General features: G+C 71.2%; 40 protein-coding genes and 1 pseudogene. 24 read left to right on the top strand and 17 right to left on the bottom strand.

The features are described 5' to 3' along the window. On the top strand, positions 1–1,461 hold a 1,461-nt coding region (locus tag GA0115233_RS29120; protein ID WP_255310392.1), incomplete at its 5' end, for a GH1 family beta-glucosidase. Positions 1,462–1,527: 66 nt separating this feature from the next. On the opposite strand, the gene GA0115233_RS29115 is transcribed toward GA0115233_RS29120, so the two are convergent. Further along, positions 1,528–1,923, bottom strand: coding sequence for a RidA family protein (locus tag GA0115233_RS29115; protein WP_176711979.1), 396 nt, complete (start codon positions 1,921–1,923; stop codon positions 1,528–1,530). A 97-nt stretch (positions 1,924–2,020) separates the two neighbouring features. On the opposite strand from GA0115233_RS29115, the gene GA0115233_RS29110 reads away from it, so the two are divergent. Then, the gene (locus GA0115233_RS29110) at positions 2,021–3,001 is read left to right on the top strand and encodes a helix-turn-helix transcriptional regulator (RefSeq protein ID WP_093723301.1); all 981 of its coding nucleotides are present in this window, start codon (positions 2,021–2,023) and stop codon (positions 2,999–3,001) included. Between the two features lie 40 nt (positions 3,002–3,041). Beyond that, entirely contained in the window at positions 3,042–3,968 is a 927-nt protein-coding gene (locus tag GA0115233_RS29105) for a phytoene/squalene synthase family protein (protein WP_093723300.1), read from the top strand. 6 nt (positions 3,969–3,974) lie between these two features. On the opposite strand, the gene GA0115233_RS29100 is transcribed toward GA0115233_RS29105, so the two are convergent. Then, positions 3,975–4,619, bottom strand: coding sequence for a dihydrofolate reductase family protein (locus GA0115233_RS29100; RefSeq protein WP_093723299.1), 645 nt, complete (start codon positions 4,617–4,619; stop codon positions 3,975–3,977). 277 nt (positions 4,620–4,896) lie between these two features. Between GA0115233_RS29100 and GA0115233_RS29095 the strand changes: the two genes are divergently transcribed. Beyond that, complete coding sequence (locus GA0115233_RS29095) at positions 4,897–5,907, top strand: aldo/keto reductase (protein ID WP_093723298.1); 1,011 nt, start codon at positions 4,897–4,899, stop codon at positions 5,905–5,907. A 43-nt stretch (positions 5,908–5,950) separates the two neighbouring features. Beyond that, positions 5,951–6,370 carry an SRPBCC family protein gene (locus GA0115233_RS29090; RefSeq protein WP_093723297.1) on the top strand — a complete coding sequence of 140 codons (420 nt, stop codon included), beginning with the start codon at positions 5,951–5,953 and terminating at the stop codon, positions 6,368–6,370. Here the strand turns inward: GA0115233_RS29090 and abc-f are convergent. Beyond that, positions 6,352–8,025: a ribosomal protection-like ABC-F family protein gene (abc-f, locus tag GA0115233_RS29085; protein ID WP_093723296.1), complete on the bottom strand. Its 1,674-nt coding sequence runs from the start codon at positions 8,023–8,025 to the stop codon at positions 6,352–6,354. The two genes, GA0115233_RS29090 and abc-f, sit on opposite strands and share 19 nt — an antisense overlap. Positions 8,026–8,347: 322 nt before the next feature. On the opposite strand from abc-f, the gene GA0115233_RS29080 reads away from it, so the two are divergent. Then, positions 8,348–11,323, top strand: a complete 2,976-nt coding sequence (locus tag GA0115233_RS29080) for a carbohydrate binding domain-containing protein (protein ID WP_093723295.1) — start codon at positions 8,348–8,350, stop codon at positions 11,321–11,323. A gap of 66 nt (positions 11,324–11,389) precedes the next feature. Here the strand turns inward: GA0115233_RS29080 and GA0115233_RS29075 are convergent, their stop codons facing one another. Continuing rightward, entirely contained in the window at positions 11,390–11,653 is a 264-nt protein-coding gene (locus GA0115233_RS29075) for a GlsB/YeaQ/YmgE family stress response membrane protein (RefSeq protein ID WP_093723294.1), read from the bottom strand. A 269-nt stretch (positions 11,654–11,922) separates the two neighbouring features. Between GA0115233_RS29075 and GA0115233_RS29070 the strand changes: the two genes are divergently transcribed. The 6 genes from GA0115233_RS29070 (at position 11,923) to GA0115233_RS29045 (ending at position 22,178) form a co-directional block, all read left to right on the top strand. Further along, a complete protein-coding gene (locus GA0115233_RS29070; protein WP_093723293.1) occupies positions 11,923–12,810 on the top strand; it encodes a hypothetical protein in 888 nt (295 codons plus the stop codon). Beyond that, entirely contained in the window at positions 12,803–14,998 is a 2,196-nt protein-coding gene (locus GA0115233_RS29065; protein ID WP_093723292.1) for a bifunctional serine/threonine-protein kinase/ABC transporter substrate-binding protein, read from the top strand. The genes GA0115233_RS29070 and GA0115233_RS29065 overlap by 8 nt, the downstream gene beginning before the upstream one ends. Before the next feature lie 38 nt (positions 14,999–15,036). After that, the gene (locus GA0115233_RS29060) at positions 15,037–17,154 is read left to right on the top strand and encodes a bifunctional serine/threonine-protein kinase/ABC transporter substrate-binding protein (protein ID WP_093723291.1); all 2,118 of its coding nucleotides are present in this window, start codon (positions 15,037–15,039) and stop codon (positions 17,152–17,154) included. 231 nt (positions 17,155–17,385) lie between these two features. Continuing rightward, on the top strand, positions 17,386–20,661 hold the full coding sequence (locus GA0115233_RS29055) for a LamG-like jellyroll fold domain-containing protein (protein ID WP_093723290.1): 3,276 nt from the start codon (positions 17,386–17,388) through the stop codon (positions 20,659–20,661). A gap of 255 nt (positions 20,662–20,916) precedes the next feature. Next, positions 20,917–21,525 carry a rhomboid family intramembrane serine protease gene (locus GA0115233_RS29050; RefSeq protein ID WP_093723289.1) on the top strand — a complete coding sequence of 203 codons (609 nt, stop codon included), beginning with the start codon at positions 20,917–20,919 and terminating at the stop codon, positions 21,523–21,525. A 122-nt stretch (positions 21,526–21,647) separates the two neighbouring features. Next, on the top strand, positions 21,648–22,178 hold the full coding sequence (locus GA0115233_RS29045; protein WP_255310391.1) for a winged helix-turn-helix transcriptional regulator: 531 nt from the start codon (positions 21,648–21,650) through the stop codon (positions 22,176–22,178). 32 nt (positions 22,179–22,210) lie between these two features. Here GA0115233_RS29045 and GA0115233_RS29040 read toward each other — a convergent pair whose 3' ends face one another. Together GA0115233_RS29040 and GA0115233_RS29035 are read right to left on the bottom strand one after the other, a co-directional pair. Beyond that, on the bottom strand, positions 22,211–23,071 hold the full coding sequence (locus tag GA0115233_RS29040) for a glycoside hydrolase family 16 protein (protein WP_218063564.1): 861 nt from the start codon (positions 23,069–23,071) through the stop codon (positions 22,211–22,213). Positions 23,072–23,203: 132 nt separating this feature from the next. Next, positions 23,204–23,998 (bottom strand): SDR family NAD(P)-dependent oxidoreductase, encoded by a 795-nt coding sequence (locus GA0115233_RS29035; protein WP_218063562.1) that lies wholly within the window; start codon positions 23,996–23,998, stop codon positions 23,204–23,206. A 113-nt stretch (positions 23,999–24,111) separates the two neighbouring features. Here GA0115233_RS29035 and GA0115233_RS29030 point away from each other — a divergent pair, with 113 nt between their 5' ends. After that, a complete protein-coding gene (locus GA0115233_RS29030; RefSeq protein WP_255310390.1) occupies positions 24,112–25,071 on the top strand; it encodes a GlxA family transcriptional regulator in 960 nt (319 codons plus the stop codon). 59 nt (positions 25,072–25,130) lie between these two features. Here GA0115233_RS29030 and GA0115233_RS29025 read toward each other — a convergent pair. The 6 genes and pseudogenes from GA0115233_RS29025 to GA0115233_RS29000 form a co-directional block, all read right to left on the bottom strand. Next, positions 25,131–25,820: pseudogene (locus GA0115233_RS29025) on the bottom strand (alcohol dehydrogenase catalytic domain-containing protein); the annotation flags it as partial. 458 nt (positions 25,821–26,278) lie between these two features. Further along, a complete protein-coding gene (locus tag GA0115233_RS29020) occupies positions 26,279–27,286 on the bottom strand; it encodes an ABC transporter permease (protein WP_255310393.1) in 1,008 nt (335 codons plus the stop codon). A gap of 23 nt (positions 27,287–27,309) precedes the next feature. Continuing rightward, positions 27,310–28,272, bottom strand: coding sequence for an ABC transporter permease (locus GA0115233_RS29015; protein WP_093723285.1), 963 nt, complete (start codon positions 28,270–28,272; stop codon positions 27,310–27,312). Further along, positions 28,265–29,806, bottom strand: coding sequence for a sugar ABC transporter ATP-binding protein (locus tag GA0115233_RS29010; protein WP_093723284.1), 1,542 nt, complete (start codon positions 29,804–29,806; stop codon positions 28,265–28,267). Before GA0115233_RS29010 ends, GA0115233_RS29015 begins: the two co-directional genes overlap by 8 nt. Position 29,807: 1 nt before the next feature. Next, positions 29,808–30,899, bottom strand: a complete 1,092-nt coding sequence (locus GA0115233_RS29005; RefSeq protein ID WP_093723283.1) for an ABC transporter substrate-binding protein — start codon at positions 30,897–30,899, stop codon at positions 29,808–29,810. Positions 30,900–31,213: 314 nt separating this feature from the next. Then, entirely contained in the window at positions 31,214–32,248 is a 1,035-nt protein-coding gene (locus GA0115233_RS29000) for a LacI family DNA-binding transcriptional regulator (protein WP_093723282.1), read from the bottom strand. Between the two features lie 168 nt (positions 32,249–32,416). Here GA0115233_RS29000 and GA0115233_RS28995 point away from each other — a divergent pair, with 168 nt between their 5' ends. Beyond that, entirely contained in the window at positions 32,417–32,644 is a 228-nt protein-coding gene (locus GA0115233_RS28995; protein ID WP_093723281.1) for a hypothetical protein, read from the top strand. A 24-nt stretch (positions 32,645–32,668) separates the two neighbouring features. Here GA0115233_RS28995 and GA0115233_RS28990 read toward each other — a convergent pair whose 3' ends face one another. Beyond that, positions 32,669–33,169, bottom strand: a complete 501-nt coding sequence (locus tag GA0115233_RS28990; RefSeq protein WP_093723280.1) for a PaaI family thioesterase — start codon at positions 33,167–33,169, stop codon at positions 32,669–32,671. 105 nt (positions 33,170–33,274) lie between these two features. Here GA0115233_RS28990 and GA0115233_RS28985 point away from each other — a divergent pair, with 105 nt between their 5' ends. After that, the gene (locus tag GA0115233_RS28985) at positions 33,275–33,748 is read left to right on the top strand and encodes a winged helix-turn-helix transcriptional regulator (RefSeq protein ID WP_093723279.1); all 474 of its coding nucleotides are present in this window, start codon (positions 33,275–33,277) and stop codon (positions 33,746–33,748) included. Positions 33,749–33,808: 60 nt separating this feature from the next. Further along, a complete protein-coding gene (locus GA0115233_RS28980; RefSeq protein WP_093723278.1) occupies positions 33,809–34,684 on the top strand; it encodes a PhzF family phenazine biosynthesis protein in 876 nt (291 codons plus the stop codon). 191 nt (positions 34,685–34,875) lie between these two features. On the opposite strand, the gene GA0115233_RS28975 is transcribed toward GA0115233_RS28980, so the two are convergent. Continuing rightward, complete coding sequence (locus GA0115233_RS28975; RefSeq protein WP_093723277.1) at positions 34,876–35,952, bottom strand: ABC transporter substrate-binding protein; 1,077 nt, start codon at positions 35,950–35,952, stop codon at positions 34,876–34,878. A 165-nt stretch (positions 35,953–36,117) separates the two neighbouring features. Here GA0115233_RS28975 and GA0115233_RS28970 point away from each other — a divergent pair, with 165 nt between their 5' ends. From GA0115233_RS28970 to GA0115233_RS28945, 6 genes are all read left to right on the top strand, one after another. Beyond that, positions 36,118–36,348, top strand: coding sequence for a DUF5133 domain-containing protein (locus GA0115233_RS28970; protein ID WP_093723276.1), 231 nt, complete (start codon positions 36,118–36,120; stop codon positions 36,346–36,348). A 225-nt stretch (positions 36,349–36,573) separates the two neighbouring features. After that, the gene (locus GA0115233_RS28965) at positions 36,574–37,140 is read left to right on the top strand and encodes a hypothetical protein (RefSeq protein WP_354432184.1); all 567 of its coding nucleotides are present in this window, start codon (positions 36,574–36,576) and stop codon (positions 37,138–37,140) included. 67 nt (positions 37,141–37,207) lie between these two features. Beyond that, positions 37,208–37,543 (top strand): antibiotic biosynthesis monooxygenase family protein, encoded by a 336-nt coding sequence (locus GA0115233_RS28960; RefSeq protein ID WP_093723274.1) that lies wholly within the window; start codon positions 37,208–37,210, stop codon positions 37,541–37,543. 79 nt (positions 37,544–37,622) lie between these two features. Beyond that, on the top strand, positions 37,623–38,216 hold the full coding sequence (locus tag GA0115233_RS28955; RefSeq protein ID WP_093723273.1) for a DUF4291 domain-containing protein: 594 nt from the start codon (positions 37,623–37,625) through the stop codon (positions 38,214–38,216). A 56-nt stretch (positions 38,217–38,272) separates the two neighbouring features. After that, the gene (locus tag GA0115233_RS28950; RefSeq protein ID WP_093723272.1) at positions 38,273–39,118 is read left to right on the top strand and encodes a S1 family peptidase; all 846 of its coding nucleotides are present in this window, start codon (positions 38,273–38,275) and stop codon (positions 39,116–39,118) included. Further along, positions 39,118–40,005 (top strand): GNAT family N-acetyltransferase, encoded by an 888-nt coding sequence (locus GA0115233_RS28945; RefSeq protein WP_093723271.1) that lies wholly within the window; start codon positions 39,118–39,120, stop codon positions 40,003–40,005. Before GA0115233_RS28950 ends, GA0115233_RS28945 begins: the two co-directional genes overlap by 1 nt. Here the strand turns inward: GA0115233_RS28945 and GA0115233_RS28940 are convergent. Next, positions 39,983–41,176, bottom strand: a complete 1,194-nt coding sequence (locus tag GA0115233_RS28940; protein WP_093723270.1) for an erythromycin esterase family protein — start codon at positions 41,174–41,176, stop codon at positions 39,983–39,985. The genes GA0115233_RS28945 and GA0115233_RS28940 overlap by 23 nt on opposite strands. A 59-nt stretch (positions 41,177–41,235) precedes the next feature. On the opposite strand from GA0115233_RS28940, the gene GA0115233_RS28935 reads away from it, so the two are divergent. Together GA0115233_RS28935 and GA0115233_RS28930 are read left to right on the top strand one after the other, a co-directional pair. Then, positions 41,236–41,949, top strand: coding sequence for a TioE family transcriptional regulator (locus tag GA0115233_RS28935; protein ID WP_093723269.1), 714 nt, complete (start codon positions 41,236–41,238; stop codon positions 41,947–41,949). Positions 41,950–42,044: 95 nt separating this feature from the next. Next, entirely contained in the window at positions 42,045–42,689 is a 645-nt protein-coding gene (locus tag GA0115233_RS28930) for a DNA alkylation repair protein (RefSeq protein ID WP_218063566.1), read from the top strand. On the opposite strand, the gene GA0115233_RS28925 is transcribed toward GA0115233_RS28930, so the two are convergent. Then, positions 42,655–43,887: an MFS transporter gene (locus GA0115233_RS28925; protein ID WP_093723267.1), complete on the bottom strand. Its 1,233-nt coding sequence runs from the start codon at positions 43,885–43,887 to the stop codon at positions 42,655–42,657. The two genes, GA0115233_RS28930 and GA0115233_RS28925, sit on opposite strands and share 35 nt — an antisense overlap. A 4-nt stretch (positions 43,888–43,891) precedes the next feature. Continuing rightward, a partial coding sequence (locus GA0115233_RS28920) for a cytochrome P450 (RefSeq protein WP_141689583.1) occupies positions 43,892–44,611 on the bottom strand: 720 nt, incomplete at its 5' end.

Raw genomic sequence — 44,611 nt, 5'->3', positions numbered from 1 at the left:
ACCCCGAAAGGACTTACGTGGCCAGCGCAGCACGACAGACCGGATCCGACCCGCGGGCCGCCCGGGTCTTCCCCCAGGAACTTCCTGTGGGGCTCGGCGACCGCGTCGTACCAGATCGAGGGGGCGGCATCCGAGGACGGCCGCACCCCGTCCATCTGGGACACCTACGCCCGTACCCCGGGCCGGGTCCGCAACGGCGACACCGGTGACATCGCCACCGACCACTACCACCGCTGGCGCGAGGACGTCGCCCTGATGGCCGACCTCGGGCTCGGCGCGTACCGTTTCTCGCTCGCCTGGACCCGCATCCAGCCCACCGGCCGCGGGCCCGCCGTGCAGAAGGGGCTCGACTTCTACAAGCGGCTCGTCGACGAACTGCTCGACAAGGGCATCAGGCCGGTCGCCACCCTCTACCACTGGGACCTGCCGCAGGAGCTGGAGGACGCGGGCGGCTGGCCGGAGCGGGCGACGGCGGAGCGGTTCGCCGAGTACGCGGCGATCGCGGCGGACGCTCTGGGCGACCGGGTTCGGACCTGGACCACCCTCAACGAGCCCTGGTGCAGCGCCTTCCTCGGCTACGGCTCCGGTGTGCACGCCCCCGGCCGGACCGACCCGGTCGCCGCGCTGCGCGCCGCCCACCACCTCAACCTGGCGCACGGCCTGGCCGTTGAGGCGGTGCGCGAGCGGGCCGCGGCCGATGCCCAGTGCTCGGTCACCCTCAACATCCACCATGTGCGCCCGCTCTCCGGCAGCGAGGGCGACGCCGATGCCGTGCGCCGGATCGACGCGCTCGCCAACCGGGTGTTCACCGGACCGATGCTCCAAGGCGCCTATCCGGAAGACCTGTTGAAGGACACCGCGGGCCTCACCGACTGGTCCTTCGTGCAGGACGGCGACCTGGAGCGGATCCACCGGCCGCTGGACTTCCTCGGCGTCAACTACTACACGCCGACCGTCGTCTCGGAGGCCGACGGCAGCGGCACCCACACCTCGGACGGGCATGGCAGGAGCGACCACAGCCCCTGGCCGGGCGCCGACCGGGTCGCCTTCCACCAGCCGCCCGGCGACCGTACGGCCATGGGCTGGGCCGTCGACCCCACCGGTCTGTACGACCTGCTGCGCCGTCTGTCCGCCGACTTCCCGGACCTGCCGCTGATCATCACCGAGAACGGGGCGGCGTTCGACGACTACGCGGACCCCGAGGGCAACGTCAACGACCCCGACCGGATCGCCTATCTGCGGGGCCACCTGGCCGCCGTGCACCAGGCCGTCAAGGACGGCTCGGACGTGCGCGGCTACTTCCTGTGGTCGCTGCTGGACAACTTCGAGTGGGCCCACGGGTACGGCAAGCGCTTCGGCGCGGTGTATGTCGACTACCCGACCGGGACCCGTATCCCCAAGGCCAGCGCCCGCTGGTACTCCGAGGTGGCCCGCACCGGAGTGCTGCCCGCCACCGACTGAGCGCGGCCCTTCGTGCCCCCGCCCCCGTGTTCTCCTGACCGGAACCGGGGGCGGGAACGCGCTGCCTCACGCCACGGCGGTTCCCTCCAGCTCGACCATCAGGTCGGGGAGCGCCAGCCGGGTCACGCCGAGCATGGTGGTGGCCGGAGCCACCCCGGCGGCGCCCAGGCGTGCGGCCAGGACTCCGTAGTGCTCGAAGAGACGGTCGACGTCGGTGGTGTGGACGTTCAGCCGGACCAGATCGGCCAGCGACATGCCGGCCTCGTCCAGCACGGCCTCCAGGTTGTCCAGGGCCAGCGCCAACTGGGCCGCCATGTCACCGGGGTGCTGCGGTTTGCCGTCGCCGCTCATCGCGGTCTGCCCGGAGAGGTACAGGGTGCGGTGTTGCCCGGAGACCAGCTCGCCCTGGTTGTAGCCCAGTTCGACCGACCAGGGCCACGGGTTGACCGCCGTGCGTTCCATCGCCATTTCAACTCCATTCGATCTTCTTGGCGTTGCCCTGGTAAGCCTCCCGGTGAATCACGACATCCTTCGTCACGTATTTCGTTAGCGTTCTCGTATGCGGGCCGACCGGTTGATCTCCCTGGTGCTGTTGCTGCGTCAGCGCGGCCGGATGACGGCGTCCGCGCTCGCCCGCGAGCTGGAGGTGTCCACGCGCACCGTGCTGCGGGACATCGAGGCGCTGTCCGCGGCGGGCATCCCGGTCTACGCCGAGCGCGGCCGCCGCGGCGGTTTCGCGTTGCTGCCGGACTTCCAGACCGACCTCAGCGGACTCAACCGCGAGGAGGCGCTCGCCCTGCTGGTCGCCGGATCGGGGCGCGGGGAGCAGGTGTTCGGGCTCGGTTCGGCACTCGCCGCGGCCATGCGCAAGGTCGTCGAGGCACTGCCCGAGAGTCAGCGGGCCCTCGCCGGCGAGGCCGCCCAGCGCCTGCTCGTCGACCCGGAGACCGACCTGCTCAACCACCGCCTGGTCACCGAGGAACTCCCGGACCCCGCCATGCTCGTGGTCCGCCGCGCGGTCCTCTCGGGACACAAGCTGCGCATCCACTACGCCGCCACGGACCAGGCGCCCAAGTGGCGCACGGTGGACCCGATCGGCCTGGTGACGGTCCGCGACCGCGGCTACCTGCTCGCCACCCGCTCCGGCGCGGACCGCACCTACCGGCTGTCACGCATACAGGACGCCGAGGAACTCCCCGAGCCCGCCGAACGCCCCGGCCAGGTCGACCTGGACCGCATCTGGCGGGAACGAAGCGCGCGGTTCCTGACCTCCGGCGACCAAGTCACCGTACGGGCACGGGTCCACCCGGACCGACGGGACGAACTGACCGGCACCGCCCTGGCCGTACGAGCCGAGGAACCGGACCCGGACGGCTGGCTGCGCCTGGAGGTGACCTTCCAGGACGCCCGGCACGCGGAGTGGGCGGTGTGGCAACTCACCACGGACGTGGAGGCGTTGGAGCCGCAGTGGCTGCGCGCGCTGCTGCGGGAACGGGCGGCGGCGATCGTCTCGCGGTACGAACCGGACGCGGGCGCCTGAGACACTGGCCGACGGTACGAGCCCCACCCCGAGGAGAACCGTGACCCGCTGGTCCACCGCCCTGACCCGAGCCGGTGTCCGGGAGCCGGAGATGCGCGCGGACTACGACGCGCAGCGCCGGGTCGTACGGCGGTTCGAGCCGCACGCCTACCTCGCCGCGCGCCTGTTGCTGCCGCCGCGGCTGCACGCGCCGGTCGTGGCGGCCGTCGCCTTCATGCACCTGACGGACGAGTTGATCGACGCCGGGGAGGTCGACGCCCGCCAGGAGGCGCTTCGCGCGTGGGACGGGCAGGTCACGCAGGCGCTCAAGCAGGGCGGCTCGGACAGCTCCGCGCTTCGGGCCCTGGCCGACACCGTACGGCGGCACCCCCAACTGGGCTCCAGGGTCCGGGACTTCCTCGACGGCGCGGCGGTCGAGGCGTCCTGGACCGCCTTCGAGACGGAGGCGGACTTCCAGGCGTACGTCGACCAGTACTCCCTGCCCGCGCTGATGCTGACGGCCGCGCTCGTCGCCCCGGCGTCCGGGACGGAGCGGTACGCGCCTTTCCTGCGGTGCTGCCGGGAGCTGATCGAGGGCTGGCAGCGGCTCGACAATCTGGCGGACCTGCGCGAGGACGCGGAGCGGGGCCAGGTCGGCATCCCGCTCCACGCCTTCACCGAGCACGGGCTGAAGCCGCAGGAGCTGCTCGCCCAGTCGCCCGACGCGGTAGCGGTCGGGCGGCTCGTCGGTGCGCAGGCGGCGCTCGCGGGTGACGCGCTGCGCAGGGCGCAGGCCCTGCCCGAGCTGGTCGACGCCGAGTTCCGGCCCTTCGTACGCACCCTCGTCCGCGTACAGGAGCTGCGGCTGGAGGCCCTGCGGCGCAAGGGTGCCGCGGTCCTCACCGACAGTGTGCGGCCGCCTGTCCCTGCGGCGGTGCGGGTGCTGGGCCGTGAGGCTCTGCTGGTCCGGCGTGCGCGTCGGCGGTAGGCGAGGTCACCTGCGCCAGAACAGGTGATGGGTCACCCCGCTCGGGCTCGGCACGACCTCCAGGTGGAAGCGGTCGAGAAGCTCGTCAGGGGACTCCCACAGGTGCAGGCCGGTCCCCAGCTTCACCGGTGACACCGCCACGTGCATCGTGTCGACGAGGTCGGCGTCCAGGAACTCCCGGATCGTGGTGACCCCGCCACCGAGCCGGACGTCCTTGCCGTCGGCCGCCGCCCGTGCCTGTTCCAGGACTGCGGCGGGGTCGCCGTCGACGAAGTGGAACGTGGTGTCGGAGAGGGTGATCGACGGGCGTTTGTGGTGGGTGAGGACGAAGACCGGGGTGCGGAAGGGCGGCTCGTCGCCCCACCAGCCCTGCCAGTCGTGGTTCTCCCAGGGCCCGCGCTGGGGTCCGAACTTGTTGCGGCCCATGATCTCGGCGCCGATGTTCCGGGGGAAGTCCCGGGTGAAGTAGTCGTCGAGGCCCCGGGTGCCGCCGGGGTCGGTGCGCATGGGCCAGCTCGCCGTGGCCCCGGCCCAGGAGAACAGCCGCCCCGGGTCGACGTGGCCGAACGGCTTCTCCAGGGTCTGGTCCTCCCCGGCCGCGATGCCGTCGCTGGAGACGCAGAAGTTCATCACGCGCAGCAGCTGTTCCATGTGTGCCTCACCAAGTTCCGGTCGGGTCGTCGTGCGGCGTAGTGCCTCACATCCTGTCGTCGAACGGGAGGCGTCCGGATCGACAGCGGTCCGTGGTTCTTTTTCGGCACTCGATTGCGGTAGTCGCCGGGTGTCGGCACCACGCGAGTGCACCCGCCTTGCATTAGTCCGCGTCTGCAAGTATTGTCATTGCACGTAAGGCGCGCCCGCATGAAACAAGGGCGTACCCCCAGTACCCCCCTGGCGGATCACCGCCTCGCACACTCGAAAGCACCCCATGTCCTTGAAGAAGATCCTCCCCGGCCGGCTCGGCTTCGGTACGGCGCCGCTCGGCAACATGTTCCGGGCCATCCCCGACGACGAGGCCCGCGCCACCGTCCAGGCCGCCTGGGACCACGGCATCCGTTTCTACGACACGGCCCCCTTCTACGGCGCCGGACTCGCCGAGGAGCGACTCGGCGAGGTCCTGGCCGACAAGCCCCGTGACGCGTACGTGCTGTCCACCAAGGTCGGCCGCGTGATCCTCGACGAGCACGAGACCTCCACGCCGGACTTCGGCGAGAAGGGCGGACTGTTCGAACACGGCAACCCCAACAAGATCCTCCACGAGTGGACCGCCGACGCCACCGAGCGCTCCATCGAGGGCTCACTCAAGCGCCTGGGCACCGACCGGCTCGACATCGTCTGGGTCCACGACATCGCCCAGGACTTCCACGGCGACGCGTGGCTGGGGAAGTTCGAGGAGGCCCGCACCGGCGCGTTCCGCGTCCTGTCCCGGCTCCGCGACGAGGGCGTCATCAAGGCGTGGGGCCTCGGCGTCAACAAGACCGAGCCCATCGAGCTCACCCTCGGCCTCGACGAGCCGCGGCCCGACGGGTTCCTGCTGGCCGGCCGCTACACGCTCCTCGACCACGGGCACGCCCTCCAGCGGCTGCTGCCCATGGCTCAGGAACAGGGCGTCGACATGGTTGTCGGCGGCCCCTACAGCTCGGGCGTCCTCGCGGGCGGCAGCCACTTCGAGTACCAGCAGGCACCGGCCGCGATCGTCGAGCGCGTCGAAAGGATCAAGGCGCTCGCCTCCCGGCACGGCGTGAGCATCAAGGCCGCCGCCCTCCAGTTCTCCCTCGCCCATCCGGCGTCCGCCGCGGTCATCCCCGGCGCCACCCGCCCGAGCCGGATCGCCGAGGACACGGCCGCCCTGAACGAGTCGGTCCCGGCCGCCTTCTGGACCGACCTGCGCGCCGCGGGCCTGGTCAGCGAGGCCGCGCCGCTCCCCGGCGACGCCTGACGGCACTCCCCCGAGCAAAAGCCCCCCGAGAAGGAACAGCAGCATGGCTTCCACCTCCGTCAGCCACGTCGTGCCCGCCTCGCCCCAGCGGGTCTGGGACCTCATCGGCGGCTTCGACGCCCTCCCCGACTGGCTCCCCTACATCCCCGAGAGCACCGCTCTCGAAGGCGGCCGGATCCGCCGTCTGACCAACCCCGACGGCGACACGATCGTCGAGCGCCTCGTGGCGTTCAGCGAGGCCGAGCGCTTCTACACGTACGCGATCCTCGAAGCGCCGTTCCCCGTGACCGGTTACCTCTCCACCCTCCGCGTCCACGCCGTCCCCGGACGGGACGATGTCGCCGAGGTCCAGTGGTCCGGCCGGTTCACGCCCGACGGGGTGAGCGAGGCCGACGCGGAGGCCCTCTTCGCCGGGATCTACCGCGACGGCCTCGCCGCCCTCCGTCAGTCGCTCGCCGCCTGATCCCCGCAGCGCCCGCCGCACAGCTCCAGCCGCTCCCCTTCGAACTGCGCGCGGAAGGCCCGGTCGTGCGAGACCACGACCACGGCACCCGAGTACGCGGCGAGCGCCGACTGGAGGTCCTCGACCAGGTCGAGCGCGATGTGGTTGGTCGGCTCGTCAAGGACGAGGAGGTCCGCGGGGCGGGTCACCAGGGTGGCGATCTGCAGCCGCCTGCGCTGTCCCGCGGACAGATCGGCCACGGGGACGGACAGGTCCTCCTCGCGGAACAGACCCAGCGACAGAAGCTGTTCGGCGTACTCGTCGGGGAGTCCGGGGCGTCCGGCGGCGAACGCGCCGAGCAGCGGGAGCCGGGTCGTGTGCGGGGGCAGTTCCTGGGCGAGGTAGCCGATCCGGGCGGTGCGGCGCACGGTGCCGGTGTCCGGCTCCAGGTCGCCCGCGAGGACGCGCAGGAGCGTGGTCTTGCCCGCGCCGTTCTCACCGGTCACCAGCAGCCGTCGGCCGGGAGGGATCGTCACACGCCCGTCCAGGCGCAGCCGGTCACCGACCCGCACATCCTCCAACTCCACCAGGGCATCCGGGACTTCGGGCTCCTCCGCCGTCGCGATCGGCGTCGTGAAGCGGAGGGGTGCCGGTGGCTCCGGTACCGGGTTGCGCCGTAGCTGGTCCAGGCGCTCCCGGGCCGCGCGCACCTGGCCGCCGAGCTTCGCCTCGCTGGAGCGGCGGTGCTTGCCGAAGCCCTGCTTCGGGTCGCGGCCGGTGGTGGCGAGCCGCCGCCCCGCGGCTTCGAGCAGGTCCTCCGTCCGGGCCACCTCCTCGACCCAGTCCGCGTAGCGCTGCTCGGCGCCGCGCCGGGCGGCGGCCTTCGCGGCGCGGTAGCCGCTCCAGCCGTCGCCGTACCGGCGGACGGTGCACTCGTCGCGGTCGACCTCAAGGATCGTGGTGGCGATGCGCTCCAGGAAGCCGCGGTCGTGGGTGACCGCGACGACGGTGCCCCGGTGGGCGCGCAGGTGTTCCTCCAGCCAGTGCACGGCCGCCGCGTCGAGGTGGTTGGTCGGTTCGTCCAGGAGCAGCAGTTCGGGCGCGGCGGCCAGCACGCAGGCGAGGGCGAGCCGTGACTGCTCGCCGCCGGACAGCGAGCCGAGCGGGCGGTCACGGCTGATCCGGGCGAGCCCGAGTCCGTGCAGGGCGGCGTCGACGCGGGCATCCGCCGCGTAGCCGCCGCGTTCCTCGAATGCGATCAACAGGTCGCCGTAGGCCGCGAGTTGGTCGTCGGAGGCGTCCGCGAGGGTCTGTTCCGCCGCCCGGAGCCGGCGCTCCATGTCCCGGAGGTCGGCGAGGGCGAGATCGACGGCGTCCTGCACCGTGCGGGCCGGGTCGAGGTCGAGGGTCTGGGCGAGGTGGCCGACGCCGCCGGGGAACTCGACGGTGATCTCGCCGGCGTCGGGTTGTTCGGCGGCGGCGAGCAGCCGCAGCAGGGTGGACTTGCCGCTGCCGTTCTCGCCGATCACGGCGGCCTTCTCGCCCGGTCGGACGGTGAAGGAGACCTGGTCGAGGACGGTGCGGGTGCCGTAGGACTTGGTGACGTCCTTGACGGACAGCTGCGCCACGGCGGCGGGCGTGACGGTGGACAGGACGGTTCGGGCGCGGTCGCGCATGGGGCTTTCCCTGGGCATGCGAAGGGTCGACGGGCGGCGAGGACGGCGCAGGCGCCGTGCCCGGACTCAGACGAAGAAGAAGAGGAAAGCCATGTCTCCACCCTAGCAAAACGAACCGTCTCGTCTCCACTGGAGAACTTCCCCCTCGGCCCATGTGTGGCATGAACCCGCCACGGAGGGCCGTGTCAGATCTCTTTACGCCGACTTCACACGGCAGTAATTTCCAGCCTCGCAAGGACTTGCAGCAACTTTCTGACGATTCTTGCGTCGGTGTGCGCGGCGGCCTCCGCGCCCTGACGCGCTCTGCAATCGAGGGAGTCCCATGAAACGCAGTCCCGCCCGGCGGCTGAGACGACCGCTGACGGCGATGGTGATCACCGGCTCGCTGCTGAGCCTGGTGCACACCGTGCCCCGGACCGGCGAATCGCCCGCGGAACCGGTCGCGGAGACGGCCAACACGGCAACGGTCTTCTACTACACGAAGACCAGGAACTGGTCCCAGTACAACCTCCACTACGCCCCGGACGGCGGCTCCTGGACGACGGTTCCGGGCGTGGCCATGGAGGCGGCCTGCACGGACTGGGTGAAGAGGACGGTCGACCTGGGTACGGCCACCGGCCTCCAGGCCACCTTCAACAACGGCAGCGGCACCTGGGACAACAACGGCGGCGCCAACTACGCGCTGGGCACCGGGAACATCACCGTCAAGGACGGCGTCGTCGCCCACTCCGACCCCTGCGCCGACCCGGAGACACCGTCCGGCAACACGGCCACCGTGTACTACTCCACCGAGGCGTTCGGCTGGTCGACGGCGAACATCCACTACCAGCCCGCGGGCGGCAGTTGGACCACGGTCCCCGGGATCGGCATGCAGGCCGCCTGCACCGGATGGTGGAAACAGACCGTCGCCCTGGGCTCGGCGGCCTCGCTGAAGGCGGCCTTCAACAACGGCAACGGCACCTGGGACAACAACAACGGCGCCGACTACACCATCCCCGTCGGCACCAGCACGGTGAAGAACCGTACGGTCGTCAAGGACGCCGACGACCCGTGCGAGGCCGAGCCGCCCGACACCGAGGCCCCCACCGCCCCCACTGCGGTGAGTGCCAGCGCGGACGGTGTCTCGGTCGTCCTGACCTGGGAGGCGTCCACCGACAACGAGGGCGTCGCCAAGTACCAGGTCACCCGGAGCGGCGGCGGCGCGGGGTCGACCGTCACGGACGTGGGCTCAACCGTCCTCACCGACACCGGTCTTGAGGAGCGGACCGAGTACACCTACACGGTCCGGGCGGTCGACGCGGCCGGGAACGTCTCCCCCGCCTCCGAGGCGGTCCGGGTGACCACCGGCGCCCGGCCCGACGCGCCCGCGCCCGGCACCCCGCTGGGCACCGACCCGCGCAAGGACCCCATCTACTTCGTGCTCACCGCCCGCTTCCACGACGGCGACAGCGCCAACAACCGCGGCGGCAGCCAGCACGTGAAGTCGGGCAACGCCGCCCACGACGACCCCATGTTCCGCGGCGACTTCAAGGGCCTGGTCCAGAAGCTCGACTACATCAAGTCCCTCGGCTTCTCCGCCGTGTGGGTCACCCCGGTGGTCCTCAACCGCTCCGACTACGACTACCACGGGTACCACGGCTACGACTTCTACAAGGTCGACCCCCGGCTGGAGTCGGCGGGCGCCTCCTACCAGGACCTGATCAACGCCGCCCACGCCAAGGGCATGAAGATCTACCAGGACGTCGTCTACAACCACTCCTCCCGCTGGGGCGCCAAGGGGCTGTTCACACCTAAGGTGTACGGCGTCCGGGACGCGGAGTGGAGCTGGTACTACGACGAGCACAACGACGGCTTCGAGTACGACGGCCTCACCGTCGAGCCCAAGAGCGGCAAGTCGTACTACAACGGCGACCTGTGGTCGACCGCGGAGCCCTCCGGCAACACCTGCGTCAACTGGGGCAGGCCGACCGGCGGGAAGAGCGCCGAGGGCTACACCCTGTACAACTGCCAGTGGCCGAGCCCCACTTCGGGCATGTTCCCGAGCGCCTTCTACCACCGGTGCTGGATCGGCAACTGGGAGGGCGAGGACTCCCGTTCGTGCTGGCTGCACGAGGACCTGGCCGACTTCGACACCGAGAGCGCGGCAGTGCAGAACTATCTGATCGGCGCCTACAACAAGTACATCGACATGGGCGTCGACGGCTTCCGCGTGGACACCGCCGTGCACATCCCGCGCACCACCTGGAACCGCCGTTTCCTGCCCGCCATCCAGGAGCGCGTCACCCAGCGCTTCGGCGTTGAGGCGGCCAGGAACTTCTTCGTCTTCGGCGAGGTCGCCGCCTTCGTCAACGACAAGTGGAACCGCGGCTCGGTCAACCACTCCGCGCAGTTCTACACCTGGAAGGAGCGCAAGCAGTACGACGCCGACGACGCCAAGGCGGCGCTGGAGATGTACGAGTACGAGCAGCAGTTGGGCACGTCGAACCAGCCCACCTCCACCAACGCCTTCCTCCAGGGCAACAGCTACCACACCCCGGACCACTCGCAGTTCTCCGGCATGAACGTCATCGACATGCGGATGCACATGAACTTCGGCGACGCCCGCAACGCCTTCTCCAACGGAAAGGACTCCGACGACAGCTACAACGACGCCACGTACAACGTCGTCTACGTCGACAGCCACGACTACGGCCCCAACAAGTCCAGCGAGCGCTACGCGGGCGGCACCGACGCCTGGGCCGAGAACATGTCGCTGATGTGGACCTTCCGCGGCATCCCGACGCTGTACTACGGCTCGGAGATCGAGTTCCAGGCGGGGAAGAAGATCGACTGCGGCCCCAGCTGCCCCCTGGCCACCACGGGCAGGGCGTACTACGGCGACCACCTCGCCGGTGAGGTGAAGGCGGCCGACTTCTCGCAGGTGGAGTCCGCCTCCGGGGCCGTCGCCGCCACCCTGGACAAGCCGCTGGTCAAGCATGTGCAGCGGCTGAACCGGATCCGCCGGGCGATACCGGCGCTCCAGATGGGCCAGTACTCCACCGAGAACATCTCCGGCGGCATGGCCTTCAAGCGCCGCTGGACCAGCGGATCGACGGACAGCTTCGCGCTGGTCACCGTGACCGACGGGGCCGTCTTCTCCGGTGTCCCCAACGGCCGTTACGTGGACGCCGTCACCGGGGACGTCCGGCAGGTCACCGACGGCACCCTCACCGTGGCCGCGCCCGGCAAGGGCAACCTGCGGGTGTACGTGCTCAACGGCCCGGGGCGGATCGGCGCCCCGGGCCCCTATCTGAAGTAACCATGGCCCTCTGAGCGGGCCGTGCGCGTGCCACCCGGGTGCCCGGGACGGCGCGCGCACGGTCCGTCAGTGGCGCAGCTTGACCTTGTGGACCGCGGCGACACCCAGGGCCGCCAGGGCGATCTGGATCAGCCACTCCACCCAGTCGACGCCGTCGGTGTCTGCGACGTCCAGGCCGGAGGCGATGGCGGTGCCCACCAGTGCGGCGACGATGCCGATCGCGATCGTCCACAGGATGCCGATGCGCTGGCGGCCCGGGATGACGAGCCGGCCCAGCACACCGATCACGATGCCGATGACGATCGCGCTGAGGATGCCTGATATCTCCATGTGCGTACACCGCCCCTCACTCGTTGTTGACCAGGCGAGTGCCCGTTCGAATCGATTTCAGTCGGACCGCGGTGAAGGGACGGGATCACTGATGTGAGAAGGATCATGACGGCCGGCCGGAACCGTCCCGCATCCGGCCGGTGGCAATGTGCCAACTCCGTGCCAAGCGGGTCGAGTTGGAGTTCGAACGCCGTACGGTGCGCCACACTTCCTTCACATGCGCGTCGCCATGGGGCGAGCGCGCCTCGAAACGTGTGAGGGGGGCTGCGATGACCGAGTGGAGACCGGTCGTGGCAGCGGTGGCGGGGACGCTGCTGCTGGCCGGATGCACCAGTGGGGCGGACGGGAAGGACGCCGACAGGCAACCGACGGCTCCGACGCAGGACGCGAAGCCGACCGACAGCGCCGGGACGTCGGCGCCGGAGACCGCCGAGGAAGAGAACGAGCCGTACACGATGGCCGAGGAGCGGGCACCACGTACCCGGGCCGACGCGGTCGAGTTCGTACGCGGGCTGGGTACGCGACCGGACCACTTCGGCACCGGATTCCGCAAGGCGAGCCCGTACGAGAGCGACCCGGGCGAGTGGGCCGTGCTCGACGAGGAGTGCGTATGGCAGCGGGAACCGCTGCCCAGGACCGTGCTGGCCAGCCTCACCCGGAGGTTCGTCCTCCCGGCCAAGGGCGGCAAGGGGCCGGTTCAGGTCTCCCTCACGGTGACCGTGCACCGGGACACCAAGGCCGCGCGCCGGGACATGGCCGCCTCCCTGCAGGAGGCGCTGCGCTGTCCGGACCAGCGGCTGAACGCCACCGAGCGGGTGCGCGGACTGTACTCACGGGCCGATCCGTTCTCCGAGGGCCGCAACGGCGTCACCGACGACGATCTCGTCGAGACCGGCACGTATCTCGTGGACGGGGTGAAGGGCGAGTTCGTCTTCGACTGGTTCAAGTACCGGCTCGGCCCGGTCACCGTGGCCGCCACCGACCGGGTCGGCGCGGGCCACAGCAAGGAGGAGGCGCAGCAGATCGCCTCGGACGTGGCGCAGGGAGTCGCGCACACCGCGGCCGAGATCGACGGCATCGGCGGCAACCGGGCGCCGGGCGGCGGGGGCAAGGACAGTACCGGCGACAGCGACGAGAAGGGGGCGGGCGATGAGTGAGCCGCTGATTCCCTCCGACCCCTCCCGTATCGCCGGGTTCCGGCTGCTGCGGCGGCTGGGCGCGGGCGGCATGGGCGTGGTCTACCTCGGCCGGGACGCCGACGGCACGCTCGCCGCGGTCAAGGTCATCCGCGGGGAGAGCGCGGGCGACGACGAGTTCCGGGCGCGGTTCGCGCGTGAGGCCGAGCTGGCGCGGCGGGTGACCAACCGCTGGGTGGTGCCGGTGCTCGGCGCGGACGCCGAGGCCGCCGAGCCGTGGCTGGCCACCGCGTTCGTGCCCGGCCCCTCCCTGGTCGAGGCCGTCGCCGAGCACGGCCCGCTGCCGATCACGACCGCACGCTCCCTGGGCCGTCTGCTCGCCGAGGCCCTCGTCGACCTGCACGCGGCCGGGCTGGTCCACCGGGACGTGAAGCCCGCCAACGTGCTGCTGGCCCTGGACGGACCGAGGCTGATCGACTTCGGCGTGGCGCGGGCCGAGGACGACATCGCGCTGACCGCCTCCGGGATGGTCGTCGGCAGCCCCGGCTTCCTCTCCCCCGAACAGGCCCAGGGCCACACCGCGACCTCCGCCAGCGACGTCTTCTCGCTCGGCAGTGTCCTCGCCTACGCCCTGACCGGCCGGCCGCCCTTCGGCACCGGCGCGCCGGAGGCCCTCCTCTACCGCACCGTCCACGACGAGCCGGCGCTCGACGGGATCGAGGACGAGGACACGCGTGCCCTGGTGGCCCGCTGTCTGTCCAAGGAGCCGGACGAGCGGCCCAGTGCCGAGGAACTCGGATCGCTGCTGGCCGAGGACGGTCCGGACGACGGTCTGCGCCTCCCCGACCCGGTCGCGCGCATGATCGCCGCGCGCTCCGCCGAGGGCCTGGCGCTGCCCGATGTCGAACCGACCGAGGTGGACCGGTCCGCCGCGGTGACCCTGCCCGCCGAGCCCCGGGACGAGGTCCCGAGCCGTCCGAGCCGCCGCCGACTGCTGCTCGCCGGCGGCGGGTTGCTGCTCGCCGCCTCCGGCGCGGGCGCCGCTGTCCTGCTCGCGAGCCGCGACGACGATGACGACAAGCCCACCGCGTCCCGCCCGACGTACGTCCTGGGCGTGCACACCTCCGAGTCCGCCGACCTGGTCAGCCGGGTCAGCGAGCGGGCCGCCCGGCTCGCGGTGGCCCAGCACAACGCCGCCCCGGGCCGCGCCTACGACCTGAAGGTCCGCGTGCTGCGGGACAAGGGTGACGCGGCCGGCGCCCAGCAGGTGGCGTCCCGGTTCACGGCGGACCGGGACGTGGTGGCCGTCCTCGGACCGGTGACCGAGCTGCCGATGCGGTCGGCGGCGAAGGTGTACGGGCAGGCCGGGCTGGCGCACGCGTCGAGCACGACCGGCCAGCAGGACTACTACGTCACCTCGCCCAAGGTGTCCTTCCAGACCGGGGTGGCACACGCCTCGCTCGGCGCGTGGATCGCCTTCCACGCCCAGATGACCGGGCGGCTGGGACGTCTCGGCGTGGTCCTGGACCGCTCCGGCGGTACGACCATCCAGGACCAGACCACCCTGCTGGTCCAGCAGTGGCGGGACGGCTTCGGGGCCGAGGTGGTGCCGCGGGTGGTCGCCGAGGAGACCGGCGACGGCCCCCTCGCGGTACGCGAGCTGCTCGCCGCGGACGTGACCGCGCTCGCCTACCTCGGTCCGCTGGACGCCACCGTCGCCGCGGCCGGACAACTCGCGGAGGCCGGGTTCGACGGCCCGCGCTGGATGCAGCACCTGCTGCACGGCTCGGACTTCCCCAAGCGCGCCGGGGAAGCGGGCGAGGGCTGGTACGTCATCGACGCCGCCGTCGATCCCTCCGCCCTGACCAGCAAGGAGGCACGGGAGTTCACCGCCGCCTGGCGCAAGCGCTACGGGGCCGCTCCGGAGCCGTACGCCGCGGAGGCGTACGACACCGCCCGGCTGCTGCTCGCCGAGTTCGCGCGGACAGTGCCCAAGCGCAAGGGGCGCCGGCCCGCGCGGGCCGCACTCGGTGAACGGCTGGCCGAGGCGAAGTACCAGGGCATCGCCCGGACGTACGCTTTCGGTGACTACCACCAGTTCACCACCGAAAACGACGGCTGGCTGAGCGGCACCTACATACACGAGGTGCGCGACGGGCGGTTCCAGCAGCTCGGGTCGCTGGCCGATCTCAGCTCCGCTCGGGGCTGAGGCGGAAGGACGGTTGGGCAGACAGAGGGGGGCGTGGCGTGGATCGGCTGCTGCCGTCCGACCCGTCCGCGATCGGTGAGTACCGGCTCGCGGCACGGCTCGGCGCGGGTGGGATGGGCGTGGTGTACCTGGCGCGCTCGCCGCGCGGCACATGGTGTGCGCTGAAGTCGATCCGCGCCGAGCACGCCGACGACCCGGGGTTCCGCGCCCGCTTCCGGCGCGAGACCCAGCTCGCCGAGCGACTCGGCGGGCGCTGGACCGTGCCGGTCGTGGCGGCCGACGCCGAGGCCCGCTCCCCCTGGCTGGCCACCGCCTATGTGCCGGGGCCCTCGCTCGCCGAGGCCGTCGCACGGTACGGGCCGTGGCCGGTGGCGCATCTGCGCAGTCTGGGTGCCGCGCTGGCCGAGACGCTGGAGGAGGTGCATGCCTGCGGTCTCGTCCACCGGGACGTGAAGCCGGGCAACATCCTGCTCGCCGCCGACGGTCCGCGTCTGATCGACTTCGGTATCGCGCGGGCGGTCGGGGTGACGGCGCTCACCACCGACGGCTCGGTCATCGGCTCCCCGGGTTACCTCTCGCCCGAGCAGGCGCGCGGCCGTACGGTGGGGCCGCCGAGCGACGTGTTCTCGCTGGGCTGCGTCCTGGCCCACGCGGCCACCGGCCGCCCGGTGTTCGGGCACGGCGGTGTGGCGGGAGTGCTGTACCGGACGGTGCACGAGGAGCCCGATCTGGAGGGCATGCCCGAGGCGCTGGACGGGATCGTACGGCGATGTCTGGCCAAGGAACCCGAGGAGCGGCCGTCGGTCGGTGAACTGCGGGAGTTCTTCGGCGAGTTCGACGGGCGGACCTGGCTGCCGGAGGGGCTTGCGGCGCTGGTGGCGGCGCGTGCCGGGCGGGTGCTGGACCTGCCGGTGCCGCAGGGCACCGTGCTCGACGCGTCCCCGGTGACGGCCGAGGCCGAAACCCCGGAGGCGGCGCCCACCCCAAGGCGCCGGGTGCTGGCCATGAGCGGCGCGGTACTGGGCGTCGGCACGATCGGCGTGGGCAGTTGGTGGCGCTGGGGGCGCTCCGGACCGTCCGGTACGACCGGGTCCGGACCGCTGCCGCGCCGGGTCGTCGGGCTGCTCGGCGACAAGTCGGACCCCGCCTTCGCCGCACAGGAGCGCGGCGCCCGGATCGCGATCGGCGAGCACAACGCCCGTACGGGGCGGGCCTTCGACCTCGTCCTGCGTATCGCCGACGGCGGCGGCACCGCGAAGGGGGCGGTCGCGGCCGTCGGCCGGCTGGTCGCGGACCCGGAGGTGGCCGTCGTGGTCGACGCAGGCGACAACGCGACAGCGCCCGCCGTGGTCCAGCCGTGCACCCAGGCCGGGGTCACCCACCTGGTGGTCCGGGCCGACACCAACGAGCTCGACACCGTCAACGTCACCTCCACCCTGCTGATGCGGCCCACGAGAACGGCCGGGCCCCCGGCGATCGTGCGCTATCTGAACCGGGTGGTGAAACCGGGCCGCACGGCGGTCGTGCACGATCTCACCGACACCGAAGCGACCCTGCCGACGGTCCGCAGTGTCACCGTGTACCAGAAGCTCACCGGCGAGGTCGGTGTCGAGGAGGTCGCCGAGGGGCGGGGGTTCGACGCCGTGGCCCGGCGGATCGCGGACCGGGGCGACGACGCGGTGCTCTTCGTGGGCGCCCGCCCCGACCGGGCCGCGGCCTGCGCCCGTGCCCTGCGCAGGGCGGGGTACCGCGGGCCGTGCGTGACGGACGAACACGCGCTGGGGGCCCGGTTCCTGACGGAGGCGGAGGGCTGGATGGTCGGGACGGGGTACACGGACGCCACCGCCGACCCGCGCGGCAAGACCTTCGCCAAGGCGCACCGCGACCGCTACGGCACCGCCCCCGTACCCTGGGCGGCGGAGGCCTACGACACCGTCCGCTTCGCCGCGCACGGTCTGACCGCCGCGGGCGATGAGGCCCGTGCGACCCTCCGCTCCGAACTCCTGCGCAAGCCCTGGCAGGGCATCACCCGCCGGGTCAGCTACGACGCCGACGGCGGGTTCTTCGAGGCCCTCGACGACCCCGGCTGGTTCCTGTACCGGGTGACCGACGGCTCCCCGCGTTTCGTCTCGGCGGCGGACGACATCGGGCACTGACGGCGCCCTTGTTGCGCCGTACTGACAACCCCCCTTCTGTGCAGGCCGGAAACCCGTCCGTCGCCATGGCCGGGATCCTGCCTTTCGTGATGCCCGTTCAACTGTGTGCTGCGCGAGGTCTGGACAGCCCTGTGAGGCCGTGTTGTCATACCGCTGTCACCGGGTTTCCAACGTTGAAAAGGCGGTGCCGGGCACCCCACCGGTCACGGCCTCTGCACGAGGAAAGGTTCCATGACAGAACACCGCACCCGCCCGAGAGCCAGAATGTGGGCGCTGCTCGCCGCAGCCGCCCTGATCCTCCCCCCGATGGGCCTGATGCCGAGCGCGGTCGCCGCCGAGCAGTCGGCGGACGCCTCCGCAACAGCCGCCTCGCAGGACGCCGTTCAGACCCACGGGCTGAAGGGCGAGTACTTCCGTATGTCCGCCCCCGGCGCCCGTGACTTCGCCGAACTGGGCGGCACCCTGCTCGACCCGCAGATCAATTTCTCCGGACTGACCAGCACCTTCGAGGAGTTGACCGGCCGGACCGAACACACCACGGCCCGCTGGACCGGCAAGCTGACCGCCCCCACGACCGGCGACTACACCTTCCACGCCATCGGTGACAATGGCTTCCGGCTTTTCATCGACGGCGAGCCCGTCATCGACCACTGGGTCGGCGACTGGGACCGCGAGCAGACCAGCAGCCCCGTGCGGCTGACGGCCGGTGAACCGCACGAGTTCCGGCTGGAGATGTTCCAGGACACCGGCGGCGCCAACATGTTCCTGCGCTGGTCGACCCCGACGCTGCCCAAGCAGCTGGTGCCGATGTCGGCGTTCACGCCGCCCGACGACTTCGAGATCTATCCGGTGGAGCCGTCCGTGAAGGAGGACGGCAAGCGGGTGCGGCTGCGCTTCGACGGCCGCGTCGGCGGACTCGGCACGGTCAAGGAGCACCTGAAGATCGAGGCGGACACCACCGCCATGCCCATACGCTCGGTCACCTCCTACCCCGGCGACCGCAACTCCGCCCTCGTCACCCTCTCCGAGCCCGTCCAGAAGAACCAGCAGGTCCGGGTCTCCTACGACGGACAGGGCGGCCTGAGCGCCGGCGGCGAGAGCGTGCCCAAGCTCATCCGCTACGCCGAGAACGACTCCGCCCACCGGCTCACCACCCCGTGGGGCGACAAGGTCGACACCAAGAACCCGCTGCCGGAGTACCCGCGCCCGCAGCAGGTGCGCTCGCAGTGGAAGAACCTCAACGGGCCCTGGCAGTTCAGCGGGGCCGAGGAGGGCGAGGAGCCGGTCTTCGGCAAGAACCTCGACGAGAAGATCATCGTCCCGTTCCCGGTCGAGTCCCAGCTCTCGGGCCTGGAGCGGCACGAGGACCACATGTTCTACCGCAAGCTGGTGGACGTGCCGAGCAGCTGGAAGGTCGGCAAGGGCGACCGGAACAACCGCCTGAAGCTCAACTTCGGCGCCGTGGACTACAAGGCGCGCGTCTACGTCAACGGCACGAAGGTCGCCGACCACACGGGCGGCTACAACGCCTTCAGCGTCGACGTCACCGACGCCCTCAAGGGCACCGGCAAGCAGGAGATCGTGGTCGCGGTCACCGACACCGGCGGCGCCAACCAGCCCATGGGCAAGCAGACCACGAACCCCGGCGGCATCTTCTACACGCAGACCTCCGGCATCTGGCAGACCGTGTGGATGGAACCCGTGGCCGCCGCGTCCATCGACGACATCGTTGCCACGCCCGACATCGACACCTCCTCGCTCGCCATGAAGGTCCGCTCCGACGCCGCCTCGTCCACCGCCCGCGTGGAAGCCGTCGCCCGTGACGCACGCGGCAAGGTCGTCGGCCGGGTCAGCGGTCCGGCCAACAAGGACCTGCGACTGCCGGTGGCGAAGCAGCACTTGTGGACCCCGGACGACCCCTACCTCTACGACCTCGACGTCCGGCTCACCGACGGCCGCAGCACCGACCGCGTCAGCAGCTACTTCGGTATGCGCGAGGTCGGCATCAAGAAGGTCGGCGGCTTCAACAAGCTCGTCCTCAACGGCAAGCCGATCTTCTCCCTGGCCACCCTAGACCAGGGCTTCTGGCCCGACGGTCTGTACACCGCGCCCAGCGACGAGGCCCTCGCCTTCGACCTCAAGGCGCACAAGAAGCTCGGCTTCAACGCGGTCCGCAAGCACATCAAGGTCGAACCGGACCGCTGGTTCTACCACGCGGACAAGCTGGGCCTGCTCATCTGGCAGGACTTCGTCTCCGGCAACATCACCAACGAGACCGGCCAGAAGGCCTTCGTCGACCAGGGCCGCGAGATGATGCGCCAGCACCACAACTCCCCGTCCGTCATCGGCTGGATCGTCTTCAACGAGGGCTGGGGCGAGTGGAACCGCGAGGAGACCGGCCGCATCACCGACGCGGTCAAGGAAGCCGACCCGTCCCGTGTCGTCAACGCCCACAGCGGTGTCAACTGCTGCAACTCCAAGGGTGATTCGGGCCGCGGCGACATCATCGACCACCACGACTACAACAACACCGACCCCGCCTTCCCGGATGAGCGGCGGGCCGCCATGGACGGTGAGCACGGCGGCTTCACCCTGCGCACCCCGGGCCACATGTGGCCGGGCGCGCCGACCGTGATCTACAGCGGCGTCACCACCAAGGCGGAGCTGACCCGCAAGTACGTGGAGAACACCGAGCAGTTCTACCTCGACCAGGCGGGCGCCGAGCTGTCCGGCTCGGTCTACACCCAGATCACCGACCTGGAGAACGAACTCAACGGCCTCTACACCTACGACCGGCGCGAGATCAAGGTGGACCCGGCCCCGGTACGGGACATCAACCGCAGGATCATCGCCGCCGGCGCCGCCGCGGGTTCACAGAAGCCGCTCACCGGTGGCGGGCACTGGAAGCTCGACGAGAACTCCGGCACCACGGCCGACGACGAGGGCCCCAACGACCGGCCCCTCACCCTGCGCGAGGGCGCGTCCTGGACTCCCGGCGTGAGCGGCAGCGCGCTGAAGTTCGACGGCCAGAAGCAGTACGCCGAGACCGCCGGCCCGGTGCTGGACACCGCGGGCAGCTACTCGGTGGCCGCCTGGGTCCGCCTGGACCAGGTCCCGGGCAACTACGCCACCGCGGTCAGCCAGGACTCCCGCGCCACCGCCAACTCCTTCTACCTCCAGTACGGACACGGCAACTTCGCCTTCAGCACCCCCGACGAGCGCCGCGCCACGGCACCCGTCAGCGTGGAGCGCGGCCGTTGGTACCACCTCGTCGGCGTCCGGGACGCCACGACCAACCAGATCCGGCTCTACGTCGACGGTGAACTCGCGGCGACTGCCACGGGCGGCGCGGCGCTGCCGAGCACCGGACCGCTGACCGTGGGCCGGGCGCACTGGGACGGCTCGAAGGTCGACTTCTGGAACGGCGCGGTCGACGAGGTCCACGCGTTCGACAAGGCGCTCACCGCGAAGGAGGTGGGCGACCTCTACGGGGACGAGAAGCCTTGATCGGCGGGGTCTGCGAGGCGGATCCGTGAAGCGGACCTGTGAAGCGGACCTGTGAAGCGGACCTGTGAAGCGGATCTGTGAAGCGGATCTGTGAAGCGGCCCCGGTGGCGGGAGGTGCACGACTCCCGCCACCGGGGCCGTTGCCGTCGGCGTCGGCGTCGGTTCACCGCCCGAGCCCATCCGGCCCCGTGGGGCGGGAACCGGCCAAGGGGTGCCGTGCGTTTCCCCGAGGGACGAGTGATTGCGGGGGTTGCCATGTCCGATGCGCCGGGTCAGTGGTCGCGCGGCGACCGAGTGAGGGTCGCGGCCGGGCTGATGCTGGGCTGGGTCGCGCTGTTGTGGCTGCTCGAAGTGGTGGACGTGGCCACCGGCCACGCGCTCGACGACTTCGGCATCGTCCCACGTGACCCCGCGGAGCTGACGGATGTCGTCCCGGCCGCGTTCATGCACTTCGGCTTCGGCCATGTCGCCGCGAACAGCGTGCCCCTGCTGGTCCTCGGCTTCCTGGCGGCGCTCGGCGGGCTGCGCCGGTTCGCCGCCGTGTGCGCGCTGATCATCGTGGCGGACGGACTGGGGGTGTGGCTGCTCTCCCCGGCGCACAGCAACACGGCGGGCGCCTCGGGCCTGGTCTTCGGTCTCTTCGGCTTCCTGCTGGCCACGGGCTTCGTCGAACGGCGGCCGCTCGGGGTGCTGGTCGCCGTGCTGATAGCCGCGGTCTGGGGCGGCTCGATCCTCACCGGGATAGCCCCCACCCAGACCGGTGTCAGCTGGCAGGGCCATCTGGTCGGCCTGATATCGGGCGTCGCGGCAGCGTTCCTGTTCCGCCGCAGGCGACCCGCCGGGACGGCCACGGCGGGGCTCTGAGCTGCTCTGATCCCCTGGGAAGAACCCCGCATCGAGGGTCACCGTGAACGGCGGTGGCGGCAGGTCGCCGGTGCTCATCGCCTTGCTTGTTGAGTCTGTCAAGAGGACTTAGCCTGGGTGGTATGGACAACCACCCAGGCGGCACGGCGAAGCGACCCCGAGTCAACGTGATGGACTGGTCTCCGGAGAACTGCTCGATCGCCCGGACCCTCGGCCTCCTCGGGGAGAAGTGGACGCTGGTCATCCTGCGTGATGTCTTCGGGGGCATCCGCCGGTTCAACGACCTCATCGAATACTCCGGTGTCCCTCGGCAGGTCCTCACCAACCGTCTGTCGGTCCTGGTCGAGGAGGGGATTCTCCGCCGGGACAGCTACCAGGAGCCCGGTTCCCGCGCCCGGCCCGAGTACCGGCTCACCGAGAAGGGCCTGGACACCTACCGGATCCTCATCGCGCTCCGGGAATGGGGGGACCGCTATGTGGCCGATCCGGAGGGACCGCCGCTGGAGCACCTCCACCGGGACTGCGGCGCTCCGGTCACCCTCACCGTCCGGTGCGCCGAGGGCCATGAGATCCACGACCCGCGAGAAGTCGTCGGACGACCCGGGCCAGGGGCCGTGCGCCGGAGCGCCAAGGCGGCCAGCGGTACGAAGTGAGCGCGGGCTTTCGCTGGCGCGTGCGGGCGTCCTCACATGAGGGTGTTCGCCGGTGCCCCGGAGAAGGCCGGCCGGTAGGCCCTGAAGTAGTCGACCGCGAATTCCTTGGGGTACGTGCGTGCTGGGGCCCCGGCCTCCGCCTTTCCGTCCCCCGGTGCCTCGGGGAACTCGTAGATCCCCAGCATGAACTGCATGGGATAGCACGGTGACTGCTCGACCGTCCTGATCCGTCGGCCGTCCACGAAGAACGAGACACGCTCCGGTGTCCACTCGGCTGCGTACACATGGAAGTCGCAGACGTCGATGGGGAGTTCCACGGCCGAGAAGTCATCGGTGATGCGCGGGTCCCCGAAGGGGTGGACGCCCATCCCGACCTTGGCCCGGCCGGGTTCGGTATCGGAGCCGAAGATCTCGAAGACGCAGATCTCGGCCGAGCGGTCGGGCTCGTCCTCGTATCCGATCATCCACAGGGCCACCATGGCGTTCGGAGCGGCGACCGCCCGGGCGCGCATCTCGAAGAGGCCGTACTGGGGTGTGTAGAGCCGGACATCGGGCTGCGCCTCGCGGACCACGGCACGCTTGGTGAAGCGATGCTGACCGATGGGGCTGCCGACGGGGCCGGCGTAGGCGCCGGTCTGCAGCGACGACACGCGGACCTGTCCGTCGAACTCCGGGCACCAGGGCCGCTGGTCCTCCTCGATCCGCAGGCGCAGCAGGCCCCCGTCGATCGCATACCGCGCGGCCGAGGCCTCGCGGCTGCTCCAGTGCGGCAGGTAGTGGGGCAGCCAGAGCCGTCGGTCCAGTGTCGGCCCCTCGAAGGTGTCCTCGACTTCGAGCACGTAGCCGCTGGTGTCGAGCGTGTCCGGGGGTTCTGGCAGCACGCTGGTCTGCACGGGACTGTCTCCTCTCCTGCGTTTCTTTTCTTGGCACCGGGCCTGCGGGCGCGTGTCGGGCCGCTTGGCCGCTTGGCCGCTTGGCCGCTTGGCCGCTTGGCCGCTTGGCCGCTTGGCGAGCCGCCTGGTCGCCTATCGGGCCGTCCAACCGCCGTCGACGAGCAGGGTGTGCCCCGTCACCAGCCCGGCGGCGGGCGAGGCGAGGTAGAGCACGGCGCCCGCCACGTCGACCGGTGTCCCGATGCGGTGCAGGGCGGCGATGCGTTCCTGGACATCGGCGCGGAAGGCGGGGTCCGACAGGGCGTCGTGGGTGCCGGGTGTGGCGATGAAGGTCGGCGCCACCGCGTTCACCGTGACGCCGCGGTCCCCCCACTCGACCGCCAGGCACTTGGTGAGCTGATTGATGCCTGCCTTGGTCATGCAGTAGACCGACTCGCCGGGCAGGGCCACGGAGCCCGCCTGCGAGCTGAGGTTCACGATCCGGCCGTAGCCCTGCCGGAGCATGACCCGGCCCGCCGCCTGGCTCGCGAAGAACGTGCCCTTGAGATTCACCGTCAGCATCCGGTCGAGATCGGCGGCGGTCACGTCCTCCGCCTTGTCGCCGATCGAGATGCCCGCGTTGTTGACGAGGATGTCGAGGCGGCCGAAGTGCTCGACGGCGGCTTCGACCCCGGCTTGGATCTGCTCCAGGTCGGACACGTCCATCGGCACGGCCAGGGCCCTGCGCCCCATCTCCTCGATGCGCTGGACGACGTCATCGGCCGACCCCGGGCGCAGCACTCCCAGCACCACGTCCGCACCGGCGTGGGCCAGCGTCAGCGCGATGGCCCGTCCGAGTCCTCGGGCGGCACCGGTCACCAGTGCCACCTGGCCGGTGACGTCGAAACTCGGGAACTCCGTCCCCGGGATCTCCTTCATGGTCTCCATCCCTCGCGCTCCGCCGATCACGCTCTCAGCCTGCCTGCCGGGCGGACCGAGGGACAGTGGCAGGGATGCCAGGGTTCGGGAAGTTTCTGCCACGGTCTGCCACACTGGGTCTCATGCAGAGCGTGACCGCCGTTGTCGGAGGCAGGGCCGCGGCCTTCGAGCTGGGCGTGGTGTGCCAGGTGTTCGGTCTCGACCGTTCGGACGACTCGGCCGACCTGCCGCGATTTGACTTCACCGTGTGCTCGCCCGGTCCGGGGGCTGTGGCCACCACCTCCGGCTTTCCGATCCATGTCGAGCACGGGCTGGACCGGATCAGGGAGGCCGACCTGGTCACCGTCCCGGCCTGGCCGGAACTGGACCGTCCGTCCCCGCCGCCCTTGCTGGAGGCGCTGCGTGGTGCAGTCGACCGCGGTGCCGTGGTGCTGTCCGTGTGCACCGGTGCCTTCCTGCTGGCCGAGGCGGGGCTGCTCGACGGGCGCAGGGCCACGACGCACTGGCAGTTCACCGGTCGGCTGGCCGAGAGGTACCCCGAGGTCCAGGTCGACCGTGACGTCCTGTACGTCGAGGACGGCCCGATCATCACCAGCGCGGGAGCCTCTGCCGGTATCGACGCCTGCCTCCATCTGGTGCGGCGCGAGTTCGGCTCCGCGGCGGCCAACGCCCTGGCGCGCCGCATGGTCGTGTCGGCCCACCGCTCCGGCGGACAGGCGCAGTTCGTCGAGATGCCGCTGCCCGCCACCCCTGCCGGCCACGGGCTGTCGGGCCTGCTCGACTGGATGCGGGCCAACCTCCACCAGCCGCTGACCGTGGACACACTGGCCGCCAAGGCGGCGATGTCGCCGAGGACCTTCGCCCGGCGGTTCAAGGAGGCTACCGGGACCACGGCACACCGCTGGCTCCTCGACCAGCGGCTCCAGTTCGCCGAGCAGCTTCTGGAGCGTACGGATCTGGCCGTGGAGGTGGTGGCCGAACGGGCCGGCTTCGGCAGCGCCGACACCCTGCGCCACCACTTCGCCTCCCGGCGCGGCATCAGCCCGGTCACGCACCGCCGCACGTTTCGCTCCACGGGGTGAGCGGCACGGGGATCTGCGGTCGTACGCCACGTGCGGGAGCGTCGTGGCTGGTCGCTCTCGCCCGCCGGGAAATTCCGGAGAGCGTCCGCACAGGACGACAGCGGCAGACGGTCGCCGATGAAGTCCTCCGGGTCCAGCACACCGCGCGAGAACAACTCGACGGCGCGCTCGAAGGAACCCGGGTTCGCGGTGGGAGAGTCGGGAAGCCGGATGTGTTCGGCTCCTCCGGCGGCGTCGGCGCTCCGCACCAACTCCCGCACCATCCTGCCCACCGTGCCTCCGCCGTGCACAGGTCGCCCGTCCTGCGCGGGACGGCGGCGCAGAGCGTCGTAGGCACGCACCGCGCAGGACAGGGGCTCGATCAGGGCGGCGTCGTAGGCGGACACATGCTCGGGAAGCAGTACGCAGTTGGCGGCCGGTACCGCCGCGTACTCCGCGGCGCCGCCCGCCGCCGTGACGCCGATCGCGCCCCCGCGCTCACACTGCCGACGCCTTCCGCCCCGCCGGCAGGAACGGCACTGACCGCAGGTCAGCACCGGGTCGACGGCGACCCGGTCGCCCAGGGAGAGCTCGGTGACCTCACGGCCGACCGCCACCACCTCTCCGGCGAACTCGTGCCCCGGCACAAGGGGATGGTCCGGTTCGAGGTCTCCCCGCAGCAGCAGCCGGTCCGTGGGGCACAGACCACAGGCCGCCACCGCGACCACGACCTCATGGGGTCCGGGAGCGGGGTCCTCGACACTGACCATGTTCACGGTCCCCCGCCCGGTGATGAGTGCTGCCAACAAGCGTCCGGCACCTCCCGAATCTCCAACGACAGACACCGTCCGCTTGTGTCTGCCTTGGATTTATATCCCTGCGTTCATGAGGGAACGGCGCCCGATCCTCGGTGAAAAATGCCCGGTTGTGCCCGGCAGTTGGCGGTGAGGGGGTGCGAACTGGCTTCTTGGGGGCACGACTTGGAAATCGGAGGCAACCAGGCAGAACTTCTGCAGAAACGGGCGGCAAACACAGAGGCGCAACACGATAGGTTCGTGCCGCGGGCGGCCCATTGGACCTATCCCCCGTCATGACAATGGGCCGCCCTTCTCGGCGAAGAGCCTCCGTGGCCCCACTCGAAAGAAGGCGGCCGACGCACATACGCGTACGGCCGCCTGGAGCAGAACAGGCGGCCGGGCTGTCGCGCCCGCCGCCTGTCCGGGGTCTGTCACATCAGTTGCCGTCTGCGGCCCAGCCAGGTCTGGGCGATGACGACCACGGCCAGGAAGGCACCGCTGACCACCTGCTGGTAGGAGGAGTCGAGCGAGCCGATCTGGTTGATGACGTTCTGGATCACCTTCAGCAGCAGGACCCCGACCAGGGATCCGCTGACGTAGCCAAGCCCGCCGGTGAGCAGGGTGCCGCCGATGACGACCGCTGAAATGGCCTCCAGTTCCATGCCGTTGCCGAGGATGGTCACACCGGACGCCAGCCAGGCCGCGTTGAGCGCTCCCGCCAGCCCGGCCAGCAGTCCGGACAGGGTGTAGACGAGGATCTTCGTACGGGCCACGGGGGCGCCCATCAGGGCGGCCGCGTCCTCGTTGCCGCCGACCGCGTACACGTGCTGACCGAACCGGGTCCGGCGCAGGACGACGGCGCCCGCGACGAACAGGCCCAGCGTGATCCACACCGGGTTGCCGAGGCCGAGGGTGGTGCCCTGGCCGAGCTCGGCGAGGAAGGAGCCCTTGGCGACGAGGTAGGTCTCGGCGCCCTCGTCGGTCAGGGCCAGCATCAGTCCGCGCGCGCCGAGCATGGCGGCGAGGGTGACGATGAAGGGCGCGAGCCGGGAGCGGGCGACGAGCAGTCCGTTGACGACGCCGATCAGTCCGCAGACGGCGAGTGGCAGCAGCAGGGCCACCAGCGTGCCGTGGCGCGATCCCCAGGCGGCCAGGACACCGCCGAGGGCGAACAGGGAGCCCACGGACAGGTCGATGCCGCCCGTGATGATCACGAAGGTCATACCGAGGGCGACGATCGCGAGGAACGCCGAACTCGTCGCCATGTTGGTGATGTTGTCGCCCGTGGCGAAGGTGTCGAAGGAGAACGACGCCACGAGGGAGACGATCACCAGGACGGCCAGTGCGCCGTGTTGCTGGAGCAGGGCGCTGATCCGGTCGGCGCGGCCGGGGCCGGCCTGCTCGGTCTTCTCGACGGGCCCGGTGGGCGCAGGGGTCATGGGGGCGTCCGTGTGCGTGGTGGTCATCGCTTCCCCCGTCCCCGGGCCGCGTAGACGGCGGCCACGATCACGACGGCCTGGGCGATCTGGGTCCAGGACGGCGGCAGGTCGTGCTTGATGAGCGTGGCGGTCAGCAGCTGGATGAGGACGGCTCCGGCGACCGTGCCCGCGATGTTCACGCGGCCACCGGTCAGTGGGGTGCCGCCGACCACCACGGCCGTGATGGCGGACAGTTCCATGAGGTTGCCGAGCGAGGTCGGGTCGCTGGCCTGGAGGCGGGCGGTGGCGAGGACGCCCGCGACGGCGGCGAGCAGCGCGCTCACCACGTACACGATGATCAGTACCCGGCGCACGGGCAGTCCGGCGAGCTGGGCGGCCGGGCGGCTGTCGCCGATGGCGAGGAGCTGGCGTCCGAAGGTGGTGCGGCGGACCACGAACGCGACGATCAGGGCCAGTACCGCGGCCACCAGGATCAGGTACGGGAAGCCGAGCACGTCCCCGGAGCCCAGGGAGGCCAGGGTGGGGTTGCGCAGGTCCTCCAGTTGCGGGAGCAGCACCAGTGCCAGGCCCCGGCCGCCGACCATCAACGCCAGGGTGGCGACGATGGGTTGGACGCCGATGAACGCCACCAGCGCCCCGTTGGCGAGTCCGACGCCGGCCGCGAACAGGGCGACCACGAGGAGCGCGGGCAGCAGGCCGTAGCCGAGGTAGAGGGCGACGACGGAGGCGGAGAGCGCCATCACCGCGCCGACGGACAGGTCGACCCCCTCGGTGCCGATGACCAGGGCCATGCCGAGGGCGACGATGATGACGGGGGCGACCTGGACGGCCTGGGTGCGGAAGTTCTCCGCGGACAGGAAGTGCGGGGTGATGGCGATGTTGACCACGAGCAGTACGGCCACGCCGGCGTAGACGCCGTACTTCTGGAGCCACTGCAGGACGCGGTCCTTGTCCAGCGTGGGGGTGCGCAGGGCGAGTTCAGCCATCGGCGGCCACCCCCTGAAGGTTGTCGCTGCCTGCGATGGCGCGCATCAGGTTGTCCTCGGTGACGTCGTCGCCGCTCAGCTCGCCGACGACGGCGCCGTCCTTCAGTACGACCACGCGGTCGGACCCTTCGATCAGTTCCTCCAGGTCGGAGGAGATGAGCAGGACGCCCAGGCCGTCCGCGGCCAGTTCGTCGACGAGCTTCTGCACCTCGGCCTTGGCTCCGACATCGATGCCACGGGTGGGTTCGTCGAGCAGGAGCACCTTGGGGTTCATGGCGAGCCAGCGGGCCAGGAGCACCTTCTGCTGGTTGCCGCCGGAGAGTTCGCCCACCTTCTGCTGCGGCGAGGATGCCTTGATCCGCAGCCGCTTGATGAAGGTGTCCACGATCGAGTCGACCTTGACCTCGGAGACCAGGCCGAAGCGGGAGAGGCGGGGCAGGACGGCGAGGGCGATGTTCTCCCGTACCGACAGGCCGGGGACGATGCCCTCGCTCTTGCGGTCCTCGGGCAGCAGGCTGATGCCCGCCCGGATGGCGGCCGGGGTGGAGCCCGCGCGCAGCGGCACTCCGGCCACGGTGACCGAGCCCGAACCGAGCGGCAGGGCACCGGCGATGGCCTTGGCGGTCTCGGTGCGGCCGGAGCCGAGCAGTCCGCCGAGTCCGACGACCTCGCCGGGGCGGATGCTGACCGACACGCCGTGGAGCTGGTGCTTGGCGGTCAACTCCTTGGCCTCCAGCACCGGTTCGTCGGTCGCCGCGGAGTGGTCGCCGGTGAACTTGGTCAGGCCCTCGGTGCGGACCTCGCCGAGATCCCGGCCCAGCATCGTCGACACCAGTTGGAGGCGGTCGAGTTCGGCGAGCGTGCCGTGGTGGACGCGGCGGCCGTCGCGCAGCACGGTGACCGTGCTGCACACGGCGTACAGCTCGTCCAGCCGGTGGCTGACGTACACGACGGCGATGCCGGCGTCGCGCAGGCGGCGGATGACCGAGAAGAGGGTCTCCACCTCGCGGGGTTCGAGGGAGGAGGTCGGTTCGTCCATGATGACGATCCGGGCGTCGGTGGCCACCGCGCGGGCCAGGGCGACCATCTGCTGGGCGCCGACGCCGAGGGTGCGCAGGGGGCGGCGTACGTCCACCCGCACTCCGTAGGTGGCCAGGGTCTCCTCGGCCTCCCGGTTCATCCGGGCCATGTCCAGCACGCCGAACCGGTTCCGGGGCTCGCGGCCCAGGAAGAGGTTGCGGGCGACGCTGAGCAGGGGGATGAGGTTGACCTCCTGGTAGATGGTGGAGATGCCCGCCTTCTGCGCCTCCAGCGGGGTGGCGAAGGAGACCTCGCGGCCCTCGAAGACGATGGTCCCCTCGTCGGGGCGGTAGACGCCGGTGAGGAGCTTGATGAGGGTGGACTTGCCGGCGCCGTTCTCCCCTATGAGGGCGTGGACCTCACCGGCGTGCAGGGTGAGGTCCACGCCGTCCAGGGCCCGGACGCCGGGGAAGGTCTTGCCGAGTCCACGGACGGCCAGGACTTCTTCGGGCATGTCAGTACGCCTTGCCGAGGTCACTCTTCGCGTTGTCCTTGGTGTAGGCGCCGTCCTCGATAACGATGTCCTGGGCGACTTCCTCACCCTGGGTGAAGGTGTCGAGGGTCTGGAAGGCGAGCGGGCCGAAGCGTGGGTTGGACTCGATGACGCCGCTGATCCAGCCGTCCACGATGCCCTGCACGGCGTTGCGGGTGCCGTCCACGGTGACGATCTTGATGTCGCCGGGCTTCTTGCCCGCGCCCTTGAGGGCGGCGACCGCGCCGAGGCCCATCTCGTCGTTCTCGGCGTAGATGCCCTTGATGTTCGGGTTGGACTGGATGAGCTGCTCGGTGACCTGCTGGCCCTTCTCGCGGGCGAAGTCGCCGGTCTGCTCGAAGACGACCTTCAGCTCCGGTGCCTTCTCGGCGATGCGGTCCTTGAAGCCCTTGGTGCGTTCGGTGGTCACGTTGTTGCCGGCCGCGCCGAGGAGGATCGCCACCTCGCCCTTGCCGCCGGTGGCCTCGATCATCTGGTCGGCGGCGCGCTTGCCCTGCTCGACGAAGTCGGAGGCGATGAAGGAGACGTAGTCCTTGCAGGCGGTGGCGTTGATCTTGCGGTCGATGGTGACGATGGGGACCTTCTTGGCGGCGGCGGCCTGGAGGACCGGGTCCCAGCCGTCGGAGTTCAGCGGGGCGATGACCAGCAGGTCGGCTCCCTTGGCCAGCAGGTCCTGGACGTCGCTGATCTGCTTGGAGAACTGCGACTGGGCGTTGGCCGTGAGCAGTTTGACGCCGCGCTTCTTGGCCTCGTCCTTGATGGACTGCGTCTCGGCGATACGGAAGGGGTTGGCTTCCTTCTCGGACTGCGAGAAGCCGACGGTGGCGCTCTTCAGGTCGATCTTCTCGGCGCCGTAGGCCTCGACGGTGCAGGTCTTGGAGCCCGGTGCGGGCGAGGCGACCTTCTGTTCGGCGCCCGCGGCGGTCGCGGAGGAGTTGCCGCCGGCCGCGTCGTCCTCCGACTTGGCGCAGGAGGTGGCGGTGAGAACCACCGCGGCCGCCAGGGAGACGGCCACTGGACGGGCGAGGGAACGACGGTGCGTGGTGCGCTGCATGGTGACCCCGATCCGGGTGACGCTGGAAGGTAACTGGGGGAGGTGTGAACGGGCAGAGATCGAGCAGAGATCAAGCAATCGAACGAACGTCGAGCAGAGTGGCGCTTCTCCCCTGGCGGCAGAGGTTGTTCGACCCGCCGCACGAAGGTTTTTACATCGTTGGAAGGACGCTGTAAACCCCCCGTGCACGCACCGCGCGGGGGACACCGGGGACAGCGGGCACAACAAGAGGCGCCGCAGGTAACAAGCTTGCGGCGCCGAAGATCAGCAGGCAACGGACAGCGGCGGCCAACACGGCCCGCACGGCGGGGTGTTCACCCCTGGGCGGATCTCTCCCCCGCCGCACGTCCGAGGGTGCTCTCGCGCTGCACCAGGCGGTAGTCCGCCCACACACGGCGCGGTTCGGGCAGTTCGCCCCCGCCGCTCAGCCGGGCCAGTACCGCTTCGACCGCCAGTCGGCCGATGGCGTCCTTGTCCGGTGACACGGAGGTGAGGGTGACCGCGCCGAACCGCCCCTCGACCACGTCGTCGAAGCCGACGACCGCGATGTCCTCGGGCACTTTGAGCCCGCGTTCGTGCAGGACGCGCATGGCGCCGATGGCCATGGGGTCGTTGTAGGCGAAGACCGCGTCCGGTTGACGCCCCGATTCCAGGATGCGCGCCATGGCGTCGGCTCCGTCGGCGTGCCCCCATCCGTCGGTGGCCGCCACCAGCCCCTCGTCCGCGGGGAGTCCGGCGGCCGTCAGCTCCTCCCGCCAGCCTCTGACGCGCAGTTGGGCGGGCTCGCTGCGCCCGCGCCGGGCGCCGATGAAGGCGATCTCCCGTCGGCCCAGGTCGATCAGGTGCCGGACCGCGGCCCGGGCGGCGGCCACGTTGTCGATGGCGATGTGGTCGTAGGGCAGGGCGTAGTCGCGCTCGCCGAGCAGGACGAGCGGTACTTCGGCCTGGTCGCGCAGGTCCTCGGGCTCCAGCTCGATGGGGCTGAGGATGAGCCCGTCGATGACCCTGGCCCGGAAGCCCTGGCTGACCAGCACCTCCTGCTCACGGCGCCCGCCGGTGTGGTCCAGCAGCACGATGTAGTCGTGCGCGGCGGCGGCGTCGATGACGGCGGCGGCGAGTTCGGCGAAGTAGGGGTTGCCCAGTTCGGGCAGGGCGAGGGCGATGATGCCCGTGCGCCCCTTGCGCAGATGGCGCGCGGCGAGGTTGGGACGGTAGCCGAGCGCGTCGATCGAACGTTGGACTCGCTCGCGCATCGCTGGTGTGACGTGCTGGTAGTTGTTCACCACGTTGGAGACGGTCTTGATGGAGACCCCAGCGTGCGCGGCGACATCCTTCAGGCTGACCCGCACGGCAATCCCTTCACGGACGTCGATTTACAACGTTATACAGCCGCCCACCTCGCACTGACAAGGTGAGGGAAGACTGTAAGCCGTGCATACGGGGACGGTCCTGCCGGGTGCCCCGAATGCTCGGCCCGCGGCGGTCCGTGACGCCGAAGGGACGGATAAGGTTCGATCGTGACCAGGAAGCGCCCGCACTCCGTCCCCGGCCCGCACACGGCCGCCGCCGCGGCGGCCTTCCTCAACGCGCAGGAGATCACGACCACCGACTGCCGCGGCTGCGGCGCCGAGGTGTCGGGGGTCAACGGACGTTATGCGTGCGGGGTCTGCGGCTGGACGAACCACTGGTCCGAGGGGCACAACAAGCTGCCGGGCGCCGAGGAGGACCCGGACGCGCGGACGTAGCCCCCTCGCTCCGCGCTCGCACGCTCAGGCCGCCGGAGGAGTCACCGGGAAGAGCAGGCAGCTGCTGGTGGCGTGGGCGAGCAGACGGTCGTCGGCGTCGACCAGCTTCGCCTCGGCGAGGGCTGTGGTGCGGCCGCGGTTGACCACCGTGCCGATCGCGCGGACCGGGCCGGTGTCCGAGGTGATGCGCCTGAGGAACTTCACGTTGAGGTCGAGCGAGGTGTACCCCACCCCGGGCGGGAGCGTGGACTGCACGGCGCAGCCCGCCGCCGAGTCGAGCAGGGTGGCGTAGACGCCCCCGTGCACACTGCCGATGGGGTTGTAGTGCTCCTCCCCCGGCACGATCGAGAACACCGCCCGGCCTTCCGCCACCTCGTCGAGGGTGAAGTCGAGGGTCGCGGCGATAGGCGGCGCGGGCAGCCTGCCCGCCTGGATCTCCCGCAGGAAGTCCATGCCGGAGGCGGCCCCCACCGCCGCGGCGCTGGTCGCGGGGTCGTCCCACTCGTAGGTACGTGACCGTCCCATGTTCCGGTGTCCTCTCCGCTGACCCGCTCAGCTGACTTCGTCATTCGAAGCTAGCTGGGCGAGGACCTGGCTGTCAAAGAAAAAGTCAGCCCGTAGCATGGGGGCATGGAATGGCTTGAGGTCAGCACGGAGAACTGTCCCGTCCAGACCACGCTCGATCTGGTCGGCGAGAAGTGGACACTGCTGATCGTGCGGGACGCCGCCAACGGCGTCCGCCGGTTCGACGACTTCCGGCGCCACATGGGCCTGTCGGACGCGGTCCTGAGCGACCGGCTGCGCAAGCTGACGGCCGCCGGCATTCTCCGCACGGTTCCCTATCAGGAGCCGGGCAGCCGGGCCCGCAACGAGTACCGGCTCACCCGCAAGGGCTGGGACCTGTGGCCCGTCCTGGTCGCCCTGCGCCAGTGGGGCGAGACGTACGCACCGGATCCCGCGGGGCCGGTCCTGGACATGCGGCACACGGAGTGCGGGGCGCCGGTCCGGGTGGTCGTCGAATGCGCCGAGGAGCATGTCACGCTGGCGCCGAGGGATGTGTCGGCGCGGCCCGGTCCCGGGGCGCGTCCCAGGGCCGCGTCCTGAGGCGTGCTCCTGGTGGGACCGGCGGGAATTGACACGGGCCCGCCCCGCGTTGGCTCGCACATGACCAGACAGCCCGCTCAGCCCGAAGTACTGCGCTACACCGCCTTCTCCGGCTCCCCCGAGGGAGGCAACCCCGCCGGCGTCGTCCTGGACGCCGCCGGCCTCGGCGACGACGACATGCTGGCGATCGCGGCGCAGCTCGGATACTCCGAGTCCGCGTTCCTCACCGGCCCGCCGGAGGGCGTCGAGGGGCCGGAGGGACGGACGTTCGGCATCCGCTACTTCAGCCCCAAGGCCGAGGTGCCGTTCTGCGGTCACGCCACCGTCGCGACCGCCGTCGCGCTCGCCGAGCGGATCGGCACCGGGGAGCTGGTCTTCGCGACCCGGGCCGGGACTGTGCCGGTCCTGGTCACGGAGGAGGGCGGGGCGCTCAGGGCGACACTCACCAGTGTCGAACCGAAGGTCGAGCCGGTGGGCGAGGACGACCTGGCCGAGGCACTCGCCGCGCTGGACTGGCCGGCCGCCGATCTCGACCCGGCCCTCCCTCCCCGGATCGCCTTCGCCGGGGCCCGGCACCTCGTGCTCGCGGCGGCGACACGGGCGCGCCTGGCGGATCTGTCGTACGACTTCGCCCGCCTCGAAGCGCTGATGCACCGGCTCGATCTGACCACGGTCCAGTTGGTGTGGCGGGAGTCGGCCACCGTGTTCCACGTCCGGGACCCCTTCCCGGTCGGCGGCGTCGTCGAGGACCCGGCGACCGGGGCCGCTGCCGCCGCCTTCGGCGCGTACGCCCGTGAACTGGGGCTGGTGCCCGAGGAGTCCGTCCTCACCCTGCATCAGGGCGAGGACCTGGGGCGGCCCGGGGTGCTGACGGTGACCTTGCGGGCGGGGGACCGGCGGGTGCGCGTGGGTGGAACGGGGGTACGGATTCCCTGAGCCTCGCCCGGGGCCGGGACGGGCGTACGGATTCCCTGAGCCTCGCCCGGGGCCGGCACGGGCGTAGGGATTCCCTCAGCCTCCCCCGGGGCCGGCACGGGCGTAGGGATTCCCTCAGCCTCCCCCGGGGCCGGCACAGGCGTACGCACTCCCTCAGCCTCCCCCGGGGCCTGACTCTTCCCGGAGGCCGGTCAGCCCGTGTGGCGGACCCTGAAGCGGTCGGGGGCCGCCGGATCCCGGTCCACGACCTGGACCGGCGGCCACGCCCACTGCCAGACGCCGATCCCGGGCACGCGGGAGAAACGGATGCTCCCGCGCGTGCCTTCCACGGCGATGTCCGCCCAGGGCGCGGACGTGTCGCCGGTACGCAGCAGTTCGGCGAGGACGACGATCGTGTCGTAGCCCTCGAAGGCGACGAAGGACGGGGCCTGGGCGAGTCGTCCGCGCAGGGCCTCCTCCACTCGGGTGCCCAGAGGGGTGAGGCGATCGGGCAGGTAGCGCAGGAACGGGATCGCGGTGCCGTCGCGGCCCAGCTCCTGCGCCCACTCCGGGAACTCCGGCTGCCCGGCCGGTGCGCCGATCAGGACGCCGGCGAGGCGCTCGTCGCGGCGGACGGCGCTCACGATCGGCACCGCCGGGTCCGGGGTGCCGACCAGGAGCAGGAGGGCGGTGGTCTGCCGGGCGGCGAGTTCGTCGCACACGGCCCGCGGGGAGAGCGCGGTCGCGTCGAGTTCGACGAGCGTGCCGCCGCGTGCGGCGAGGTGGTCCCGCAGGATGCGGGTGCCGGAGGCCCAGTAGACGCTGTGCTGGGCCACCACGGCGATACGGCTGTGCCCCTCGGCGAGGAGGAAGTCCGCGTAGATCCGCCAGCCGTGGGACTGCGCGGGGCACAGGCGGGCCACCCAGTGGCTCGGCTCCTCGGTGAGCGCGTCCAGCACGGCGGAGGAGCACAGGTACGGCAGTCCGCGGGCGTCGGCACGGGCGGCGGCGCACCGGGCGACCACGCTGTGGTACTCCCCCGCCAGGGCGGCCACGCCCAGGTCGGCCAGTTCGTCCACGGCGGCCTCGGCGCGCCGCGGATCCGCCGCGGTGTCTCTGACCAGCAGTTCGATGTGGCGTCCGCCGATTCCGCCCGACTCATTGACGTGCTGTACGGCCAGTTCGAGCCCGGTGAGCAGGTGTCTGCCCGCCTCGGCCCAGCCCGGCCGGGTCAGGGGGGCGAGGGCGCCTATCCGGACGGTTCCTCCGGACGATGCCGGCGTGTTCATACGTCGTCGCCTCCTGGCAGGCCCGCCTCGGTGATCACGAGGGACATTGCACCCGCGCGCGTGACGGTCGGGCAAGCGATTATGCGGCAGGCGGGCATGATCGACGGCGGTCGGGGCACACGGGTTCGGGACAGCGGTTGACCAGCGACGACCAGGAGGCCCTCCGTGCTGATGGCACACCCCGCCGTGCTGAAGAACCTGCTCGCGCAGTACGAGACACTGCGCGTACTGCACGCCGAGAACGGCAGCGCCGAGACCCGCCAGAGGATGGACGACCTCGCCTACACCCTGTGCGTGACCACCGGCACCAAGGACGTCGACGCGGCCTTGATCGCCGCCCGCCATCAACTGCCCGGCGCCCGCCCGGAGGACGACTCACTGCTCACCACTCCCTGACTCCTTCCCCATTGCCCGTCCGACGCCCCAATTCTCCTTCCCCGACCGGTATTTGACCCCACAGCGGGTATCCACTCCCCAGGTGGCATCGGGGAGTCGTGGGGGGCTGACACTGTGGCGCGCCTGTCTTCGTCGTTCGGTCCCTCGCCGTCGCGTCGCGCTCAGCGGCGCGAGACCGTACGGCTGTTACGGGCCGGTGGCCTGTACGGGCCGAGGTTCCGGGAGGTGCTGCCCGGGCTCGTGCTCGTGGTGGTGTCGGTGTGCGCCGTGGTGGCCCTGCTCGCCTGGGGCTACCGGACCGTGGGAGTCGCGGTGCCGGTCGCGGGTGTCGTGATGGCCGTCGGTGCCCTCGTGCTCTGGGTGCGCCGTCGGCGGCCGGGGGCGCGGCGGCGGATCGGGTACTACACGCCGGACGACCTCCAGGAACTCGACACCCAGGGGCTCGCGCTGGCCGTGGCGCGGATGCTGCGGCGGGACGGCTGGCGGGTACGGCTGATCCCCGCCCCCGACCGGCCGCGCGTCCGGGCCCGCAACACCGACGGCTGCCACGTGGACGTGGCGTTCCGGCCGGTGGCCGAGCCCCTGCCCGACGAGGAGCCGCCGCGCCCCCGTCCGGTCCGCGGAAAGCCGGACCAGGAGGTGCTCCGCGTGGTCGTGCACCGGGGCACCTTCGCCGCCCGTGACGTGCAGTGGGCGCGCCGGGACGGCCGGACCCGGCTGCTCGACGGCACCGCGCTGCGCCGGTGGGGCGCGGGCGAGGAGCTGCGGGTCCTGCTCGCCGAGGACCTGTGACGGCGGCTTGTGTCCCGGTGTGCGGGGCGGTGCCCGGACCCGGGGTGCCGTGGGGCAGGATGAGTCCATGAGCGTAGTCAAGATCAACGTACTGACCGTTCCCGACGAGCAGCGCGAGACGCTGGAGAAGCGCTTCGCGCACCGGGCGCACACCGTGGACAGCTCCGACGGGTTCGAGTGGTTCGAGCTGCTGCGGCCCGTGGAGGGCACCGACCAGTACCTCGTCTACACGCGCTGGCGGGACGAGGAGTCCTTCAAGGCGTGGATGGAGGGCCCGATGAAGGCGGCCCACCAGGGCGGCGACCACGCGGAGGGCGGCGAGCGGCCCAAGCCCGCCGCCAGCGCGTCCACGCTGTGGTCGTTCGAGGTGGTGCAGCAGTCGGGGCCGAAGGCCGCCGAGTAGCAGCCGAGGGCAGGGGCGGCGCCGCCCGGCGGGGAAAACCGGTGGCCGCCCCTTCCCGCCACCCGCCAAGCTGTCCGGCATGAACGAACCGCAACGCGCGATCCGTGCGGCCTACGCGGACTCCACGATCACCGTCTACCAGGCGTACTCACCCGAGATCGGCGTACCCGCGGCACGCGACGGGCGCTTTCCCGCCGTGTGGAAGCGGGACCGCATGACCTGGGTCAAGCCGTCCTTCCTGTGGATGATGTACCGCTGCGGCTGGGGCACGAAGGCCGCGCAGGAGACCGTCCTCGCCGTCGAGATCAGCCGGGACGGCTTCGAGTGGGCCCTGCGCCATGCGTGCCTGTCCCACTACGTCCCCGAACTCCACCCCGACCGCGCCGCCTGGCAGCGACAGTTGAAGCAGGCACCCACCCGAGTGCAGTGGGACCCCGAGCGGAACCTGCGCCTGCAGCCCTTGCCGTACCGGTCCTTGCAGCTCGGCCTCTCCGGCGAGGCCGCGCGGCGCTACGCCGACGAGTGGACGGTGTCCATCCGCGATGTGACCCCGCTGGCCCACGAGATCCACGCACTGGTCCGCGCCGGGGACTTGGACTCCGCCGCGCGGCTGCTCCCCGAGGAGCGCCCCTACCCGGTGGACGAAGAGCTTCTCGCGCATCTGCGCGGCTGAGGAGCGCGCCCGCTCGCGCCCTACCCGGGCCCGTCCCGGCCCGGCACAATGCCGCCATGGGACGCTTACGGCCGATCGCCTGCGTACTGGGCCTGCTCGTCGGGCTCGTCGTCGCCTCTTCGGGAACGGGTTCGGCCGCCGAACCCCTGGCGCCCGCCGTCTCCTCCGTCGAGCACCTCGATATCGGCGGTACGGCCTGGGTCGTGGACCGGGGTACCGGGACGGTGCGGGTGCGCGTCGACTCCACGGTCTCGGCCACCGACCTCGCCCGGCTCCGCCGAGTCGCCGAACGCTCCGGGGGCGACGTGGTCCTGGAGCGCGAGCGTGGACGGCTGCGCACGCTCGTGTCGGGCGGTGACAGTGTGTACGGCTCCGCTGTCCGCTGCTCGGCCGGGGTGAACGTACGCGGTGGCGGCGCCTACTACTTCGTGACCGCCGGTCACTGCACCGCGTCCACGTCCACCTGGTACACCGACTCCGCCCGGACCACCGCGATCGGGCCCACGACGGGCAGCAGTTTCCCGGGGAACGACTTCGGTGTCGTCCGGTTTGCCAACGCGGCCGTGCCGCACCCCGGCACCATCGGAACCGTCGATGTCACCGGCACCGCCACCGCCTATGTGGGGCAGAGCGTGTGCCGGCGAGGCGCGACCACCGGGGTGCGCTGCGGTGTGGTGACCGGACTGAACGCCACGGTCAACTACGGTGACGGCAGCATCGTTTACGGCCTCATCCGCACCAACATCTGCGCCGAGCCCGGCGACAGCGGCGGGCCCCTCTACGCGGGCGACAAGGTCATCGGCATCCTCTCCGGCGGCTCCGGCAACTGCGCGAGCGGCGGGGTGACCTACTACCAGCCCATTCAGGAAGTACTCACCGCTCACGGGCTGTCCGTCTACTGATGGCGGCGGGCGGCTGGCAACTCACCGAGAACATCGACCACTTCCTCGCCCGGGGTGGCGACTTCCTGCGCTCGCGGCCCGCTCTGCACACCATGCCGCTAACGGTGGTCGAGAAGCTGCGGTCCGAAGGGACGGCCCAATTCGGCGGAGGAGCAGCCCTTTTCGGCTGGCTGGAGGAGGGTGGCGAGGTGCGCGGTGTCTTCTACCGGCTCCCCTCTCGCGGGGTCTGCCCGACTCCGCTGTCCGCGGACCGGGCCGACCGGCTCGCCGCCCGGCTCTCCGACGCCGGGCAGACCCTGCCCTTCGTCAGTGGCGAGCGCGCCACCGCCACCGCCTTCGCCGAGGCCTGGCAACGGCACACGGGTGCGGCGGCGAAGCTCACCACGCACATCCGGCTGTACCGGCTCGGCGCCCTCACCCCGCCCGAGCGGCCGCCTTCGGGGCGGGTCTCACGGCGTCGGGACCACGGGCAAGTCGTGAACTGGTGCCGCCGGTTCTGCGTCGAGGTCGGGGAGCAGCCCTCGATCGGGCTCATCGACGCCGGGAGATGGGCGGAATCGCGCTTCGCCGACCGGCATTTCACTTTCTGGGAGTCGCCCGACGGCACCCCCGTCTCCATGGCCGCCGTGACCGGCATGGTCGCCGGAATGGTGCGGGTGGACCCGGTCTACACCCCGGCCCACCTCCGGGGACGCGGCTACGCGGGTGCCGTGGCCGTGGAGGTGAGCCGGGCCGCGCTGGACGCGGGCGCCACGGATGTCGTGCTGTTCGCGGACCCCGGCAACCCCACCAGCAACGCGCTGTACCGGCGCATCGGGTACGAGCACATCGCCGACTGGGCCGTCTACGAATTCACCGAGGACGTCAGCTCTGCCGGACGTCCTTGACGTAGGCGAGGGCGTCCGGGTCGTCCAGGTGGGTCGGGTCCAGGGGGGCGTAGCCGAACCACGGGGACTGGCGTGGGGTGAAGGTGGCGCTCAGGGTCCTGGGTGACAGGAGTGTGCGGTCGTCCGGGAGTTCGTACAGTCGGCCTTCGAGGGTGGTCGGGGGCGGGGTGTCCACGCCCCGGTGGGGGATGGTGCCGACGGCCGTGGCCGCGTAGGCGTACGTGTCGCCCAGGTGGGCGTGGACGAGGGCGCCGGCGCTCCACCACTCCAGCACCTTCCCGGCCATGTGCATGCTGCTCTTCCTTCGCTGGAGGTGGGCGTTGTGGGCGTGGGCGAACACCGGGCCCCGGGCGGTCAGGGCCAGGAGGTTGTCGGCCATCATCCCGTCGCGTATCGCGGTGAGTTGGGCGAAGCGGGCGGGTGAGGTGTCGGCCATCCAGTGGTGGTAGCGGAGCAGGCCCGAGGCGCTTCGGGCGTACAGGCGCGCCCGTTCCCACGCCTCCCTGGAGGTGGCCGCGATCAGATGCGGGGTCTGCGCGTCCAGCAGGGAGGTCAAGTCGTCCGCCAGCACCCGGAGTTCGCGCGCTTGCGGGGTGCGGCCCACCGACCGTGCCGGGTCCGTCATCACTGCCGGGTCGCTCCAGTGGTCGTCCGTGCCGAGCAGGGAGTCGAGGGTCTCGGCCGTGCAGGGGAGCCGGTCGGCGTCGGCATGGGAGGCGAGGTAGTCGTACAGGGCGGTCAGGGCCTGGCGGGGGCTCGGTGCCGCTTCCATCTCCACCGGGGCGTCGAATCCGGCGAAGCGGACGTGGGCGGAGGCCGGCCGGTCCTGGTTGTGGGCGCGCATCCAGCGGATCAGGTCGCGGTTGGCCGCCGAGGCCCCCCAGCCGTGGCTGAACCCGGTCCGCATGACCTCGTCCAGGGTGCCCTCGCCGGAGGTGACGTAGGCGTCGACGGTCAGGGCCTTGATGCTGTCGCTCTCGATCGCGATCGTGCGGTAGCCCTCGCGCTCGGCGAGTTCGCGAAACAGGTCGTTGCGGAGGGTGAGGAGGGTGTCCTCGCCGTGGGTGGGCTCGCCGAGGGCGAGGAGGCGGGGGCGGGTGGGGAGCAGTTCCAGGAGGGTGGCGGCTTCGAAGGGACGGGCGGCTTCCTCGATGGTGGTGTCTGTCGCCATGCCTTCAACGGTATCGTTGAACCTTCGGTTGAGACTTTTGCGCGATTCAGGCCAGGAGTATGGGGAGTAACCTTCAAAGCGGGGTGCGGCTGAGGCCCGTCGATCTGGCCCGTCGCCACGGGCTCTCCACTCAAGCCGTCCGCAATTACGAGGAGGCGGGCATCCTCCCGGCCGCCGAGCGCACGCCCAGTGGCTACCGCACCTACACCCCGCTGCACGCCGGTGCCCTGCGTGCCTTCCTCGCCCTGGTGCCGGGCCACGGCCATCGGACGGCGGCGTCGATCATGCGGGCCGTGAACGAGGGCTCGGACGACGAGGCGTACCGGCTCGTCGACGCCAGTCACACCGAGCTGCTCGGCGACCGGCGGACCCTGCGGGCGGTGGAGAACGCGCTGCGGGACCTGGAGCCCGTCCCGGCCGAAGGGAGCGGCGCGATGTTCGTCGGGGCGCTCGCCCATGAGCTGGGGGTGCGGCCCGCGACACTGCGGAAGTGGGAACGGGCCGGGCTGGTACGTCCGCGCCGCGATCCGCGCACCGGCTACCGGGTCTACGACGAGGCCGACGTACGGGATGCCCGGCTGGCCCACCAGCTCCGGCGCGGGGGCTATCTGCTGGACCGGATCGCGCCGCTGCTCGACCAGGTGCGGGCGGCCGGCGGGCTCGAACCCCTGGAGGCCGCGCTCGACGACTGGCACGCGCGGCTGTCGGCCCGGGGGCGGGCGATGCTGAGCGGTGCCGCCGAGCTGGACGCCTATCTGCGCCTGCGCGGCTGAGGCCCCGGTCGGCGTCGTAGGGTGAAGCCGCACGCGAGCGACAGGAGGTTCAGGTGGCCGGGACAACAGGGACCGACACACAGGTCGCCGAGGTGATGGCCGAGCTGGCGGCGCTTGAGGACCCCCGGATGCGGGCCGTGAACGAGAAGCACGGCGACGATCACGGGGTGAACCTCAGCAAGCTGCGCGCCGTCGCCAAACGGCTGAAGACCCAGCAGGAGCTGGCGGAGCGGCTGTGGGCGACCGGGGACACGGCGGCGCGGCTGCTGGCCCTGCTGATCTGCCGGCCCAAGGCCTTCGAGCGGGACCGGCTGGACGCCATGCTCCGTGAGGCCCGCGCGCCGAAGGTGCACGACTGGCTGGTGAACTACGTCGTGAAGAAGAGCAGGCACGGCGAGGAGCTGCGCGTGCTCTGGTTCTCGGATCCGGACCCGGTGGTCGCCAGCGCGGGGTGGGCGCTGACCACCGACCGGGTGGCGAAGAAGCCCGAGGGGCTCGACCTGCCCGGCCTGCTCGACCTCATCGAGGCCGGGATGAAGGACGCCCCGGAGCGGCTCCAGTGGGCCATGAACCACTGCCTGGCCCAGATCGGCATCGAGCACCCCGAGTACCGCACCCGCGCCCTCGCCATCGGTGAGCGGCTGGAGGTGCTCAAGGACTATCCGACGTCCCCGGGCTGCACCTCCCCCTACGCGCCGATCTGGATCAATGAGATGGTGCGTCGCCGGGAGGGTCAGTAGGTCTCCGCGCGAGGTTCACCAGGATCACCGCGCACAGCGTCGCCCCGGCCGCGACCCCCGCGAGTACCGCCGCTATCGGGAAGTGCTCGAAGAGGAGCCCTGCCATGGCGTACGCGATCGGGCTGGCGACGAAGACGGCCGCGCCGAAGACGGGCAGGACGTGCGGGCGCAGGTGTTCCGGTGGGCGCAGGGTCAGCAGGGCCACGGCGGGGGCCGTCACCGCGGGCAGGAACATACAGGCCGCCGCCACGGTCAGGGCGGTGGTGGTGGCGGGCTGGTCCCAGGGCACCAGCCACAGGACCACGGCCGCGCCCACGCCACCGCAGGCCGCGAACCGGGTCGGGGCGACCCGGCGGGCCAGGCGGGCGACGATCACGGTGCCGATGGCGGTTCCGCCGCCCCAGGCGGCCAGCAGCAGTCCCGCCACCCTGGGCTCGGCGTCGTACCGGGTCTTGGCCATGACGGGCAGGGCGAGCAGGACGACGGGCATGAGGGTGCCGTAGCCGAGCGCTGCCAGGGCCATGGTGCGCAGGACCCGGTCGCGGAAGAGGTAGCGGGCGCCCTCGGCCATCCGGTTCGCCGACAGCGGTTCGGGTTTCCGCTCGCGGCGGGGCAGGCCGGTGAGCAGGGCGCCGGACAGGGCGAAGGTGGCGGCGTCGATCCACAGCACGTGCAGGGCGCCGACGTGTGCCATGAGCAGACCGGCGATCGCGGGGCCGAAGAGGCGGGCCGAGGAGGTCGCCGTCTCGAAGAGGGCGTTGGCCGCGGTGACGGCGCCCTCGTCGGTGCCGACGGCCTCGGCCAGGAGCATGCGCTGCGCGGACAGGTAGGCGGAGGCGACGCTGCCGATCAGGGCGACGATCACCAGCAGCAGCCAGAAGGGCAGCATCCCCGCGAGATACAGCGCCGGTACGGCGGCCACCAGCACGGTGTCCACGATGTCGCCGGCGATGGTGACGCGGCGGGCTCCCCACCTGGCCACCAGCAGTCCGGCGGGCATGCTGAGCAGCGGCACCGGCAGGATCTGGATGACGAACACCAGCCCCATGCGGGCCGGTGACCCGGTCGTCATCAGCACGAACCACGGCAGCGCCAGCGTGGTCATCTGGGTGCCGACCGAGGAGACGAACTCCGCGGCGAGGACCCTGCGGAACCGCCAGCTCCGCAGGGGTTGTTGCGCCGCCGGCGCTGTGGTCACCGCGTCACCACGCCACCGGCAGCTTGTGCACGCCGTAGACGGTCATGTTGGACCGCATAGGGATCTCCTCCGGGGGCACGGCGAGGTGCAACTCGGGGAAGCGGCGCAGGAGTTCGGTGTAGCCGATGCGCAGTTCCAGGCGGGCGAGCTGCTGGCCGAGGCACTGGTGGATGCCGTGGCTGAAGGTGAGGTGGCTGAGGTTGCCCTGGGTGACGTCGAGGCGGTCGGGGTTCTGGAACTGCTCCGGGTCGCGGTTGGCGGTGGGCAGGTGGATCAGCACCGTGTCGCCCTTGCGGAGCAGCACCCCGTCGATCTCGACGTCCTCGGTGGGGCTGCGCTGCACGCCCACGTGGACGACGGTGAGGTAGCGGAGCAGCTCCTCGACCGCGCCCTCGATCAGGGACTCGTCGGCGCGCAGCAGGGCCAGCTGGTCGGGGTTGCTGAGCAGGGCGTAGGTGCCGAGGGAGAGCATGTTGGCGGTGGTCTCGTGCCCGGCGACCAGGAGCAGCAGTGTGGCGCCGATGGCCTCCGGCAGGGTCATGTCCTCACCGTTGACCAGCACGCTCAGTACGTCGTCGGCGGGTTCGGCCTGCTTGCGCATGAGGAGTTCGCCGGTGAGACCGGCCAGGTCCATCAGCGCGGTCTGCGCCTCCTGCGGGTCGATGTCCAGGCGCAGCAGCTTCTCGGAGTTGCCCTCGAAGCGTTCCCGGTCACTGACGGGCAC

Origin of the sequence: Streptomyces sp. DI166, from assembly GCF_900091315.1 — a bacterium.
Lineage (GTDB): Bacteria > Actinomycetota > Actinomycetes > Streptomycetales > Streptomycetaceae > Streptomyces > Streptomyces fuscus.
The sequence above is the reverse complement of the archived record's forward strand: the minus strand, read 5'-3'. Positions and strand labels throughout refer to the sequence as shown.

Coding starts and splice junctions, on each gene's coding strand:
- GA0115233_RS29115 (WP_176711979.1), bottom strand. CDS start 1,923: ATGGAACGCACGGCGGTCAACCCGTGGCCCTGGTCGGTCGAACTGGGC.
- GA0115233_RS29110 (WP_093723301.1), top strand. CDS start 2,021: ATGCGGGCCGACCGGTTGATCTCCCTGGTGCTGTTGCTGCGTCAGCGC.
- GA0115233_RS29100 (WP_093723299.1), bottom strand. CDS start 4,619: ATGGAACAGCTGCTGCGCGTGATGAACTTCTGCGTCTCCAGCGACGGC.
- GA0115233_RS29095 (WP_093723298.1), top strand. CDS start 4,897: ATGTCCTTGAAGAAGATCCTCCCCGGCCGGCTCGGCTTCGGTACGGCG.
- GA0115233_RS29090 (WP_093723297.1), top strand. CDS start 5,951: ATGGCTTCCACCTCCGTCAGCCACGTCGTGCCCGCCTCGCCCCAGCGG.
- abc-f (WP_093723296.1), bottom strand. CDS start 8,025: ATGCGCGACCGCGCCCGAACCGTCCTGTCCACCGTCACGCCCGCCGCC.
- GA0115233_RS29080 (WP_093723295.1), top strand. CDS start 8,348: ATGAAACGCAGTCCCGCCCGGCGGCTGAGACGACCGCTGACGGCGATG.
- GA0115233_RS29075 (WP_093723294.1), bottom strand. CDS start 11,653: ATGGAGATATCAGGCATCCTCAGCGCGATCGTCATCGGCATCGTGATC.
- GA0115233_RS29070 (WP_093723293.1), top strand. CDS start 11,923: ATGACCGAGTGGAGACCGGTCGTGGCAGCGGTGGCGGGGACGCTGCTG.
- GA0115233_RS29065 (WP_093723292.1), top strand. CDS start 12,803: ATGAGTGAGCCGCTGATTCCCTCCGACCCCTCCCGTATCGCCGGGTTC.
- GA0115233_RS29055 (WP_093723290.1), top strand. CDS start 17,386: ATGACAGAACACCGCACCCGCCCGAGAGCCAGAATGTGGGCGCTGCTC.
- GA0115233_RS29050 (WP_093723289.1), top strand. CDS start 20,917: ATGTCCGATGCGCCGGGTCAGTGGTCGCGCGGCGACCGAGTGAGGGTC.
- GA0115233_RS29045 (WP_255310391.1), top strand. CDS start 21,648: ATGGACAACCACCCAGGCGGCACGGCGAAGCGACCCCGAGTCAACGTG.
- GA0115233_RS29035 (WP_218063562.1), bottom strand. CDS start 23,998: ATGGAGACCATGAAGGAGATCCCGGGGACGGAGTTCCCGAGTTTCGAC.
- GA0115233_RS29030 (WP_255310390.1), top strand. CDS start 24,112: ATGCAGAGCGTGACCGCCGTTGTCGGAGGCAGGGCCGCGGCCTTCGAG.
- GA0115233_RS29020 (WP_255310393.1), bottom strand. CDS start 27,286: ATGACCCCTGCGCCCACCGGGCCCGTCGAGAAGACCGAGCAGGCCGGC.
- GA0115233_RS29015 (WP_093723285.1), bottom strand. CDS start 28,272: ATGGCTGAACTCGCCCTGCGCACCCCCACGCTGGACAAGGACCGCGTC.
- GA0115233_RS29010 (WP_093723284.1), bottom strand. CDS start 29,806: ATGCCCGAAGAAGTCCTGGCCGTCCGTGGACTCGGCAAGACCTTCCCC.
- GA0115233_RS29005 (WP_093723283.1), bottom strand. CDS start 30,899: ATGCAGCGCACCACGCACCGTCGTTCCCTCGCCCGTCCAGTGGCCGTC.
- GA0115233_RS28990 (WP_093723280.1), bottom strand. CDS start 33,169: ATGGGACGGTCACGTACCTACGAGTGGGACGACCCCGCGACCAGCGCC.
- GA0115233_RS28985 (WP_093723279.1), top strand. CDS start 33,275: ATGGAATGGCTTGAGGTCAGCACGGAGAACTGTCCCGTCCAGACCACG.
- GA0115233_RS28980 (WP_093723278.1), top strand. CDS start 33,809: ATGACCAGACAGCCCGCTCAGCCCGAAGTACTGCGCTACACCGCCTTC.
- GA0115233_RS28975 (WP_093723277.1), bottom strand. CDS start 35,952: ATGAACACGCCGGCATCGTCCGGAGGAACCGTCCGGATAGGCGCCCTC.
- GA0115233_RS28960 (WP_093723274.1), top strand. CDS start 37,208: ATGAGCGTAGTCAAGATCAACGTACTGACCGTTCCCGACGAGCAGCGC.
- GA0115233_RS28955 (WP_093723273.1), top strand. CDS start 37,623: ATGAACGAACCGCAACGCGCGATCCGTGCGGCCTACGCGGACTCCACG.
- GA0115233_RS28950 (WP_093723272.1), top strand. CDS start 38,273: ATGGGACGCTTACGGCCGATCGCCTGCGTACTGGGCCTGCTCGTCGGG.
- GA0115233_RS28945 (WP_093723271.1), top strand. CDS start 39,118: ATGGCGGCGGGCGGCTGGCAACTCACCGAGAACATCGACCACTTCCTC.
- GA0115233_RS28940 (WP_093723270.1), bottom strand. CDS start 41,176: ATGGCGACAGACACCACCATCGAGGAAGCCGCCCGTCCCTTCGAAGCC.
- GA0115233_RS28935 (WP_093723269.1), top strand. CDS start 41,236: ATGGGGAGTAACCTTCAAAGCGGGGTGCGGCTGAGGCCCGTCGATCTG.
- GA0115233_RS28930 (WP_218063566.1), top strand. CDS start 42,045: ATGGCCGAGCTGGCGGCGCTTGAGGACCCCCGGATGCGGGCCGTGAAC.